Below are 57,082 nucleotides of genomic sequence, written 5' to 3'. Positions count from 1 at the left end.
GTCGACCCAGTCCCAGGCGAAGCCACCCTGCAACTTGTCGGGATGGGCGTAGATCGTGTCCCAATATTCTTTCAGGTTGCCGCCCGAATTGCCCATCATATGCGCATATTCGCACTGGATCATCGGCTGTTTGAAATTCCAGTTGGCGGCGTAATCGGCCATCCGCACCGCCGGGTCGTACATCGGCGCATAGATGTCGGCGAAATCGTTGGGGCGGTGATCGTGAATGCCACCGAACGTCCCCCAGCCGAGATAGGAGATCAGCCGGCCCGGATCGCGCGCCCGCGCCGCCTCGGCGGCGGCACGGAAATTTGGGCCGATCCCCGCCTCGTTGCCGAGCGACCAGAAGATCACGGACGGGTGGTTCTTGTCGCGCTCGACCATATTGGCGACGCGGCTGACATGCGCGTCCTTCCACGCCGGATCGAAGCCGATCTGATATTTCGACCGCTCGTCGGGAACGCGATTGGCGTAATCCATATAGGCGTGGCTCTCGATATTCGCCTCGTCCATGACGTACAGGCCGTAGCGGTCGGCGAGATCGTAGAGATACGGGTCGTTGGGATAATGCGAGGTGCGGATCGCATTGACGTTGTTCCGCTTCATCAGCTGGATATCGCGCTCCATCGAGGCGCGGCTGACGACGTGGAAGGTCTCGGGATCGTGTTCGTGGCGGTTGACGCCGCGGATCGTGATCGGCTTGCCGTTGACGGTGACCTGCCCGTTGCGGATCGCGACGGTGCGGAAGCCGATCGCGCGGGCGGTCGATTGCAGCACCGTGCCGCGTGCGTCGACCAGTTCCGTGACGAGCATGTAGAGATCGGGCGTTTCGGCGGTCCACGGCTTCACCGCCGGCACGTCGGCGCTCAGCGTCAGCTTGCGCTCCGCGGCGGCGGCCGCGACGGGCTGCGTCCGGGTGAGCACCTGCCGCGCGCCGTCGAGCAGCACCAGCCGCACGCTCGCGGCGCTGCCCGGCGTCACCGCGACGTCGACCGCGAGCCGGCCGTCACGATAGGCCGCGTCGAGCCCGGCATGGACGAAGACGTCGCGCACCCGCACCTTGGGCGCCGCCATCAGATAGACCGAGCGCTCGATCCCCGACACGCGCCAGAAATCCTGATCCTCCAGATAGCTGCCGTCCGACCAGCGGAAGATCTGGATCGCGACGGTGTTCCTGCCCGGCTTGACCCATCTGGTCACGTCAAACTCGCTCGGCAGCTTGCTGTCCTCGGAATAGCCGACCTTCTCGCCGTTGACCCAGACGTAATAGGCCGAGCCTGCCGCGCCGATATGGAGGATGACGTCCTGCCCGCTCCAGTTCGCCGGGACGGTGACGTCGCGGCGATAGGAGCCGACCGGATTGGTGGCATGCGGGATCAGCGGCCGGTTGGCGGGGAAGGGATAAGTGATGTTGTTGTAGCGCGGCTGGTCGAAGCCCTGCGTCTGCCAGTCGGCGGGCACCTTGATCTGCTTCCACGTCGACACGTCATAGTCGGGCCGCTCGAACCCGGCCGGCAGCCGGTCGGCATCGGGGGAGAAAGCGAAGCTCCAGGTGCCGTCGAGCGAGACATGGCGCGCGGACGCCGCCTCGTCGCCGGCGAGCGCCTTCGCCCGGCTCTCGAACGGGAAGCCGGTGGCGCTGGCGGGCAGCTTGCCGCGGGCGAACACCGCGGGATTCTCCCAATCGGGGCGGGACGGGTCGACCTGTACCGGCTGCACCTGCGGCGCGCCGTCCTGTGCCAGCGCGGCGCTCGCCACGACACTGCCGATGATTCCCGCCCACAGCCACGCGTGTCGCATGTTTCCGCTCCCTGTATTTGCTTTGTTGTTGTCAGACATATCGGCTTATTCGGGCGGCGCAAGGCCAACGTATACGGTGGCAGGCCGTCCTGCCCGGCGCTTCGGGTGCAGCCGCGTTGACGCACAAAATCACCATCTCTAGTCTGACAAATCATAGACCGGACAAGGACGGCGGCAGCGATGCGCTTGGGAGGAACGATGACGGGATCGGCAGAAGCAGGTACGCCGCAGCATGGCTGCGCATCCATGAGCGTCACCCGCCGCACTTTGCTCGGCGGCGCGAGCGCATTGGTCTTCGCCGGACCGGCGTTCGCTGCGGCGTTGCCCGCCGACAGGGCGACCAGGGTCGAGCCGGTGCCGATGCGCCACGTCCGGCTCAAGCCGTCGCATTTCGCCGACGCCTTCGCCGCCAATCGCCGCTATCTGCTCTCGCTCGATCCAGAGCGGCTGCTGCACAATTTCTACGTGTCGGCGAAGCTGCCCGCGCCCAAGCCGGTCTATGCCGGCTGGGAGGCGCAGGGAATCGCCGGTCATTCGCTCGGTCACTGGCTGTCGGCCTGTGCGCTGGTCGTCGCCAATACCGGCGATCGCGAAGTCGCCGCGACGCTCGACCATGCGCTCGCCGAGATGGCACGCATCCAGGCGGCGCATGGCGACGGCTATTGCGGCGGCACCACGGTGGAGCGCGGCGGCAAGACGATCGACGGCAAGGTCGTGTTCGAGGAGGTGCGCCGCGGCGACATCCGCACCGGCGGCTTTGACCTCAACGGCGGCTGGGTGCCGCTCTACACCTGGCACAAGGTCCATGCCGGGCTGCTCGACGCGCATACGCTCGCCGGCAACCCGCGGGCGCTGCCAATCGCGGTCGCGCTCGCCGGTTATCTGGCCGGCGTGCTCGAACCGCTGAGCGAGGCGCAGATGCAGCAGGTGCTGCGCGCCGAACATGGCGGGCTGAACGAGACCTATGCGGAAACCTATGCGCTGACCGGCGATCCGCGCTGGCTGCGGATGGCGCAGAAAATCCGCCACAAGGCGGTGCTCGACCCGCTCACCGCCGGCCGCGACCAGCTCGCCGGACTCCACGCCAATACGCAGATCCCCAAGCTGATCGGCCTCGCCCGCCTGTACGAGCTGACCGGCGATCCCGCGCATGCCAGCGCCGCGCGCTTCTTCCACGACCGCGTCACCCATCACCACAGCTATGTCATCGGCGGCAATTCGGAGCGCGAGCATTTCGGCCAGCCCGATCAATTGTCGAAGCGGATCACCGAAGCGACGTGCGAGGCGTGCAACAGCTACAATATGCTGAAGCTCACCCGGCACCTCTATGCCTGGGAGCCGAAGGCGCAATGGTTCGACTTTTACGAACGCGTTCAGCTCAACCATATCCTCGCGCACCAGCGGCCCGATACCGGCCAGTTCGTCTATTTCATGCCGCTGTCTGCGGGCGCGCGGCGCAGCTACTCGACCGCGGAGGAGAGCTTCTGGTGCTGCGTCGGCTCGGGGATGGAGAGCCACGCCAAGCACGCGGATTCGATCTACTGGCATGATGCGGGCAAGGCGGGGACGCTCTACGTCAATCTCTACATCCCGAGCAGCCTCGACTGGCAGGGCCTCACGCTCGATCTCGACACGCGCATGCCGACCGAGGGCGAGGCGACGCTGACCGTCCGCCGCGCCGGCCGCGCAGTGCAGCCGATCGCGCTGCGCATCCCCGGCTGGGCGCAAGGTGCGACCGTCGAACTCAACGGCAAGCCGGCGCCGGCGACGATGCGCGACGGCTATGCCGTCATCGACCGGCGCTGGCAGGCGGGCGACCGCATCCGAGTAACGTTGCCGATGCACTTGCAGGCCGAGCCGACGCCGGACGATCCCAATATGATCGCCTTCACCCACGGCCCGCTGGTGCTCGCCGCCGACATGGGCGCCGCGGCGGAGGCGTTCGACGGACTCGGCCCGGCGCTCACCGTCGACGGCCCCGCGACCGCGGCACTGCGCACCGCGGGTGACGCCCACCGCTTCACCGCGCGCTCGGCACTGGGCGAACCGCTTCAGCTCAGCCCCTTCTACGCGCAATATGAGCGACGCACCGCGGTCTATTTCCCGACCTTCACCGCCGCGGCCTGGGCGGCGGCCAAGCCCGATTATCTGCGCGCGCAGCAGGAACGGCAGGCGCTCGCTCGCCGCACCGCCGACGTCGCCTATCTCGGCGAGATGCAGCCCGAACGCGACCACGCCTTCACCGCCAGCAAGCCCGAGACGGTGCAGCTCCACGGCCGGTCCGCACGCAAGCTGCGCGCCGGCGAGACGATCGCGCTGACGCTGCAACGCCGCCCGGGGCCGGCGGTGCTGCGCGTCGTCTATTGGGGCGGCGACGTCGGCAATCGCGAACTGGCGATCAGCGTCGACGGCACGCCGCTCGCCACCGATGCACGCGAGGCGAAGCCGCAGGAGGGCTTCGTCGCGATCGACTATCCGCTGCGCAGCGCCGGCGAACAGGGCAAGGCGGCGGCGAAGGTCGTCTTCACCGGCAAGCGCGGCGAGGTCGACATCTACGAGGTTCGGATGCTGTCGGCACCGACCGCGGCGCCGGGGTCCGTGGCGTGAAGCGGATCGGCGCGCTGCTCGCCGCGCTGCTGCTCGGCACCGCGGCGGCACCGGCGCCGTCGGTGACGCGGCCGGTGACCGTCGTGCTGCGCCCCGCCGTCGACCGACCGGCGACGGTGTTCGAGGGCTGGGGGACCGCGCTCGCCTGGTTCGCCAACGTCACCGGCGGCTGGCCGGAGGCGGAACGGACGCGGCTCGCCGATTTGTTCTATACCGGGCGGGGGCTCGGCTGGACGATCGCGCGCTACAATATCGGCGGCGGCGATGCCGCGGACACCAAGCCCTATCTGCGCACCGGCGCGGCGGTGCCGGGCTTTTGGCGGCTGCCGCCCGGCACGCAGGCGAAGGACTGGCGCGCCGACGATCCGCGGATGTGGGACTGGTCGCAGGACGCCAACCAGCGCTGGTGGCTCGATGCGATCCACGCGCGCGTGCCCGGCGCGATCTTCGAGGCCTTCTCGAATTCGCCGCCGTGGTTCATGACCGTCTCGGGCAAGGTCTCGGGCGCGGAGAAGCGGACCGACGACAATCTGCGCCCCGGTCAGGAAGGCGCCTTCGCCGCCTATCTCGCGCGCAGCGTCGAGGAATTGCAGCGGCGGCATCACATCACCTTCCGCACGCTGTCGCCGGTGAACGAGCCCAACACCGATTATTGGTATGCCGCCAACACGCAGGAGGGCGCGCATTGGAGCCCGGCGCGGCAGGCGGCGATGATCGACGCGAGCGACGTGGCGCTCAAGGCCCGCGGGCTGGCGACCGTCGTGTCGGCGCCGGACGAGACCAACTCCCGGCTGTTCCTCGCCGATGTCAGCGCCTATCCACCGGCGACGCTGGCGCGGGTCGGCCAGCTCAACGTCCACAGCTACGGTACCTTGTACCAGACGGGTGCGCGCGATGCCGCCCGCGCGGCGGGCATCCGGCTGTGGATGAGCGAGAACGATACGCCGCTCGACGGCGATCGGGAGAATTTCGACGGCATGCCCTCGGCGCTCGCCTTCGCCGACCACGTCGTCGCCGATCTCAAGAGGCTCGAGCCGGCGGCCTGGGTATTCTGGCAGGCGGTGGAGAACCTCTCGGGCGGCAACGGCAAGCCGACCTCGAACTGGGGGCTGATCAAGGCCGATCTGGCGGCGCCGGCGGCGGGGCCGCACGCGATCCACGTCACCCGCAAATATTGGGCGATGGCGCAGTTCAGCCGCTATATCCGCCCCGGCTATCGACTGGTGCCGGTCGACGATCTCGACACCGCGGGGGCGTTGTCGCCGGATGGCGCGACGCTGGTGCTGGTCCACGTCAACGGCGGGGTGGCGCCGCGGACGCTGGTGGTGCCACAGGGCTGGCGCGCGCAGGCGGTGCTGACCGATGCAACGCACGATGCGCGCTGCGTCGCGGGGGTGACCGCGCCGGCGCAGTCGGTGGTGACTTTGGTGCTGACGCGCGGGCGGGGGAAGCCAGTGGCGTGTCAAGCCGGGTGATAGTGGTGGCCCGGACGGGTCGCGGTCCCGGCTGACAGGCGCAACGCCCGAAGCTAGACTGCCAAGCGGGCGACCAGCTTGGATGTGACATGACCGCTTTGACCGACGACGCTCCCCGGACACGATGGGCCACCCGGCAGGATATCCCGGCACTCAAGGCGCTCATGGAACGGGCGATCGATGCGCTTCAAACCGGCTTGCTGTCCCCGGAACAGGTCGCAGCCAGTCACGCGATCATGGGATTGGACACGCAGCTGATCGAGGACGGCACCTACCTGATCGCCGAGCGCGACGGGGTCATCATGGGTTGCGGCGGTTGGAGCAAGCGGGCGACTCTCTACGGGGGCGATCATAGCAGCGCATTGCGCGCGCCCGAGCTTCTCGATCCGGCGCAGCATCCCGCAAGGATCAGGGCGATGTACACGGATCCCGATTTCGTCCGGCAGGGTGTAGGCCGATTGATCCTGAAGGGATGCGAGGACGCCGCTGCTTCGCATGGTTTCACCAGCGTCGAATTGATGGCGACGTTGAGCGGAGAGCGCCTCTATGCGGTGAACGGCTATCAGCCGGTGGAAACCGTCGAGGCTGTGGCGAACGGTATAGCGATCCCATTGATCCGGATGCAGAAACCGCTTTGACCGTTCCCGAACCAGCGCGACCCGACTCGCTGGCGCAAAAGAGACGTGCGACCGCAATACGTCAGTCGATCGTCCACTCCCAATAGCCGTCCTTGCCGCTGCCCGTCGTCAGCCGCAGGTAGCGCGTGCGCAGCGCATGCGGCAGCGCGATCGGCGAGCCCGAGCGTGCCGCCGCCGGCACCACCGTCCGCCATGCCCGGCCGTCGTCGGATGCCTCGATCTTGATCGTATAGCTTCGCGTCGCATATTCCGGCCGTAGCCTACTGCCTGTCACCGTGCGTACCGCACCGAGATCCGCCACCAGCGTCGCCGCCTCCTCACCGCCACCTCGCCACAAGGTCGCGTAATTGTCGTCCGCCGCACGCGCCGCGCCATAGGCCCCCTCGCCGCTTCCCGACGCCCGCCAGCGCAACCCTCGCGCCCGCGCCGGGGCGAAGCCCTTGACCGCGCCGCCATGCGTCGGTGCAACCCGCGCCAGCGTGCCGTCGGCGCCGATACGCAGCGGATCGACCGCGATCTGGCGCAACACCTCCTCGCCGCCGCGCGGCCACGGCAAGGCCTGCCGATGATAGAGGATATACGCCTGCCCGCCGCTGCGGAATATCGCGTGATGGCCGGGGCTGATGATGTCGCGGCTGGCATCGGTGCTCAGGATCGGGCTGTCGGCGGCCTCCCTGAACGGGCCGAACGGCGTGTCGCCGATCGCATAGCGGACCTTGTACGTGTCCTTGGTCGTGTTGCCGTCGCTATAGGTCAGCGCATAGCGTTTCCCCGCTTTCACCATGAACGGCCCCTCGAAATAGTTCGCGGGGGTGACGTCGCGCGGAACGCCGTCGAACGTCACCATGTCGGGCTTCAGTTTGACGACGAAGCAATGGCCGTTGGTCCAGTTGAGCCCCGACCCCCAATAGAGATAGGCCTGCCCGTCGCTATCGATGAACGCCTCGGCGTCGATCATATGATAGGCGGGCGCGAAGTCGCGCGCGACCAGCGGCCTGCCGCCATTGGCGTCGGCCCATGGTCCTGCCGGCGAAGCCGCGCTGCCGACCCAGATCTCGCTGCCGACCGAGACGTACATATACCAGCGGCCGTTCGCCGCTTTGACCACCGACGGCGCCCAGACCTTGGAATCGCCCGAGGTCGGGCTCGTCGCCGCCTGTTTGGTCGGCCAGTTCGGCTGCGAGAAGGTCCAGTCGCGGCCATTGTCCGAGGTCCAGAGCCCGAGCGTATCGCCGCCCCACGGATCGATCGTTGCGAAGACGTACCAGCGCCCGCCGTCGCGGACGATCGACGGATCGGCGAAATAGCCCGGCAGCAGCGGATTGCCCGCACTCGGTGCGTCCCAGCGCGCCGGCGCATCCGCCGCACTGACCAGCAGCGCCGCCGCGGGCAGCAGCGTGCGCGCGAGGGTTCGGATCGTCATCGGGTCAGCCTCCATGGGTGGGGTGCGTCTCGCCATCGAGTTCGCTCGCCTCGCGCACCACCGCGACACTGTCGCCGGTGTCGCGCATCTCGTACAATTTGCCGCGCGCATTGTGGAACGGGCGGTGCAGCACCATCATCAGCCCGCCGTCGAAGCGGCGGAAGATCATGCCGTGGCCGCTGTCGGCGCGGACCAGCGGCGGCAATTGCTCCCACGGGCCGGCAAGTTCGCCGCTGCGCGAGCGCGCGACGCCCTGCACGTAGGAGCCGCGATCATCATAGCTCGACCAGAGCATCAACAGCCGGCCGGTGCGGGTGCGGAACAGCTCCGGCCCGTCGGTGACGTAGATCTTGTCGCCCTCCTTCTGCGGCCGGCCCGAGGCCCAGGGCGCGTCCGAGGCGCGGAACAGCAAGCGGGGCGCGCCCGCCGCCTTGAGCGTCGCATCGAGCGGCAGCGTCTCGATCGTGCCGTCGCGCGCCTGCACCCATTCGTGCGCATAGACCAGCCACGGCTTGCCGGCGCGATCGACATGCAACGTGCCGTCGAGCGTCATCCGCTCTTTCGGGGCGATCGGGTCGCCGTCGCGCAAGAGCGTGAACGGCCCGCCGAGCCGGTCTGCGACCGCCAGCACGGTGCCGCGGCGATGCGTTCCCGGCTTGGCGAGCTTGGCAGTTTCGTTGTGGAAGGTCGTGAACAGATACCAGCGACCGCGCCAGCGATGCACCTCGGGCGCCCAGGCGCCGTCATTGGCCCAGGTGCCGTCCGGCAGTGCGAAGACGACGGTGGGGCGCGTCCAATGCTTCAGGTCGCGGCTGGTATAGGCCATGATGCCGAGCCGTTTGTCGCCGGTCATCTCCGCCTGATTGGTGGTGAACAGCCAATAGGTGCGCGTCGCGACATCGGCGACGATCCACGGATCGTGCAGCGGCATCGCCGGCATCGTCAGCGGTGCGGCGGTCGGCGCCGGCGCGGCGGCGATCGGCAGCGCGAGCATCAGTGCGAAAGCGGCGCGCCACATCATCGATTCTCCTGTACGGTAACCATCAGCGTCTTCCCCTCCGGCGGCAGGATCAGCCCGAACGCGGTCTCGTCGCCGTTGAGCAGGCGCTCGCGCACCCAGCGGCCGCCCTCGAAATGCCCCTCCTCGACCGTGACGAGCTGGATGCCGCCCGCCGCGCCGAGCCTCGGCGCGAACTTGAGGTTGGCACTCGCGCCGGTGAGCAGGAAGCGATCGGGCGCGGCGCGTGCGACGATCACCCGGCCGGACAGGTCCTTGTTGCCCTGCCCGCGCGGCCCGCCATAGCCGTCGCGCACCTCGCCGAAGCGTGCGACGAGATCCACGTCGCCGAAGACGAGCGGCACGTTCGCCATACCGTCTTCCTCGACCGCGACGCGCACCTGCCCCGCATCGCGCAGCGGCAGCAGGAACGGCGCCGCTTCGCGCAGCAGACGATAATCGAGCGCGATCGGCTCCTCCGCCGCCTGCCCGTCCTTCAGGCCGAAGTCCGCGCCGATGCCGAACTTGCCGATGCCGACGGCATGCGGCTGCGCCAGCGTCCAGAAGGCGTGGCGGGCATGCGCCATGCTGCCGCCCGTCTCCGGCACGAACAGCGGATTGCCGGGCACGTCATAGGCGCGCGCGATCTCGGTATAAGGCGCGAGATTGGTGTCGTAATTATCGACGCCGACGACGTCGATCGCGGGCGCCAGCGCGCGCCATTGCGGCAACAGCCACGACACCGCGCCGCCCGAGGGCGAACTGTCCCCCGGCCGCAACAGACCCGGCTGCTCGCGCGGCCAGACGTTGACGTAGAGCGGCAGATCATAGGCGCGCTTCCCCGCCGCCGCGACCGCGCCGATATAGCGCGCGGTGTGATAGGCCATGAATGCCTCGGGCGCGCGCTCGGCGTAATTGGCGGTCCAGTCGCCGGGTTTCGCGCTCGGCATATCGGCGGGCACCGCGGCGCGGAACAGCGCCTCGGCGGCGGGCGCGTGATCGCGAGCGGCGCCGAGCGTCCCCGCCTCATTCTCCACCTGCACCATGACGACGGTCTTCTGCCGTCCGTCGACGGCTTTCAGATGCGCCATCAACGCGGCGAAGGCGCGGGCATCGGCGTCGCGGCTGGCGGCGGCGATCGGCGACAGCACCTCGATCGGCTTGCCCAGCGCGTCGACGACCCGCGGGAAGCGCGCGGTGTCGCGCTTCACCCAGGCGGGCGTGTAGCTCATGTTGGCGTTCTTCCACGTCCCGAACCACAGCAGCACCAGCCGCACCTGCTGCGCGCGTGCCTCGGCGATCAGCCCGTCGACCACCGTCCAGTCGAACCGCCCCTCCTCCGGCTCGACCGATTCCCAGCCGATTGGCGCCATCACCGTATTGGCATGGCTGCGCCGGATCGCGGGCGCGAGGCGGCGCAGTTCGGCGGGGAAGCCGCTGGAATTGTTGAGCTGGATACCGAGCAGCAGGAAGGGTTGCCCATCGACGCGCAGCACCGGCTTGCCCGCGTCGGTGGCGACGAAGCGGCTGTCCTGCGCCGCCAGCGGCGCCGCCACGACGCCGCAGGCGAGCAGCAGCGCGGCAGCGGCACGGCCGATGCCAAGCGCCCCGGCACATCGCGTCACCGACCGTCGCTCCATCGTCCGCTCCTGCCCTATCTTATATGTAGGACATGACTTCCGCTGCGGAGACGGTCAAGATGCAACTTGGATCAAGCGATCCGCATCGCCTGTTCGGTATCGCGCTGCGCCTGTTCGATCAGTGCGGTCGCCGCGGCATGCGCCGCCGCCGGGTCGGCGCGCGCGATCGTCTCGAACAAGGCCTGATGCTGCGGGATCGAATCGATGTAATCGGCGACGATGCGATATTTGAAGAACGTCGTCCAGCGCACCGCCGACGAGATGCTGCTCGACAGGCTGCCGAGCAGCTCGTTGGCGGTCGCCTCGAGCAATACCGCGTGGAATTGCTCGTCCGCCGCCTGCCCCGCGACGCTCTCCAGACCGTGGTGCGTCATCAGTTCGAGCGCATGACCGAGTCGCGACAATTGACGCGCGGTGCGATGCGTCGCGGCGAGGGCGGCGGCGGCCGGTTCGACGATCAGCCGCAGTTCGAACAGGCTTTTGACGAAGCCGACCGGCGGTTCGCCCTCGAACATCCAGCCGAGCATCTCGGTATCGAGCAGGTTCCAGTCGACCCGTTCGCGCACCCGCGTTCCCGTCTTGCGGCGGCTTTCGATCAAGCCCTTGGCGGTCAGCATCCGCAGCGCCTCGCGGATGACATTGCGCGCCACGCCGAACCGGTCGGCAAGATCGAACTCGCCGGGAATCGTCTCGCCCGGCGTATAGTCGCCGGTGACGATCGCGACGCCGAGCGTCCGCGCGATCGTCACGTGCGCTGGCCTGATCCGTTCGCGTTTCGCCAATTTTTTATGAACCTTCCCAAGGGCATGGCGAGGTATCGCCGTCCCATCGATAGGCCGCAACCGATCCACCTGCAAATTTCATTTGTCCGGCATAATCCGGCCCGCTATATGTAGGACATTACACGGCACTGATGTCGGTATGATTGGGGAGAGGGACCATGAAGGGCACGTACGCGCGTTTGTTCGCGGGCGCATCGTTCGTCGCACTGGCCGGCACGGCACAGGCACAGACAGCAATACCGGCGCAGACGCCGCCGACGACGCAAACGGAAACCGGCACCGTCGCGCAGACCAGCGATCAGGCGGCGAGCGATCCGACGGGCGATCAGGACATCATCGTCACCGGCGTGCGCGAAGCGCTGCGCTCCGCCCAGGCGATCAAGCGCAATGCCAACCAGATCGTCGATTCGGTGCAGGCGCAGGACATCGGCAAGCTGCCCGATGCCAATACGACCGAGGCGCTGCAGCGCATCACCGGCGTCCAGATCCAGCGCCGCTACGGCGAAGGCGCGACCGATTTTGATCACCGCACCCAGCCCGCGGTCACGATCCGCGGCCTCACCCAGACGCAGAATTTGCTCGACGGCCGCGCCGTCTTCTCCGCCGCAGGCAGCCGCGCGCTCGACCTCGAAGGCATCCCGCCCGAACTGCTGTCCGGCATCGACGTCTACAAGAACCCGCCCGCCAGCATCGTCGAGGGCGGTGTCGGCGGCACGGTCAACCTGCGCACCCGCAAGCCGTTCGACAGCCCCGGCCAGGTGATCAGCGCCACGATCAAGGGCAATTACTACGATCGCGCCGACAAGTTCGGCGGTTCGGGCTCGGCGCTGTACAGCAACCGTTTCGAGACGCCGCTCGGCGAAATGGGCATCCTGCTCAACGCCGTCTACGGCAAGAGCCAGTATAGCCAGCACGCGATCCTCGTGGGTCAGCAGGCCGCACCCGCTGCCGGCAGCGTCGCCAATCTGCCTGCGAACGGCAAGGTGCCGCTCGGCTTCCAGATCTACGACGACAACGGCAATCGCACCCGTCTCGGTCTCGCCGGCGCCTATCAGTGGCAGGCGGCATCGAACGTGCTGGTCACCGCGCAGGCGCAGTTCACGCGCTATACGTTCGACCGCACGGGCGCCTATTTCTATCCGAGCAACAATTACACCACCGCCAGCCCGGCACCGGGCGCGGCCTTCACCTTCGACAGGAACGGCTATGCCACCAGCGGTGTGCTCGCCAATCAACTGTTCGAAAGCGGTCGGTTCGATCAGGCGCTGCGCTCGCATTCGGGCAATTACACCTTCAACGTTGCATGGGACGTGGCGTCGAACCTGAAAGCATCGTTCGACGCGCAATATCTGAAGTCGGTCTACGACGCCGATCGCAACGGCCTAGTCCTGTCACAATATCAGGTCACCGGCCAGAACGGCACCAACGCGCCGAACCGCCAGCTCGTCAGCTTCGACCTGCGCGGCAGCCGCCCGGTGTGGAACGTCAGCAATCCCGCCGGCTTCACCGACGTGTCGAAATATTCGCCCTCGTACATCGCGGACTCGCTGACCCGCAACGATGCCGACCAGCTCGCCTTGTCCTATGATCTCGAATATGACGTCGAGGGCGGCTTCCTCCAGAAGTTGCGTGGCGGCCTGCGCTACACCGACAGCAGCATCGCATTGCGGGGCACGTGGAACGGCCTGTGCCTCTACGCCAACGCCTCGCTGAACGGCCCCTGCCCGAGCGATGCGAACGGTCGCAACGGCCAGGCGCTGCCGGCCCTGTCTTCCTATCCGGCGCTGTACAAGTTCGGCCCGTCGAACAACTTCTTCGACGGTCGCACCCTGCCGGGCGGCGTGCTCTATGCCAATTTCGCGCCGGGCTCGGATTTGTGGAACAGCCTCGGCTCGACCTATGCGCTGTTCGGCATCCAGCGGAAGACCCGCTTCGACCCGTCCGACATCACGACGCTCAACGAGAAGACGCTCGCCTCCTGGGCGGCGGCGGATTACGAGGCCGAGGTCGGCAGCGTGCGGATCGACGGCAACGTCGGCGTCCGTCTCGTCCGGACCCGGCTGGAATCGACCGGCACGCAATATGTCGACGGCGTCCCCGGTGGGGTGCTGACGACCAGGAAGGAATATGTCTCGGCGCTGCCCAGCTTCAACGTGCGGGCACGCTTCACCGACACCTTCCAGGTCCGCGGCGCCTATTCGAAGGCGATCACCCGGCCGAACTTCGATCAGCTGTCGACCAACCTGTCGCTGAGCGCTGCCAATCAGGTCAGCCAGACGACGGGCCGCCCGAGCGCGAGCCAGGGCAACCCGAACCTCGATCCGACCAAGTCCGACAATTACGACGTTACCGCGGAATGGTATTTCGCTCCGGCGGGATCGCTGACCGGCGGCCTGTTCTACAAGAAGGTCGACAAGTTCATCTTCTCGCAGGCGATCGTCCAGACCTATGGCGGCATCGCCTATGACACCGCGACCTCGGTCAATTCGGGCAGCGGGACGATCAAGGGCTTCGAAGTCTCCTATCAGCAGTTCTTCGACTTCCTGCCGGGGCTGCTCAGTGGCTTCGGTGTCCAGGCGAATTACACCTATGCCGACAGCAGCGCGAGCCGCACGGTCTTCAACCTCGTCACCCAGCAGTCGCGGGTCGAGACGGTGTCGCTCGAGAAGCTGTCCAAGCACAGCTACAATCTCGTCGGTCTGTACGAAAAGGGTCCGGTCACCGCACGCGTCGCGTGGAACTGGCGCGGACGCTACCTCGACACCACGACGGGCAGCGGCGCCAACGGCACCAACCAGTTCCAGGCGCCCTATGCCACGCTCGACGCGTCGATCAGCGTCAATCTGAACAGCCATCTGGCGGTGTCGGTCGATGCGGTGAACCTCAACAACCGGCTGGGCGTGACCTATATCGATACGCCGAGCCAGCCGCTGCAATATACGTTCAACGACCGCCGCTTCGGCCTGTCGCTGCGCGCCACCTACTAAACGGCTTCCCCACTGCCGGCGCCGTCTTCGGATCGCGCCGGCTTTTTTGTGCCTGGCGCACAGGCACAAAAAACCGGCCGCGGCCGGGGGGCCGCGGCCGGTCCGCTCGCCTGTCGTTTAGTTGATCATCGTCCAGCGCTGGTTGCCGCCGCCGTTGCACGGCCAGACGATCAGCTTGGTGCCCGTGTCGGTCGAGGCTTCGTTGACGTCGAGGCAGGAGCCCGAGGCGCGATTGACGATCGTCGTGCCGTTATACGTCCATTGCGACTTGTCGCCGATCGAGCAGGAGGTCTGCACCACCGCTCCGCCGCTGCCGTTGTCGTCCGCCTGGGCAAGACACAGCCCGCTGCGCTGCACGACATATTGCGTGTAATTGCCGATCGGACGGCGCTCGACTAGTTCGTTGCTGGTGTTGGTGCAGGTCCATTGGATCGCCGTGCCGTTATAGTAAGGCGAATCGTTGCTGATGTTGGCGCACTGGCCGCTGTGCGCGACCTGCATCTTGACCAATTGCGTGTTGGGCGAGCCGAGCGCGATCGTGCCCGCCGCCGCGTCGATCGTGATCTGCGATGCGGTGCCGGTGAAATCGAGCGAGGTGTTCGTCGGGAAGGTCAGCGGCAGCCAGACATAGGTCGAATCGTTGACGATCTGGCCGATCGCCGGCCCCCAGCGATCGCCCATGTAGAGATAGGACGTACCGCTCGATCCCTGCACCGGCAGGATATAGGTCGATTGCGAATTGTAGGTGGTGTCGTGACCGAAATAGGTCGGCCCGGTCCACGGCCCGGCGAGACTGGTCGCGGTGAAATAGGCGGCGCGATTGGGGTTCCAGCCGGTGGCGCCCGAGGTGATCAGGAAGTAGACGCCGTTGCGCTTGACCAGCGCGGGCGCTTCGCGGTGATAGCCCTTGATGACGGTGAGCAGCGAATCGACCTTGGTATAGTCCGCGCTCAATTTGTAGACGTTGAGGTCGTAGTTCACGTTCGACGACGAGATCAGATAGCCGGTGCCGTCGCTGTCCTGATACACCGTCATGTCGCGTGAATCATAATCGAGTGGCCGGAAGCTGCCGAGATAGGTGTAATTGCCGTCGACCGTGTCCGACGTCGCCACCGCGACGCGCGCCTCGCCATAGTCCTTGCCATTCTCCCAATGCGCCCACAGCACGTATTTGCGGGTCGCGGCATTGTAGAGGATCTTGGGCCGTTCGATGTTGGCGCCGTTCAGCTCGCTCGCCGACGAGGATTTCAGCACGTCGTTGCGGAATTCCCAGGTCTTGAGATCGGTCGACCGGTACATCGACACCGCGCGGAAGGAATAATCCGGGTTCCGGTTCTCGCCGAGGAAATAATAATAGCTGCCGACCTTGATGACGCCGCCGCCGTGCGCGTCGATCTGCCCGCCCGTCGTGGTGACGAACTGCGAGCCGTTGTTGACGGTCTGCGCGCTCGCCCAGGCGACGCCGGGCAGCGCCAGCGCCACCATCGCGGCGCCCAGCGCCAGAGTTTTCCTGAACATCATTCCTCTCCTCATCAGCCGATCTCCGTCGGCAATTATGTATGACATATGGATGTCATGTTGAGAATAGACGGAGGCACGGACGCTAGCGCTACCATCGCATTTCCGTCGGTTTCGCCAGCTTTACAGCGCCGAACCTTCCTCTATCATGTCGGACAACAGGCAGGACGATCATGCCTGGGGAGAGGATTATGCAGAGGAAAGGCTGGGCTGCCGTGTCCACCGCCGCAGCGCTGGCGCTCGCCGGCGGCTATGCCGTGCATCACCGGCCCCGTCCGCCCGCATCGCCCCCCGCGGCGGTCGCGGTGGTCAGCGCGCCGGTCACCGTCGTCCGCCCCACTGCCACGCCGAGCGCCCCGCCCGCGCCGGTGCGGGAGCGGCCCGAGCGCAAACTGGTCGAGACGCTCGCCACGCACGATCGTCGCGGCGGCGACGTGCGGATGATGGCGGCGGTGATGACGACGCAGCCGCCGCCAGCCGCCGCCGCCGCGCCGGTGGAGGTGGCGATGACCGCCGCAGTCGCGCGCCTGCCGGTCTTCGCCGCCGCCGCGCCCGTCCACGTCAGCTGCGTGCGGACCGCTTGCGAGGTTGCGGGGCCGCTGCCGGCGGGGCAGACGGAGGCGACGATGGTGACCGCCTTTCGCGACAAGCAGTTCGAGCATGACCTGCTCGCCCGCGGCTATACGCCGGGGCCGGTACTCGTCGCCGATGCCGGCGACGGCAGCCGCGGCTTCGTCTTCTATATCAACAACGAGTTCTGACACCGATGTCGACCGCCGCGCCGCACGCCGCCGCCACGCCCTGGTTCGCCGCTCCCGGCGCGATCGAGATCCTGCGCGTCGGCGAGGAGCGGGAGCCGGTGGTGGTGATCGACGGCGCCAGCGGCGACCCGGCGGCGCTGGTCGAGATCGCCGCGCGCGCGCGGTTCACCGACGCGGCGCGCGCGGGCAGCGGTTATCCCGGACTGCTCGGCCCGGCACCGGTCGGCTATCTCGATGCGATGGTGCGCTTCGTGCTGCCGCTGATCGCCGCGCATTTCGGCACCGGCCCGGTCGTGCCGGCACGCGCGCGTGGCAATTTCTCGCTGGTCACCACGCCGGCGGATGCGCTGAGCCCCGACCAGCGCGTCCCGCACGTCGACACCGCCGACCGGCTGCAATTCGCGACCGTGCATTTCCTGTCGCCGGACAATGCCGACGGCACCGGCTTCTTCCGCCATCGCGCCACCGGGTTCGAGACGATCGATGCCGAACGCCTGCCGGCCTATCACGCCGCGCTCGACCGCGAACGCGCCGATCCACCGCCGCCCGGCTATCGGACGGAGTCCGACGCGCGCTTTGAGCGGATCGGGGCGGTCGCGGCACGCTGCGACCGGCTCGTGCTCTATCGCGCGGCACTGCTCCATTCGGGGCTGATCGCGCATCTGCCGGACGCCGCCGCCGACCCGCGACGCGGACGGCTGACCGGCAATCTGTTCCTCCAATGCCGGGCGAGCGCATGAGCGGGCAGGACGGCGCGATCCGCCGCATCGCGATCATCGGCGGCGGCACCGCCGGCTGGATGGCGGCGGCGGCGCTCGCGCGCGTGCTCGGCCCGCCCGGTCCGGCGATCACGCTCGTGGAGTCGGAGGAGATCGGCACCGTCGGTGTCGGCGAGGCGACGATCCCGCCGATCCAGGCGTTCAACGCCTTGCTCGGCATCGACGAGGACGATTTCGTCCGTGCGACCGGCGGCACGTTCAAGCTCGGCATCGAGTTCGTCGACTGGCGCGCGCTCGGCCAGCGCTATTTCCATCCGTTCGGCGTCTACGGCATCGATCTCGGCGCGGTGCCGTTCGAGGCGCTGTGGCGACGGCTGCACGCCGAGGGCGCGGCGGGTCCGCTGTCCGATTATTCGATCTGCGCGGCGGCCGCGGCCGCGGGCAAATTCATGCGGCCGCAGCCCGGCAACACGCCACTGACGCATATCGGCTATGCCTTCCACTTCGATGCCGCGCTATATGCCCGCTTCCTGCGTGGTCGCGCCGAGGCCGCCGGCGTCGTCCGCCGCGAGGGGCGCGTCGTCGACGTCGTGCTGCGCGGTGCGGACGGCTTCATCGAGGCGGTGACGCTCGCCGACGGCGGACGGGTCGAGGCGGACCTGTTCGTCGACTGTTCGGGATTCCGGTCGCTGCTGCTCGGCGACACGCTCGGTGCGGGGTTCGAGGATTGGTCGGCGTGGCTCCCCAACGATCGCGCGGTCGCGGTGCCGAGCGCGGTCACCAGGCCGCCACCGCCCTATACCCGCGCCACCGCCCGCACCGCCGGCTGGCAATGGCGCATCCCGCTGCAGCATCGCGTCGGCAACGGCTATGTCTTCGCCGCCGACCATATCTCGGAAGACGAGGCGACCGCGACCCTGCTCGCCAATCTCGAAGGCGAGGCGCTGGCCGAGCCGCGCACGCTGCGCTTCCGCGCGGGGCGGCGATCGGCGCTCTGGGTGCGCAATTGCGTCGCGCTCGGCCTGTCCGGTGGCTTTCTCGAGCCGCTGGAATCGACCAGCATCCATCTGATCCAGTCGGGCATCGCGCGCCTGCTCGAGATGCTGCCGACGCGCGCGTTCGAGCCTGCCGACATCCGCCGCTACAACCGGCTGATGGCGACCGAGTTCGACAGTATCCGCGACTTCGTCATCCTCCACTTCCACGCCACCGGCCGCCGCGACACCGCTTATTGGCGACGGCTCGCCGAGATGCCGATCCCGGACACGCTGGCGGAGCGGATCGCCATCTATCGCCGCACCGGCCGCGTGTTCCGCGAGACCGACGAATTGTTCACCAAGACGAGCTGGCTGGCGGTGATGGACGGCCAGGGGCTGACCGCATCGGGGTACGATCCGCTCGGCGCCGCCTTGCCGCTCGCCGATGCGCGTGCGGCGCTCGACCGGATCGGCAAGGTCACCGCCGCCGCCGCCGCCCATATGCCGCCGCATCAGGATTTCATTGCGCGGCACTGTCGCGCGCCGCGCTAGTCGCATAGCGCGACGAAGGTCGCGCTAGCCACGGTTGCCGCTTGCACGGGTGAACGATCCCCTCATAAGTAAAAGATGGAACGGGCAAGTGATTGGTCCCGGGGGGAGAGATTCGATGACTCAGCCAACGCGCGCCATGCGCAAGCCAAGCCTTCTGCGCCATCTGCTGGCCGCGGGGACGGCGATCGCATCGCTCGCCGCGCTGCCTGCCGCGGCCGATCCGCTGGCGATCGTCGACCGCAACGGTGGCATCGTCTCGATCGAACCCTATGCCCCCAACATCGTCCGCGTGACGATCGCGCTCGACAAGGCGCTCGCGGTCGCCCCGCCGGGCGAAGGCCCCAACGCCAAGCCCGATGCCGCCGGCTGGAGCCACCGCAGCGATGCGAGCGGCGACGTCTTCGCCTCGCCGGCGCTGACCCTGACCGTCGCCGCGCAACCCTGGCCCAAGGCGCCGACGCAGATGCAGCGCTATTTCGCGCCGTCGCTGCCGCCGGTGGCGATCTCGGTGCGCGGTGCCGACGGCCGTACCCTGCTCGACATGACCGGCTGGGAGATGGCACCGCACACCGTCAACGACGAGAAGACCTTCCGCGTCGGCGCCAGCTTCGCGGTGCAGCCGGGCGAACATTATTACGGCCTCGGCCAGAACCAGGAGGGCGTGCTCGACCTCAAGGGCCGCACGATCGACTGCCGCCACAATTACGATGCACCCGCCGGCGAGAGCGTCTGCGTCCCCTTCATGGTCACCAACAAGGGCTACGGAATCGTCTGGGACAATGCCTCGGCGACGACGGTCTCGCCCGGCTTGCACAACGCCACCCACTGGCAGTCGAACGTCGGCGAGCGCGTGTCCTTCTTCGTCATCACCGGCGACACCACCGACCAGCTTTATGCCGGCTATGCGAAACTGACCGGCGCCACCCCGCTGCCGCCCAAGGCGGCGTTCGGCCTGATCCAGTCCAAGGCGCGCTACGAGACGCAGAAGGAATTGCTCGACGTCGCGCAGGGCTATCGCCAGCGCAACCTGCCGCTCGACGTGATGGTGCTCGACTGGTTCTATTGGTCGCGGATGGGCCAGCTCGACATCGATCGGACCTTCTTCCCCGATCCCAAGGGGATGAACGATACGCTCCACAATTTGGGGATGCATTCGATCATCAGCGTCTGGCCGCGCTTCGAGCGGGAGTCGCGCTATTACGATTTCCTCGGCGCCAAGGGCTGGCTGCTCCACGACAAGGACGGCAGCGTCGTCGACGGCCTGCCGATCCGCGCCGACCGTGCCGGCGCGTTGCTCGATTCGACCAATGCCGACGCGCGGCAATGGTTCTGGACCAAGATCCGCGACAATATCGCCAGCCAGGGCTTCGACTGGTTCTGGCTCGACGAGACCGAGCCCGATCTCGTCCCCGACGGCCACCAATTCTCGATCGGCTCGGGCGACCGCTACCACAATCTCTATCCGCTGGTGCATACCAGCAGCGTCGCGGAAGGCTCGGCGAAGGACCGGCCCGACATGCGCAACCTGATCCTGTCGCGCGCCGCCTATCTCGGCACGCAGCGCAACGGCGCCCTCTTCTGGTCGTCGGACGTGCAATCGACCTGGGAAGCGCTGCGCCGGCAGGTGCCCGCCGGGCTCGGCTTCACCGCCACCGGCATGGCCTATTGGAGCAGCGACACCGGCGGCTGGCAGAACCCCGCCGGCCCCAAGGCCGAACGCGCGCCCTTGCTCGACCCCGCCGGCGCGACCGCGATGCCGCCGAGCTATGCCGATTACCCCGAGCTGTTCACGCGCTGGTTCGCCTATAACAGCTTCACGCCGACGCTGCGCATCCACGGCCAGCGTGCCGGCACCGCGCTATGGGAGTATGGCACCGCCGCCGAGCCGGTGCTCGCCGGCTTCCTGCGGCTGCGCTATGCGCTGATTCCCTATCTCTACGCACTGGGGCATCAGACCGCGCAGACCGGGGCGCCGTTCATGCGCGCGCTGTTCATGGACTTCCCCAACGATCCCGCGGTGGCGACGATCGGCGACCAATATATGTTCGGCCCGGCCTTCCTCGTCGCGCCGGTCACCGATCAGGGCGTGACCAGCCGCAAGGTCTATCTGCCCGCCGGCGCCGACTGGTACGATTACTGGACCGAGCGGCGCTATACCGGCGGCCAGACGATCGACGCGGCGGCACCAATCGACAAGATCCCGCTGTTCGTCCGCGCCGGATCGATCGTGCCGATGGGGGTGCAGGTGCCGAGCACCGCGACCGCGCAGCCGCTGGAGAGCATCCGCGTCTATCCCGGCCGCGACGCGAGCTTCACGCTTTACGACGACGACGGCGTCACCAACGCCAATCGCAAGACCGGCGGCCGGACGGCGACGCTGCGCTGGAGCCAGGCGACGGGCAAGCTCGCCGCGTCGGGCCGCCTGCCGACCGGGCAGGACGCCGCCGGACTGGTCCGCGTCGTGCAGGGCAAATAAGCCGCCACACCTTCTCCGTCGAAAACGGGGAAGGTGTGTCTTTTCAGACACATAATTTCACGAAGCCGACACAATCGCCGACTAGCGCGAAGGTCCGCCGGGGGGCGGTCGCCATCATCGCCGGCAGGTTGCGCCAAGGGAATATCCTGGCGTCCCGCCCGGCGGCGGCTCCCCGTAACCATCAGGGGGACCTTCGTGACCACGCGTTTGCTCAAGACCATGTTGCTGCTCGGTGCCGCCGGCTTCGCCGCGCCCGCGCTCGCCCAGACTGCGACGCCGGCGACCGACGCCGCTGCGACCGATACGACCGCGACGCAGGACGCCAGCGGCGATCTCGGCGACATCGTCGTCACCGCCGAGCGCCGTTCGGAAAACCTGCAGCGCGTGCCGCTGTCGGTCGCCGTCGTCGGCGGCAGCGACCTGCGCACCTTCCAGGCGGGCGGCGAGGACATCCTCTCGCTCTCCGGCCGGGTTCCCGGCCTGTATATCGAGACGACGACGGGGCGCATCTTCCCGCGCTTCTACATCCGCGGCCTCGGCAACATCGATTTCTATCTCGGCGCCAGCCAGCCGGTGTCGATCATCCAGGACGACGTCGTCCTCGAACATGTCGTGCTGAAGTCGAACCCGGTCTACGACGTCAACCAGGTCGAGGTGCTGCGCGGGCCGCAGGGTTCGCTGTTCGGCCGCAACACCACCGCCGGCATCATCAAGTTCGACACGATCCGCCCCAGCCAGACGTGGCAGGGCCGCATGTCCGCGTCGGCGGGCAGTCTCGGCACCTTCACCTATGACGCCGGCGTCGGCGGCCCGATCATCCAGGACAAGGTCGCGGTGCGCCTGTCGGGCCTGATCCAGCATCGCAACGACTGGGTCGACAATCGCTTCGCCGGGGTCAGCGCCGACGGCACCCGCACCCCGCAGAAGGATGCGATGGGCGGTTTCGACGAGCGCGACGTGCGCCTGCAGGTGCTGCTCACCCCGACCGAGGCCTTCTCGGTCAACGTCTCGGGCCACGCCCGCGGCTATCACGGCACCTCGACGATCTTCCACCGCGCCGCGCTCCGCAAGGGCTCGAACTCGGTCTCGGCCGAGCCGCGGAGCAGCATCGCGCTCGACGAGGGCGACAACAACCCGCAGGATTACGACACCTACGGCGGCTCGGTGAACGCGGCCTATGACTTCGGCCCGGTCACGCTGACCTCGATCAGCGCCTATGAAACCACCTCGGGCTACAGCCGCGGCGACACCGACGGCGGCGCGGCGGCGAACTTCCCGGTCAACGGCGTGGCGAACGGCTTCGGCCAGAGCCAGGGCAATATCCGCGCGCTCGGCCAATATACGCAGGAGGTCCGCCTCGCCTCGCAATCCGACCAGCGTTTCACCTGGCAGGTCGGCGGCTTCTACTTCCGCCAGAACGACACGACCGAATTCTACCAGCGCAGCTTTTTCCTGAACACCGCGGCCCGCAACCCGAACAACTGGGTGCGCCTGCGCGACATCAACACCAGCTGGGCGGCGTTCGGTCAGGCGAGCTTCAAGGTGACGCCCGACTTCACGATCACCGCCGGCGGCCGCTATACCGAGGACGTCAAGCGCACGACGCTGGTCAAGCCGGTGCTGAACGCGACCGGCACCGCCAGCCTGTTCCCGGCGACCGCCCCCACCGCGGTGCGGCTCGAAGGCAAGGAGCCGAGCTGGGACGTTTCGGCATTGTACCAGCTCGATCCCCGCAACAGCGTCTATGCCCGCGTCGCGCGCGGCTTCCGCGGCCCGACGATCCAGGGGCGTTCGGCGGTGTTCAACTCGCCCTTCTCGACCGCGAACAGCGAGACGATCACCTCCTATGAGATCGGGTCGAAGGGCGTCTTCCTCGACGGCCGGCTGCGCATCAACTCGTCGCTGTTCACCTATACGGTCAACGACATCCAGCTGAACGGCAATGACGTCAACGGCAACGGCGTGCTCTTCAACGCCGACAAGGCGCGTGCCTATGGCGTCGAGATCGACACGCAGTTCCGCCCGGTGCCGAACCTCACCTTCACGCTCGGCGCGAGCGCGCTGGCGTCGAAGATCCGCGACAAGCGCGTCTATGCGCAGGTCTGCATCCTCAACGGCGTGGTGGTCTGCACCGTGCAGGATCCGACGATCCGCGTGGGCAGCAACGTCTTCGCGCAGATCGACGGCAACCCGCTGCCCAACGCGCCGCGCTGGAACCTCGACGCCACCGCGCGTTACGACCTGCCGCTCGCCAATGACGGCAAGCTGTTCGTCGCGACCGACTGGAACATCCAGGGCTACACCAATTTCGTGCTCTACAAGACGCGCGAATTCTACGCGACGGGCAATTTCGAGGGCGGCCTGAAGATCGGCTACACCACGCCGGACGACAATTACGAAATCGCCGCCTTCGCGCGCAACATCACCAACGAGAAGAACCTGAAGGGCGTGATCGAGAACTACATGGCCGCGGTGTTCAACGAACCGCGGATCATCGGCGTCTCGGTCAGCGGCAAGTTCCGCTAAGCCGATAGCGGCGGCGTCTCACGGCGCCGCCGCCGTTACCGTCAGGTCCATCTCCGCAAGCGGCGTGCCGGTGACCGCGTCGATCACCACCGGCTCGACGACATGGCCGTCCGCCGCGACCAGCCGCACGATCGTTTCATCGCCGAAATGCCGCGCCCCCCACGCACCGAGCGCATGGAGCACCGGCAGATAGTCCCGCCCCATCGCGGTCAGCACATAGTCGTGGCGCGGCGGCCGCTCCGAATAGCGCCGCCGTTCCAGCAGCCCATCCTCGACCAGCGCGGCCAGCCGCCGCGTCAGGATGTTGGGCGCGATCCCCAGCCCCTTCTGCAACGCGTCGAAGCGATGCACGCCGCGCGCCACGTCGCGCAGCACCAGCATGCTCCAGCCATCACCGACGCGGGCGATACCGCGGCCGAGCGGGCAGTCGCTTTTGGATAATCCTTCACAGTCCATTGCAATAAGATAGTCACTCTCTATCTTTTCGCAAGTCACCCGGCGTGGATGCGGGGTGAGGGAGATGCGCGATGACCGATACCCCCCTGCCCACTGCCCTGATCACCGGCGCCTCGGCCGGCATCGGCGCCACCTATGCCGACCGGCTGGCCCGCCGTGGCCACGACCTGATCCTCGTCGCGCGCGACGAAGCCCGGCTGACCGCACTCGCGGATCGCCTTCACGCCGAAACCGGCCGCAGCGTCACGGTGCTGCGTGCCGATCTCACGAACGAGGCGGATGTCGCCCGTGTCGAGGCGCGGCTGGCGGAGGACGCGCGCATCGGCCTGTTCGTCAACAATGCGGGGATGAGCCTGACCGGCAATCTGCTCACCGCCGAACCGGAGGCGATCACGCGGCTGATCGCGCTGAACGTCACCGCCCCCACCCGGCTCGCCGCTGCGGCCGGCCGTGCGTTCGCGGCGCGCGGCGGCGGGGCGATCGTCAACGTCTCGTCGGTGCTGTCGCAGGTCGTCGAGACGTTCGACGGCGCCTATAACGGCACCAAGGCGCATCTGCTCACCGTCAGCCGCTGGCTCAACCGTCAGCTCGGCGATCGCGGCGTCTACGTGCAGGCGGTGCTGCCCGCCGCGACGCGCACCGAGATCTGGGAACGCTCGGGGATCGACATCGACAGTTTCCCGGCGGAGATCGTCATGGAGGTCGGCGATCTCGTCGACGCCGCGCTGGTCGGCTTCGACGCGAGTGAGGAAGTGACGATCCCGCCGCTCGCCGACGAGGGATTGTGGATCGCCGCCGATCGGGCGCGCGCGGCGATGGTGCCGGTGCTCGGCGGCAACCGCCCCGCCGCCCGCTATCGCGCGACCGTCGACGCCTGACGCAAAAGGGGCGCCCGATCGCTCGGACGCCCCCCCTGTGTTCGCGACGATCGCGGCCGGCTTACGCCGCCTGCTTCGACCGGCTCGCGCGCTTGCGCTCGTTCGGATCGAGGTAGCGCTTGCGCAGACGGATCGTCTTCGGCGTCACCTCGACCATCTCGTCGTCGTCGATATAGGCGATCGCCTGCTCCAGCGTCATCTTCTTCGGCGGGGTGAGGCGGATCGCATCGTCCTTGCCGCCGCTCGCGCGGAAGTTGGTCAGCTGCTTCGCCTTCATCGGATTGACCTCGAGGTCGTCCGTCTTGGCGTTCTCGCCGATGATCATGCCTTCATACAGCGCCTCGCCGTGGCCGACGAACAGCACGCCGCGGTCCTCGAGCGGGCCGAGCGCATAGCCCTGCGCCTCGCCGGCGCCGTTGGAGATCAGCACGCCGTTCTTGCGGCCTTCGATCGTGCCCTTGTGCGGGCCGTACTTCTCGAACAGCCGGTTCATGATGCCGGTGCCGCGGGTGTCCGACAGGAACTCGCCGTGATAGCCGATCATGCCGCGCGACGGCGCCGAGAAGGTGATGCGCGTCTTGCCGCCGGTCGACGGACGCATGTCGGTCAGTTCGGCCTTCCGCAGGTTCATCTTCTCGACGACGGTGCCCGAATGCTCCTCGTCGACGTCGATGATGACGGTTTCATACGGCTCGGTCTTCTTGCCGTTCTCGTCCTCGCCGAACAGCACGCGCGGGCGGCTGATGCCGAGCTCGAAGCCCTCGCGGCGCATCGTCTCGATCAGCACGCCGAGCTGGAGCTCGCCGCGGCCGGCGACTTCGAAGCTGTCGCGGTCGGCGGCCTCGGTCACCTTCACGGCGACGTTCGATTCGGCTTCGCGGAACAGACGGTCGCGGATCATGCGGCTGGTCACCTTGGTGCCCTCGCGGCCCGCCATCGGCGAATCGTTCACCGCGAAGCGCATCGACAGCGTCGGCGGATCGATCGGCTGCGCGTGCAGCGGCTCGGTGACGGTGATGTCGGCGATCGTGTTGGCGACGGTCGCGACGGTCAGGCCGGCGAGGCTGATGATGTCGCCCGCCTTGGCTTCGTCGACCGGCACGCGGTCGAGACCGCGGAACGACATGATCTTCGACGCACGGCCGGTCTCGACGATCTTGCCGTCGTTATCGAGCGCGTGGATCGCCTGGTTGGTGCGCACCGTACCCGAATTGATGCGGCCGGTAAGGATGCGGCCGAGGAAATTGTCGCGGTCGAGCAAAGTGACGAGGAAGGTGAACGGCACGTCCTCCACTTCCACCTTCGGCGCGGGCACGTGATTGACGATCGTCTCGAACATCGGGATCAGCGTGCCTTCGCGCGCGTCCATGTCGGTCGAGGCATAGCCGTTGCGGCCCGAGGCGTAGAGCACCGGGAAGTCGAGCTGCTCGTCATTGGCGTCGAGCGACACGAACAGGTCGAACACCTCGTCGAGCACTTCCTGGATGCGCGCGTCGGGGCGGTCGACCTTGTTGACGACGACGATCGGCTTGAGGCCGAGCGCCAGCGCCTTGCCGGTGACGAACTTCGTCTGCGGCATCGCGCCTTCCGACGAATCGACCAGCAGGACGACGCCATCGACCATGCTGAGGATCCGCTCCACCTCGCCGCCGAAATCGGCGTGGCCGGGCGTGTCGACGATGTTGATGCGGATGCTCTCGCCGCCGCCCGGGGGCGCCCAGTCGACCGAGGTCGGCTTGGCGAGAATCGTGATCCCGCGCTCCTTTTCGAGGTCGTTCGAATCCATGGCGCGCTCTTCGACGCGCTGGTTGTCGCGGAAGGTGCCGGACTGGCGGAAGAGCTGATCGACCAGCGTCGTCTTGCCGTGATCGACGTGCGCGATGATCGCCACGTTGCGGAGGCTCATGGGAATTCCTGAATAGATGGAGCTTGGAGTGCGCGCCCCCATAGCCGAAATGTTGCGTCGCGGGAAGGGGAGCCGTTTCCACGCGCCGCGCGGCGCCGGCATTGAAGGCGACGCGTTCGCGTATTACAGCGCCAACACACTTGCCGTCGCGCCCGAACGCGACCATTTTGCGGGCAACGGCTTGGGAGACGAATGGAATGGCGACGAATCTGGACACGCCCGAACGCGACCTGGTGCTGACCCCGCCCGAGCCGGTGCCGACCGTCAGCGCCGAGCGTGCCGCCGGGCTGGTGCCGATCGACGACGCCAAGAAGACGCAGCTCGACGCGCGCGTCGACGCCTTCGTCGCCGATCTGGTCGCCGAGGACGTCAACAGTCCCGAATTCGGCAAGCGCGTCGATGCGATCACCGCGATGGGCGCCAAGGAAATCCGCGAGGCCGCGGGCCAGTCGAACCGCTTCCTCGACCGGCCGATCCGCGCGATGGACAAGGACACCGGCGTCGGCGCCGATCTCGCGCAGCTGCGCCGGGTGATCGAGGACCTCGATCCGGGTCGCAAGGGCGCGCTGTCCGGCCCCAAGAAGATCTTCGGCATCATCCCCTTCGGGTCGAAGATGCGCGACTATTTCGACAGCTACCAATCGTCGCAGACGCATATCAGCTCGATCCTCAAGAACCTCGCCGCCGGCAAGGACGAGCTGTTGATGGACAATGCCGCGATCGATACCGAGCGCGCCAATCTGTGGAGCGCGATGGGGCGGCTCGAACAGATGATCCACCTCAGCAAGGCGATGGACGCGAAGCTCGAGGACAAGGCCAACGAGCTCGACCACACCGATCCCGCCAAGGCCAAGGCGATCCGCGAGACCGCGCTCTTCTACACCCGCCAGCGCACGCAGGATCTGCTCACCCAGATGGCGGTGACGGTGCAGGGCTATCTCGCGCTCGATCTGGTCAAGAAGAACAACGTCGAGCTGGTGAAAGGCGTCGACCGCGCCTCGACCACCACCGTCTCGGCGCTGCGCACCGCGGTCACCGTGGCGCAGGCGCTGACCAACCAGAAACTAGTGCTCGAATCGATCACCCAGCTCAACACGACGACCGCCAACATCATCGATTCGACCGGCAAATTGCTGCGCTCGAACACCGCGGCGATCCACGAACAGGCCGCCGCCTCGACGATCCCGCTGGAGACGCTGCAGCGCGCCTTCCAGAACATCTACGACACGATGGACGCGATCGATTCGTTCAAACTGAAGGCACTCGATTCGATGAAGACCACCGTCACCGCGCTGGGCAGCGAAGTGGAGAAGTCGAAGGGCTATATCGCCCGCGCCGAGGGCGCCAACCAAGCCGCGCTCAAGGGGCCGGGCGCGAGCGATTCCTACCGTCTCGAATCGGTGTGAGCGGATGACCGAGGTCGACCAGCAGATCGAACGCGCCCGCGCCGCGATGGCACGGATCAGCGAGGATTATCGCGGACAGGCGGGCGCGACCTATCGTGCGCACGGCAAGCGGCTCAAGCGCAAGGCGACCAGCGTCGGCACGCGGCTGGCGATCATCTGCGTGGTCGATGCGCTGATCCTCCTTGCCGCCGGCGTCGCGGGCATGTTCATCCCGTTGGGCATCTTCGGCTTTCTGGCGGTCATGCTGCTGATGGCGGCGGTGACGATCGGCATCGCGCTCGCTCCGATCGCCCGCGCGCCGAGCGAGAAGGTGCTGCGCGAGGTCGACATCAAGGCGCTTCCCGCCAAGACCGAACGCTGGCTCGAGGCGCAGCGCCCCGCCCTGCCGGCGCCGGCGCGCGGGCTGATCGACCAGATCGGCGTGCGGCTCGAGACGCTGTCGCCGCAACTCGGCCGGCTCGATGGCCGCGAGGAGGAAGCCTATGAGGTCCGCCGCCTGATCGGCGAGCAGCTCCCCGCCTTCGTCAACGACTACGCGCGCGTTCCCGAACCGCTGCGCCGGGTCGAGCGCAACGGTCGCACGCCGGACGCCGAGCTGGTCGCGGGGCTGCGGCTGATCGAACAGGAGATCGCCGACATGACCGCGCGTCTGGCGCAGTCGGACCTCGACAGCCTGTCGACACGCGGGCGCTTCCTGGAGATCAAATATCGCGACGAGGCCGGCGAACGGTGATGGTGGGCGATGACGGGCTCGAACCGCCGACATTCTCGGTGTAAACGAGACGCTCTACCAACTGAGCTAATCGCCCCATCACGGGTTCGCCTGCCCTGCCAAAGCGCGCGGCGATCCGCAAGGGGGTGCAGTCACCCCGCCGCCTCGATCTTGCGCAGCGCGATCATATAGGCCTGCATCGCCTCGCTGGCGCGCGGCGACAGCGTCATGAAGGCGCGGCGGCGATTGGCGGGATCGGGGTGGCGGATGAACAGCTCCATCTCGGTCATCTTGGCGATCCAGCGCAGCGCGGTCGTCGGCGCGACGCCGGCGGCGATGCACAGGCTCGATACGCTGACCTGCACGCCCTCCAGCTCGGCGGCGAACAGGTCGAGCAGCATGTCCCAGGCCGGGTCCTCGAACAGCGCCTCGCCGCCGAACTGGCCGAAGAACTTGCTGCGCAACTGCCGGCGATGGATGACGCGGCGCACGTCCTGCGGCCGCACGGCGTGGCCGATCGCCGGCTCGCCGTCGAAGCGCGTGCGGCGGTCGCCGAGTTCGGACGCGCCCGTCATCGGCTGATTGTGCACGAAATCGGCGGCGAAGCGCGAGATACGCGCCATGCCGTCGGTCAGCCGCCGCAACCGCTCCTCGTCGCTCTCGCGGCCAGCGTGGAGGAACGGCTCGCGGTCGCTGCGCACCGTGTCGGACAGCCCCTCCTGCAGCGTCGGCGGCATCCGCCGGCACGCCTCGGCCAGCGCCACGACACGCTGCGCCGGGCTGGGGTCGCAGAGCAATTCGATGCGCTCGCCGAGCAGATGCCGCGCGACGAGATCGATCTGCGCCGTGGCGAGCGCGAGCACCGCCCGCCCCTCCTCCGCGGCGAGATGATCGGCGAGGAGCGGGAGGACCGCATCGAGCGTCGCCGCCGCCACGTCGCGTGCCTCGACCGCGAACACCGGCCGGCCGCCGAGCCGCGGCAGCAGTCCTGCGACCTCCGCCCAGCCGATGCGCTGGAGCAGGCGTGCGCCGACGGCGTCGATCGCGGCATGGAACGGCGCAGCCGCGGCGGCATCGGCGATCAGCAGCATGGGGTGGCCGCGATCGCCATAAGGACGCGCCGGGCGTCTCTCCGTTTTGGCGTCAGCCAGCGTTGTGATCCCCATAGACGCAGAATAAGCGGCACCGCGAACGGTTCGCCCGCATTCATCTCCGTTCCGGCATCATCACTGCTGCGGTAAGCATGTTTAGAAGGTTATCACCTCCGAATCGGATGCACCATGATCAGTCGAGCGATTTGACGATCTCTTCGACCATTTTCTTCGCATCGGCGAGGAGCATCATCGTATTGTCCATGTAAAACACATCGTTATCGACACCGGCATAGCCGACGCCGCCCATCGACCGCTTGATGAACAGCACCGTCTTCGCCTTCTCGACGTCGAGGACCGGCATGCCGTAGATCGGCGAGCTCTTGTCGGTCTTGGCGGCGGGATTGGTGACGTCGTTGGCACCGATGACGAAGGCGACGTCGGTCTGCGAAAACTCGGAATTGATGTCTTCGAGCTCGAAGACCTCGTCGTACGGCACGTTGGCTTCGGCGAGCAACACGTTCATATGGCCCGGCATTCTGCCGGCGACGGGATGGATGGCATATTTGACGCGGACGCCGTGCGCCTTCAACTTGTCGGCCATTTCGCGCAGCGCATGCTGTGCCTGCGCCACCGCCATGCCATAACCGGGAACGATGATGACCTGTTCGGCCTGGCTCATCAGGAAGGCGGCGTCCTCGGCGCTGCCGCGCTTCCAGGGACGATCGACCTTGGCACCGTCGCCGCTCCCGCCGCCGCTCTCCGCGCCGAAGCCGCCGGCGATGACCGAGACGAAGCTGCGGTTCATCGCCCGGCACATGATGTAGCTGAGGATCGCGCCGGACGAGCCGACCAGCGCGCCGGTGATGATCATCGCGCTGTTGTGGAGCGTGAAGCCCATCGCCGCCGCCGCCCAGCCCGAGTAGCTGTTGAGCATCGACACCACCACGGGCATGTCCGCCCCGCCGATCGGAATGATCAGCAGAAAGCCGATCGCGAAGCTGAGGATCGTGATCGTCCAGAAGATCCACGGGCTCTGGTCCTGGGTGAAGGCGACGATCAGCAGCAGGATCGCGGCGAGCATTCCGAGGTTGAGGACGTGGCGGCCGGGCAGCAGGATCGGCTTGCCGCCCATGTTGCCGTTGAGCTTGAGGAAGGCGATCACCGAGCCCGAGAAGGTGATCGCGCCGATCGCGACGCCGAGCCCCATCTCGATCCGGCTGACCGGGTGGATCGCCGCGAACGGCTGGCCGAGCATCGGGATCACCATGTCGGCGATGCCGAAGGCAATCGGGTTGAGGAAGGCGGCGGCGGCGACCAGCACCGCGGCGAGCCCGACGAGGCTGTGGAAGGCGGCGACGAGCTGCGGCATCGCGGTCATCGCGATCCGCCGCGCGGTGACGAGGCCGATCGCGGCGCCGATGCCGATCGCAGCGAGCAATTCGCCGATCGTCACCCAATCCAGCACCGGAAAATGAACGGAATCCGCGGTATGTACTTCCGGCACGTGCGTGATCAGCGTCGTCACCACCGCAATCGTCATGCCGATCATGCCGAAGCGGTTGCCGCGCTGGCTCGACGTCGGCGACGACAGGCCGCGCAGCGCGAGGATGAAGCACACCCCCGCGATCAGATAGGCGAGCGCCGCGAACGAACTGCCTGCGGTTGCGTGTTCCATCCTACCCCCGGGTTTTCGAAAGACGACGGCCGTCGGCGCGGTGCATCACGGCTTGGCCGCCGCGGGCCGCTCCTTCTTCTTGTACATCGCCAGCATCCGCTGCGTCACCGCGAAGCCGCCGAAGATATTGATGCTGGCAAGCACGACGCCGAGCAGCCCCAGCCATTTCGACGCGCTGCTCCCCGCCGCCGCGCCGGCGATCAGCGCGCCGACGATGATGACGCTGGAAATGGCGTTGGTCACCGCCATCAGCGGCGTGTGCAGCGCCGGCGTCACCGACCAGACGACGTAATAGCCGACGAAACACGCCATCACGAAGATCGACAGGATCGCTACGAAGTCCATCATCCCACTCCTTCAGGCGGCGATGCGGCGGGGCGATGGCACCGCCCGCCCCATCTCCTCGGCCGCTTCCATCCAGCAGCGTACGGCATCATAGGCGTTGGCCAGCGCTTCTTCCGGCGTATCGCCGTCCGAGCGGCAGCCCGGCAGTTCCGGTACGACCGCGGCGTAACCGCCACCGTCGTCGTCACGGAGAGGCACGATGTCGACTTCGTAATCCTGCGGGTTCATTCAGCCTGCTCCCGAACCGCGTCCACGAACTTCACGAGTTCGCGGATATACACGGGTTTGATCGGACGATGCGCAGGGATGGTGAGGATCTGCGCGACCGATTGATGCTTCACCTTATAGTGTGACCCCTGACGGGGCGGCGTACAAGCGATACCGAAGCCACGACATAATGTTTCGATGTCCGCGATGCGCCAGTCGCGCGGCGCCTCCCGCATCTTTTCGAGGAGCGCCTCCGCCCTCACGTCTAGGCGAGCAACCGCGGGTTGACGATTTGCCCGTCGCGGGTCAGCCGCACCGCGTCGCCGATCTCGGCGTCAAGCACCGGGCGGCCGGCGTCCTTGTCCCAGAAGGTCGACAGGAAATTGTAGAGGTTGCGGCTGAACAATGCCGATGCGTCGGCGGGCAGCCGCGAGGCCATGTTGCGGTGGCCGATGATGCGGACGCCGTGACGTTCGACGATCTCGCCCGCCACCGCGCCCTCGACGTTGCCGCCCTGCTCGACCGCGAGGTCGACGATCACGCTGCCCGGCTTCATCGATGCGACCTGCGCGTCGCTGATCAGCCGCGGTGCGGGGCGGCCGGGGATCAGCGCCGTCGTGATCACGATATCCTGTTTGGCGATATGGCCGGAGACGAGCTCGGCCTGCGCGGCCTTATAGTCCTCGCTCATCTCGCCGGCATAGCCGCCGGTGCCCTCGCCCTCGATACCGGCGACGGCCTCGACGAAGATCGGCTTGGCGCCGAGCGACTGGATCTGTTCGCGCGTCGCGGCGCGCACGTCGGTGGCGGAAACCTGCGCGCCGAGCCGCCGCGCGGTGGCGATCGCCTGCAGGCCGGCGACGCCGACCCCCATCACGAAGGCCTTGGCGGCGCTGACCGTCCCCGCCGCGGTCATCATCATCGGAAAGGCGCGGCCATATTCCGACGCGGCGTCGAGCACCGCCTTGTAGCCGGCGAGGTTGGACTGCGACGACAGGATGTCCATCGACTGCGCGCGGGTGATGCGCGGCATGAATTCCATCGCCAGCGCCTCGTAGCCCGCGGCGGCATAGGCGTCGATCCGCGCGCGTTTGCCGAACGGATTGAGGCCGGCGACGATCCACGCCCCCTGCGCCGCCCCCGCGAGGCCGGTCGGATCGGGGCCCTGCACGCCGAGGATGATGTCGGCATCGGCCAGCGTCGCGGCGCGATCGGCGACGGTGGCTCCGGCCTCCGCATAGGCCCGGTCGGCGTAGCTGGCGGCGATCCCCGCGCCGGCCTCGATCGCGACGGCGGCACCCAGCGCGACGAACTTCCTGGCGGTCTCCGGCGTCGCCGCGACCCGCCGCTCGCCGTCTGCATGTTCCCTGAGGACGGCGATCTTCATGCCATCGGTGCCTATGCGATCGCCCAGATCACCAGCGCGACGATCACCGCGCAGGCGATCGCGCCCCAGAACAGCATCTTCGTGACGCTGATATAGGTCGATTCATGCGCCTTGAGGTCACCATTGCCGGCCATCGTCCAACCCTCGTCTGCTCGTGGCGTCTGCGCCCTTGTGGCGATACCTGCCCGCAAAGCGCCGCGGCCGTCAAGGCGGCCGGCGGCCGGCGGGCTTAAGTCGGCCTTTACCGGTGGCTTGTATCAGGTGCCCCGAACCGGGACAGGAAAATACCATGACGCGCAACGGACAGCGCCTGCTTCTGCTGATCGACGACGAGCCCGCGCAGCGCCGGTTGGTGTCGGCGCTCGCCGCCCGCGCCGGCTGGCGCTCGATCTTCGCCGCCGACGGCGAGATGGCGCTGGCGCAGCTCGGCACGCAGGACGGCATGCAGCTCGATGCGATCCTGCTCGACCATTGGGCGCCCGACGCCGATGCCGCGCCGCTGATCGCCGAATTGCGCGAGCGGCGGCCGGCGCTGCCGATCCTGATGCTCACCGCCAACGGTTCGGTGATGCACGCGGTCGCGGCGATGCGCGCCGGCGCGACCGATTTCCTGGTCAAGCCGCTCGCCCCCGAACGCCTGCTCGCCGCGCTCGAGGCGGCGGTGGCGGGCACCGCCGCCGGGGAGCTGCGTCCGTTGACCGAGAAGATCCCGGCGCTGCTCGCGTTCGACGAGATCGTCGGATCGTCGCCCGATTTCCGCGCCGCGCTGGCGATCGCCGCCAAGGCGGCACGCGCGCGGGTGCCGGTGCTGGTCGAGGGCGAAAGCGGCGTCGGCAAGGAGGTGGTCGCCGATGCGATACATGCCGCCTCGCCGCGCGCGAAGAAACCAATCGTCACCGTCAATTGCGGCGCGATCCCCGCCAATCTCGTCGAATCGGAGCTGTTCGGGCATGAGAAGGGCGCCTTCACCGGCGCATTCGAGCGCAAGATCGGCAAGTTCGTCGACGCCGACGGCGGCACCATCCTGCTCGACGAGATCGGCGAGATGCCGCTGGAGACGCAGGTCAAATTGCTGCGCGTGCTGCAATCGGGCGAGATTCAGCCGATCGGCGCGCGCCATGCCCGCGAGGTCGACGTGCGCGTCATCGCCGCAACCAACAAGAAACTGCTCGAGGAGGTCGAGGCGGGGCGGTTCCGCGAAGACCTCTATTACCGGCTCAACGTCGTCCAGGTGGCGATCCCGCCGCTGCGCGAGCGGCTCGGCGACGTGCCGGCGCTCGCCCGCCATCTGCTCGCGCGGATCGCGCAGCAGCCAGGGTTGCGGCCGCTCGGCATCACCGACGACGCGCTGGCGCTGCTGGTGCAATACGACTGGCCGGGCAACGTCCGCCAGTTGCAAAACGCCTTGTTCCGCGCCGCGGTGCTCTGTGAGGGCGCGGCGCTGACCCGCGCCGACTTCCCGCAGATCGCCGCGCTCGGCGACCGTCGCGTCGGTACGATCGGCTCGGCGAGCGCTTCGGCCGGGGGCATCACGCTATTCCGGCCGGACGGCAATCTGCGCCCGCTCGAGGATATCGAGGCCGACGTGATCCGCCTCGCCATCGGCCATTATCGCGGCCGGATGACCGAGGTCGCCCGCCGCCTCGGCATCGGCCGTTCGACGCTGTATCGCAAGCTCGGCGAACTCGGCATCGACAACGCCGCCTGACTTCCCCCGGCGGCGGCGCGGCGCTAGCATCGGCCGATGCCCTGTCGCCACATCCTCGTCACCGGCGCCGCATCGGGCATCGGCCTCGCCACCGCGCAGCATCTCGCCGCGGCGGGAGCGGAACGGCTGGTGCTGGTCGATGTCGATGCCGCGGCATTGGCGCGGGTCGCTTTGCCGTGTCCGATCAGGGCACTGGCAGGCGACGTCGCCGACGCGCATTTCTGGGACGAAGCCGCCACGGATCTCGCCGGGATCGACGGTGCGGTGGTCAATGCGGGGGTGGCCGGCGCTGGGCCGATCGCCGATCTGTCCTTCGCCGAATGGCGGCGCATCCTCGGCGTCAATCTCGACGGTGCATTCCTGACGCTGCGCGCCGCGATGCGCGCGATGACCGGGGGCGGTGCGATCGTCGCCACCGCATCGGCGGCGGGGATCAAGGCGGAGGCCGGCGTCGCCGCTTATGGCGCATCCAAGGCGGCGCTGATCCATCTCGTCAAGGTCGCCGCCAAGGAGGGCGCTGCGAACCGCATCCGCGTCAACGCGATCGCACCCGCCGGGGTCGAGACGCCGGTATGGGATGCGATCCCGATGTTCGCCGAGCGCGTCGCCGCGGTCGGCCGCGATGGCGCCTTCGCCGAACTCGCCGCGCTGGCGACGCCGCTCGGCCGCTATGCGAAAGCCGAGGAGATCGCCGCGCAGATCGGATTCCTCCTCTCCGACGCAGCGGCGCTGATCACCGGCGCCTGCCTAGTCAGCGACGGCGGCTATACGTTGTGATTACCACAGGACGCCCTTGACCGGCTTGGTCGGTTCGGGGGCGGGATCGCCGATCGACTGGAGCAGGTCGATCTCGATCGTCCGGCACATCGCGGTCAGCGGCACGTCGTGGACGGTATTGGCGAAGGGATCGACCAGATCGTCGCCGATCTGCAGCACCGCGAGGAACATCAGCCCGGCCAGCGTCGAGCCGAGCGGCGTCGCATAGCCCAAGGTCTCGACCAGCCCGATCGGCAGCAGGATGCAGAAGATGTGGGTGAACAGGGTCGGGAAGAAACGATATTGATTGGGCAGCGGCGTGTTCTTGATCCGCTCCATCCCGCCCTGCGCATTGGCGATGTCGACCATCGTCGATTCCATCCGCGTCTGCTGGATGGTGTCGATCCAGCCGCGGCGGCGGGCATCGTCGATGCGGCGGCCGGTGCCGTCGAGCAGGCCGTTGGCGATGTTGCTGCGGGTCAGCGCCGGCTCCGCCTCACCGCGCGACAGGAATTTGAGCACCTGTTCGTCGACCGGCTGGCGGCGCAACTGGCAGCGCAGCGCGTTCACGTAGGCGATCTGGCGGATGACGATCGTGCGGCGCAGATCGTGCGCCTCGTCGACCGGCAGGAAGTTGCGCGCCTCGCGGCTTAGGCTGCGCGAGGCGTTGATCATCGCCCCCCACAGCACGCGGCCTTCCCACCAGCGCTGATAGGCGGAATTGTCGCGGAAGCCGATCAGCAGCGCGAGCACCGTACCGAACAGCGTCAGCGGCAGGGAGGGCGCCTTGAATTCGAGCGCATAGTAACTGACGGTGACGATGACATCCCAGATGAACAGGATCACCAGCGGCTTCCAGACTTCGGCGACGACACGGGTGAAGCGGGGAGTGGTTGCAACGATCATAGCGTGTCCAGATGGGATCGGAACGGTCCGAACGCATCAACAATCGATCTGCTGCAACGCAAAATCACAATTCAGCCACCCACCAGCGCCCGGTCGCGCAGGCCGCGCCAGATCCGCAGCGCCTGGACGGTCGCCGCGACATCGTGGACGCGGAGCAATTGCACCCCCGCCTCCGCGCCCTTCAACGCCAGCGCGAGACTGCCGCCGAGCCGCGCGTCGACCGGAGCTTCGTTGTCGAGCGCGCCGATCATCCGCTTGCGGCTGGCGCCGAGCATGATCGGGCAGCCGAGGCCGTGGAAGATCGCCAGACCGTTGATCAGCGCGAGATTCTCGGCGAGCGTCTTGCCGAAGCCGATGCCGGGATCGACGATGATCCGCGATCGCTCGATTCCCGCCGCGACGACCGCGGCGATGCGCGCGTCGAGCCAGTCGAACACGTCGGTCAGCACGTCGCGATAGCCGGTACGCGCGTGCCCGCCCTCCTTCGGATCGGGCGAGTGCATCAGCACCACCGGGCATCGCACCCGCACCACCACGTCGAGCGCGCGGTCGTCCCACAGCAAGGCGGAGACGTCGTTGACGATATGCGCGCCGGCGGCGAGCGCGGCATCCATGACCGCGGCCTTGCGGGTGTCGATCGATACCGGAGTGCCGCTGCGTGCGAGCCGCTCGACGACGGGCACGACGCGGGCGATCTCGTCGCCCTCCCAGACCTGCGCCGCGCCGGGGCGGGTCGATTCGCCGCCGAGGTCGATCAGCGCCGCGCCGGCGGCGGCCATGTCGACGCCGGCCGCGGCCGCGGCGGCGGGGTCGTCGCTGTGCCGGCCGCCGTCGGAGAAACTGTCCGGCGTGACGTTGAGGATGCCCGCGACGAGTGGTTGGTCTAGCCGCAGCACGCGCTCGCCGAGTTGGAGCGGCGGGCGCGGCGCGGTGATCGCGGCGTGGAGGCGGACGGCGCTCTCGCCGAGGGTGGCGACGTCGGCGATGGGGATGGTGCGGCGGCGGCCTGCTTCGATCACCTCATAAGCGGCGAACCATTGCAGGCCGCCGGCGAGACGCGCGACCACGCCGTCCGGCTGGGTGACGGGGGTGTCGACGAACTGGACGGGGCGAAGGTGGAGACTCATCGCCGGTCCATCCGACGGCGCCGCCGACAAGGCAAGCGCCGCGCATTCCTCCCCGGAACGGGCAAGGCAATCGCATATGGACGCTCGTACGAGCCTGTCGTCTTCCAAGACCACCCCGTCACCCCGGACTTGTTCCGGGGTCCACCCTGCGGCGAGGAGAAAAGCCTAACTCGACACCGTTCTCTCGCGGCCCGGTGGACCCCGGAACAAGTCCGGGGTGACGAAAGTGGTAAGGAAGCCGATCAAAGCCTCATCACCGCAGCCATATGTGATAGCCCTGCCGGAACGGGAGGATTGCCTTACGGCTGCGTCGCCAGCAGATACGTCTGGCGCAACGTGTCGATCGGCTTCAGCTTGCCCTCGCCGTCATGGTGCCAGAAGGTCCAGCCGTTGCACGCCGGCGCGCCTTGCAGCGCCGCGCCCAATTTGTGGATCGATCCCGCCGCGCCGCAATCGGATAACAGGCTGCCGTCGGCGCGCACCGTCACGCGGAAACGGCGCTTCGAATCGGTCAGCACCGCGCCGGGCGTCAGATAGCCGTTCTCGACCAGCACGCCGAACGCGACCTTGGGCTGCTGGCGCGGACTCTGCATCGTCGCCAGCGCCGATTCGTCGAGCGGCAACGCCGCGGCGATCCGCTCCTCGGCCGCGGCGATATAATCGCCCTCGCGCTCGATGCCGATCCAGCGGCGCCCCAGCCGCTTCGCCACCGCGCCGGTGGTGCCGGTGCCGAAGAAGGGATCGACCACCACGTCGCCCGGCTTCGTGCAGGCGAGCAGGATGCGGTACAGCAATGCCTCGGGCTTCTGCGTCGGGTGGACCTTGACGCCGCCCTTCTTCAACCGCTCGCCGCCGCCGCAGATCGGGAATTCCCAGTCCGAGCGCATCTGCAATTCGTCGTTGAGCGTCTTCATCGAGCGATAGTTGAACGTGTATTTGGCGCCCTCGCCCTTCGCCGCCCAGATCAGCGTCTCATGCGCGTTGGTGAAGCGGGTGCCGCGGAAGTTCGGCATCGGATTGGCTTTCCGCCAGACGATGTCGTTGAGGATCCAATAGCCGAGATCCTGCACCGCGGCACCGACGCGGAAGATGTTGTGATAGCTGCCGATCACCCAGATCGTGCCGTCGTCCTTGAGGATACGGTGCGCCTCGGCCAGCCAGGCGCGGGTGAAGGCGTCATAAGCGGCGAAGGTGTCGAACTTGTCCCAATCGTCGGTGACCGCATCGACGTGCGTGCCGTCGGGGCGGAACAGCTCGCCGCCGAGCTGGAGATTGTAGGGCGGGTCGGCGAAGACCATGTCGACCGACTTGTCGGGCAGCGCGCGCATCGCCGCGATGCAATCGCCGCGGATGATGCTGTCCAGCGGCAGGGGCGCGGCCGGGCGCGCCGTCGCCGGCGCCGCTGCGCGCGCCGCGACCCGCGACTGCCTGACCTTCTCGATAACCGCCATTACGTCCCCCTTGCCGCCCTATTCGCGCGAAACAGCGGACTCCCGTCAAGGGATGATTGGTTAACGTCGGGTCCCGCCGTTCGCTCGGAGCGGCGGGCCGCCACGTTCTCGACCCAGATGTTGGGAAGCGCGGCCGCCACCGACCCCAAGTGCTGGGGTCTGTGACTCAAAAGACTCAGCGCGCGCTTTGCTGCAAATTTTTGCCGTCCATGCCCTGCAGGTCGAGCTGGATAGCGGCCGACGCGTCGCCACCCGTGATTCGGGCGTAGGCGGCGGCGACCGGCGCGAAGCTGCGGCGATGCAGCGGCGTCGGTCCATGGTCGCGCAGCGCGGCGAGATGGTGCTTGCAGCCGTAACCCTTGTTCGAATGCCAGTTATATTGCGGGTGGACCGCGGCATGCTCCAGCATGATGCCGTCGCGCATATGCTTGGCGACGATCGAGGCGGCGGCGATCGACACGCTGTGCGCATCGCCCGAGACGATCGCGGTCGCCGGATAGGTCCAGCGCGGCAGGCGGTTGCCGTCGACCAGCACATGGCCGGGATCGCAGCCGAGCCGGGCGACCAATGCATCGACCGCGAGCGTCATCGCCTTCATCGTCGCCCAATAGATGTTGAGCGTGTCGATCTCCGCGGGCTCGACGATGCCGACGCCGTAGACGCCGCGCGTGGTGATGAGGCCATACAACCGCTCGCGCTCGGCGGCGCAAAGCTTCTTCGAATCGTCGATGCCGCGCGGCGTGCCCTTTGCGGGCAGCACCACCGCGGCGGCGACCACCGGCCCGGCGAGCGGCCCGCGTCCCGCCTCGTCCACCCCGGCGACGGGAGGCAGGCAGGTCTTCTCATGCTTCCATCCGGGCATTCAGCCCTCCAGTTCGTCGAAGGGGACGACGCCGAGCGTGTGACCGATCGGGCCATGGCCGCCGCCCAGACCCGGCGCGTTGACGATCGCGATACGGACGAAGCGCACCGCCTGTTCGAACGCCGCCTCGATGCCGAGGCCGCTGGCGAGCCCGGTGGCGAGCGCACTGGCCAGCGTACAGCCGGTGCCGTGCGTATCGACCGTGTCGAAGCGTTTGCCGATCAGGCGGCGAAGCTCGCCCTGCGGCGACAGCAGGCGATCGGTGATCTCGGCCTCCTCGCCGTGCCCGCCCTTGGCGACGACATGGCACCCGTGCGCGAGCACCGCCGCTTCCCCGCCGAGCGCCGCCATCTCCGGAATATTGGGGGTCACCACCGAGGCGACGCCCATCAACCGTTCGAACGCCGCCATGGTGGCGGCATCGGCGAGCACCGACCCGCTGGTCGAGACCATCACGGGATCGAAGACGATCGGCACGTCGAGCTGATCGAGCAGGTCGGCGACCGCATGTGCGGTCTCCGCCGAACCGATCATCCCGATCTTGACCGCGTCGACGCCGATATCCTCGACCACGCTGCGCATCTGCGCGACGACGATGTCGACCGGGATGGCATGGACCGCCTGTACGCCGAGCGTATTCTGCGCGGTGATCGCGGTGATCGCCGTCATCGCATGACCGCCCAGCATCGTGACCGTCTTGATGTCCGCCTGGATCCCGGCGCCGCCACCGGAATCGGATCCGGCGACGATGAGCACGCGCGGGATCACCGCCCGGCCCCGACGGTGCCGGCGCGACGGCATCGCTCGCAGGACATGGCGATGGTCGTGGGGTGGCTGATCGTATGCGCCATGGTGGCCGCCCATGCCACAGGTCGGGGGGTGGAGAATAGAAGAAGGTGGTTCGCGCGGAGGCGCAGAGGCGCGGAGGGTCGGACCCGGTGGGCAGGGCTTTCTCCTTCCCGACCGTTCGTGCTGAGCCTGTCGAAGCACGGTGGGACTCGCACGCGACAGCTCGAGCAGAGAATACGAAAGGCTATCGATTCACGCGAAGACGAAGGCGCGAAGGTGTTTTGTGCGGCTTTGCGACAGCTCTTCCCCCCAGCCGCAGCAGGGCTATCGCATATATGGACGCTCGTGCGAGCCGGTCGTCGTCCAAGCCCACCCCGTCACCCCGGACTTGTTCCGGGGTCCACCCTGCGGCGAGGGGAAGGGCTTGATTCGACACCGTTCTCCCGCGGCCCGGTGGACCCCGGAACGAGTCCGGGGTGACGTAACTAGTAAGGAAACCGATCGAGCCTCATCACCGCAACCATATGCCATAGCCCTGCCCGCCACAGGAACAGCCGCGGCGGTAGCAGGTGACGCTGCCGCGCGCGCACCATCTTCGCGTCTTCGCGTCTTCGCGCGAGAACCCCCGTCTCAGCTCTGGAAGCGCCGCTCCGCGACGGCGGGATGCGCCTTCAGCACCTTGCCGATCCGGGTCGGCCGGTCGAGCAGTTCGCCGCCGCAATCGGGACAGCGTTCGTCGAGTTCATCGGCGCATTCGCTGCAATAGGTGCTTTCCAGCGAGCAGATGAACGCCCCCGGCGCATCCGCCGGCAGGTCGGCGCCGCAGCGCTCGCAATCGGGACGCATCGCCAGCATCAGGCCGCCGCCTGCCGCACCGCGTCGCAGATCCGGTCGACCACGGTTTCGACCTGGCGCGCGTCGTCGCCCTCGGCCATCACGCGGATGACCGGCTCGGTGCCCGACGGGCGGATGACGAGGCGGCCGGTGCCGGCAAGCTCCGCCTCGGCGGCGGCGATCACCGACTGGACCGACGCATCGTCGAGCGGCTTGCCCCCCGCGAAACGGACGTTCTTGAGCAATTGCGGCAGCGGCGCGAACCGGTGGAGCACCTCGCTCGCCGGCGCGCCGGCGCGCTTCAGCTCGGCGAGCACCTGGAGCGCGGCGACGAGGCCGTCGCCGGTGGTGCCGTAATCCGACAGGATAATATGGCCGGACTGTTCGCCGCCGACATTATAGCCCGAGCTGCGCATCTTCTCGAGCACGTAGCGGTCGCCGACCTTGGTGCGGACGAGGCCCAGTCCCTGCGCCTTGAGATGGCGTTCGAGGCCGAGGTTGGACATCACCGTCGCGACCAGCCCGCCGCCCGCCAGCCGCCCGGCGCGCGCCCAGCCCGCGGCGATCGTCGCCATCAGCTGGTCGCCGTCGATCACGCGGCCGGTCTCGTCGACGACGATCAGCCGGTCGGCGTCGCCGTCGAGCGCGATGCCGATGTCGGCGCCCGCCGCGACCACCGTCTCCGACAGCGTCTGCGGCGCGGTCGAGCCGACGCCGTCGTTGATATTGGTGCCGTTCGGCGTGATGCCGATCGAGACCACGTCCGCGCCCAGCTCCCACAGCGCCAGCGGTGCGACCTTGTAGGCGGCGCCGTTGGCGCAATCGATCACGATGCGCAGCCCGTCGAGCCGCAGGTCGCTCGGAAAGGTCGATTTGGCGAAGTGGATATAGCGGCCCTGCGCGTCGTCGATGCGGCGCGCGCGGCCGATCTGCGCCGAGGGCGACAGCGCGACGTCGCCCTCCTTGGCGCTGTCGATCAGTTGCTCGATCGTCTCTTCGGCCTCGTCGGACAATTTGTAGCCGTCGGGGCCGAACAATTTGATGCCGTTGTCGGCGAAGGGATTGTGGCTCGCCGAGATCATCACGCCGATATCGGCGCGCATCGACTGGGTGAGCATCGCCACCGCCGGGGTCGGCAGCGGCCCGACCATGATGACGTCCATGCCGACGCTGGTGAAGCCGGCGACGAGCGCGGATTCGAGCATATAGCCCGACAAGCGCGTGTCCTTGCCGATCAGCACGCGATGCTTGTGATCGCCGCGCTGGAAATAGGTGCCGGCCGCCATGCCGACCTTCATCGCCATGCTGGCGGTCATCGCGCCGGCGTTGGTCGCGCCCCTGATGCCGTCGGTACCGAAATATTTCCTTGCCATTGCGTGCGATCCGTTCCGCTATGCCGCTTGCTCGATCCCCCGATGCGCCAAGGAACCCGATGTCGCAAGCCACCCGTATCCTGCTGGCGCTCGTCGCCGGCATCGCGCTCGGTATCGCCGCGGTGGCGTTCGACAAGGATTGGGCGCTGCGCGTCACCGGCGTCACCCAGCCGATCGGCGAGGCGTGGCTGCACGGCCTGCAGATGGTGATCGTGCCGTTGATCGTCGGGCTGCTGGTGACTGGCATCGCCGCCACCGCCGAGGCGGCCCGGGCGGGGCGGATCGCCGGACGCGCGGTGGTGCTGTTCGTCGTCGTCCTGTGGTGCACGACGCTGATGTCGGCGATGGTGATGCCGGTGCTGCTCGATCTGTGGCCGCTGCCCGAGGCGTGGTCGGTCGCGCTGCGCAGCGCGCTGACCGCGACCGCGCCGCTCGGCAAGGTGCCGACGCTCGCCGATTTCTTCGCCACGATCGTGCCGACCAACGTCGTCGCGGCGGCATCGGGCGACGCCTTCCTGCCGCTAACCGTCTTCACGCTCGCCTTCGCCTTCGCGATCACCCGGTTGGAGGATGCGGCGCGGCAGCGGCTGACCGACCTGTTCCAGGCGATCACCGACGCGATGCTGGTCATCATCGGCTGGGTGTTGAAACTGGCGCCGATCGGCATCTTCGCGCTCGCCTATGGCGTCGGCGCGCGGACCGGCGCGGCGGCGTTCGGCGCGCTGATCCATTATATCGTGATGGTGTCGGCGATCGGACTGATCGTATTGCTCGCTGCCTATCCGGTGGCGCGCTTCGCCGGCGGCGTGCCGCTGCGCCGCTTCGCGCGCGCGGTGGCACCGGCGCAGGCGGTGGCGATCAGTACCCAAAGCTCGCTTGCCTCGCTGCCGGCGATGCTCAAGGGGTCGGCCGAGATCGGCGTGGCGCCGGCGACGGCGGGGATCGTGCTGCCGGTGGCGGTCGCGATCTTCCGCGCGACGAGTCCGGCGATGAACCTCGCGGTGGCGCTGTACGTCGCGCATTGGCTCGGCGTGCCGATCGGGCCGGGGCAGCTCGCCGCGGGGATCGCCACCGCGGCGATCACCACCATGGGATCCGTGTCGCTGCCGGGAACGGTGAGCTTCTTCGCCAGCGTCGCGCCGGTGGCGTTCGCGATGGGGGTGCCGATCGAGGCGCTGGGGCTGCTCGTCGCGGTGGAGACGGTGCCGGACCTGTTCCGCACCGTCGGCAACGTGACGATGGACGTCGCGGTGACCGGGGTGGTGGGGAAGCGCGACTGATCCTCCCCGCTGGCGGTGAGGGGGACCAGCGCAGCTGGTGGAGGGGGGCTTCCACAGGCGGTATGCTGGGCGGAGAGCCCCCTCCACCACCGCTACGCGGCGGTCCCCTCCCCGTGCCGGGCAGGATCAGGGGCGCCGCTCGTCGCGCGTGTTCACGCCGGCTGCGGCAGGTTCGCCGATCGCCGCCTCGCCCGCCAGCGCGTGCGCATCGTCGCCGATCGTGTCGAGATGCATCAGCTTCGTCACGAACGGCGCGAGCACCAGCACGACGACGCCGACACCCATCGAGAACCAGCCGATCCGTCCGTAGACCTCCAGCACCTGCGCCGGACCGGCCCCCTCGCCGCCGGTCGCCTGCGCGATCAGTCCGGCGATGAAATTGCCCGCTGCGGTGGCGAGAAACCAGGTCCCCATCATCAGCCCGGTCATGCTCGCCACCGACAGCCGCGTCATCGACGACAGGCCGATCGGCGAGAAGCACAATTCGCCCATCGAATGCAGCATGTAGAGCAGGATGACGAAGATCGCAGGGGTGAGGCCGCTCGCCGGCGCACCGAGGATCAGCGCGAGGAAGCCCGCGCCGACCAGCACGAGGCCGATGCCGAACTTGAACGGCGCCGAGGGTTCGATGCCGCGCTTGCCCATGGCGGTCCACACCAGCCCGAACAAGGGCGCGAGCGTGATGATGAAGAAGGAATTGACCGACTGGAACCACGACGCCGGCATTTCCCAGCCCAGTACCGTCCGGTCGACCGACTGATCGGTATAGAGGTTGAGCGACGAGCCCGCCTGTTCGAACAGCGCCCAGAACAAAGGCGACAGCGCGACGAGGAACAGCGCGGCGAAGATCCGGTGGCGCTCGACCTTCGGCAAAGCGCGGAATGAGGTGAGCAGGATATAGCCGACGGTGAACACCGATCCGGCGATCAGCACGACGCCGACCGCGCCCTGGTTGCGCACCAGCCACCACGACAAGGCGACCGCGACCAGCGCCCCGGCGTAGATCGCCCATTCGATCGACAGGCCGATCGGGGTGCGGGTCTGCAGCGCGCCCGCGACCGGCGGTTCGCCGACGTCGTACAATTCGCGGCGGAACAGCACGAAGACGATCAGGCCCAGCGCCATGCCGATCCCGGCGGCGCCGAAGCCGTAGGACCAGCCCATCCGCTCGCCGAGATAGCCGACCAGCAGCGGGCCGATGAACGCGCCCGTATTGATCCCCATGTAGAAGATCGAGAAGGCGCCGTCGCGACGGGTGTCGTCGCGCGGATAGAGCTTGCCAACCAGCACCGAGATATTGGCCTTCAGGAAGCCGGTGCCGACGATGATGAAGGCGAGCGCGAGATAGAAGCCGTTGAGCGCACTGCCCTGCATGCCGACCGGCCCCTCGACCGCGGCGATCATCAGATGGCCGACGGTGATGAACACGCCCCCCGCCAGCACCGCCTTGCGCGGCCCGAGATAGCGGTCGGCGATATAGCCGCCGATGATCGGCGTGACGTAGATCAGCGCGGTGTACGCGCCGTAGACCGCGAAGGCGGGCTGTTCGCCGAACAGGAAATGCTTGGTCAAATAGAAGACCAGGATCGCCCGCATGCCGTAATAAGAGAATCGCTCCCACATCTCCGCGAAGAACAGCAGGAACAGCCCGAGCGGGTGTCCGAGGAAGGTGCGCGCGTGGGCCGGTACGCCGCCCCCGCTCGCTGATGCGATGGCCATAAGGTCTGCAAACTCCAACACATTCATGGCGCCGGCCCGACCGGGCGGCGGATCGCGGCAACCTAACGGCTGATCCCCTGCTGTAAACATCGCCGCCACCCGCTATGAGGCGGCATCATGTTCAACGACACCAGCACGCCGCTTTCGCTGCTCGCCACCCGCCGCTCGGGCAAGCCGCGCGACCTCGTCGCCCCCGGCCCCGACGCCGCCCAGCTCGACCAGATGCTCGCCATCGCCGCGCGCACCCCCGATCACGGCAAGCTCGCGCCGTGGCGCTTCGTCGTCATCGACGATCGCGACGCACTGTCGCGGCTGCTCGCCGACGCCTATCGCGCCGAGCGGCCGCAGGCGCCGCGCGGCGACCTCGACGCGCTCGACCAGTTCGCGCGGCAGGCGCCGACCCTGGTCGTGGTGCTGTCGTCGCCGGTGACGGCAAGTCCGATCCCGTTGTGGGAGCAGGAATTGTCCGCCGGCGCGGCAACGATGAACCTGCTCCACGCGGCGCATGCGCTGGGCTTCGCGGCGGGCTGGTTGACGGGATGGCCGACCTTTTCGGACGCGGTGCGCGACGGCCTGGGCGCGACGCCCGAGCGGATCGCCGGTTTCGTCTTCATCGGCACTCCGAGCCGGCCGCTCGACGAACGGCCCCGCCCGGAGCCGGCACGGATCGTCTCGCACTGGCCCAACATGGGATAGTCCGGCCAGGTTGTTATGGACCTTTTCCGCCGTTGGTGTATTAAGTCAGCATGACAGCGTTCAGCAACGAGGACAGCCCGGTCTACATCCGGTTACGCGGCACCATCGCGGCGGGCATCCTGCGCGGTGACTATCGCGCCGGCGACCAGCTTCCCTCGGTACGCGCCTTCGCCGCCGAACATGGCGCCAATCCGCTGACCGTCGCCAAGGCCTATCAGAGCTTCCAGGACGACGGCTACGTCGAGGTCCGCCGCGGCGTCGGCATGTTCGTGCTGCCGGGTGCCTCGGAGAAATTGCGCGCGGCGGAGCGCGCGGCGTTCGTCGAGACACAATGGCCGCGGATCCGGGGTTATATCGACCTGCTCGGACTGGACGCCGCCGACCTGCTGGAGCGCGAGCAAGCATAAAAAGCGTGTTCGCGCCGACAGTTTGCGCCGCAGGCTGACGCGATATTCCGAGCTGCGTGGTGATATACCGTACGCGCGGCTGGCAAGCCACCTCCGCGTCTTCGCGTCTTCGCGCGAATCCACTCTTCTTCAGAACAGCCCCAAACTCTCAACTTCTTCGGTGGTCAGGTCGATGCCGAACATCAGCGACATGCGCATGCGATAGACGCGCGGGTCGGTGATCTCCGCGACGCTGCTGTTGTCGCCGGCGCGGCGGTGGTAGCGGCGGTCGGTGAGGCCGGCGAGGCCGTGCGGCAGGACGATGCTGGCGATGGTAAGCTGGGTGAAGCGGCTCTGCGGCGCGGTCGACGCCCAATGGTTGGACAGAGCGAGGTCGGCGTCGAACACCGCGGTCTCGTGGAAACTATATTGCGGCTGCCAGCCCTCGCCGGTGCCACGGCCATCGGTCGAGCCGGGATCGCCGCGGCGGCTGAGCATCCAGCCGTGCTCGGCATGGCGGTCGAGACGGAACCAGGCGCCGTCGGGCGCCTCCGCTTCCCAGCCGTCGGCGAGCGCCATCACCGGCGCATAGCTGCCGCCGAAGCCGGCGTCGGCGATCCACGCGCGCCCGTCGATCGTCACCAGACTGAGCGTATGGGTGAGCGGCGGCGCGTCGGTGACGCCGAGCCAGACGCGCGCGAGCAGCGGCCGGACGGCGAAGCCCAGCGCGATCAGCGCGTCCATGAACAGGCGGTTCTGCTCGAAACAATAGCCGCCGCGCTTGGCCGTCACGAGCTTGGCGAAGACCGCATCGCCGTCGATCGCGATACCGCGGCCGAGGCGGACGTCGAGATTCTCAAACGGGATCGACAGGCGATGTTCGCGCTGGAGCCGGCCGAGCCCCTCGGCGTCGGGCGTGACACGGGCGGGCAGACCGATGCGGGCGAGATAGGCGTCGAGGTCGAACATGATGGGTCCTTGGAAGCAATCCTGATCCTCCCCGGCACGGGAAGGTGGCGCCGCGCAGCGGCGACGGAGGGGGGCTTCCTCATGGTATAGCGTCCGGGGAAGCCCCCCCTCCACCACCCGGCTGCGCCGGGCGGTTCCCCTCCCCGTGCCGGGGAGGATTTTTCAGGCAGCGAACGCCTCGGCCGGCACGGCGTAGAGCACCTCGGCGCTCGCCGTCGCCGCGGCCTTCAGGCCGTGGGCCTCGGGGACGATCTGGTCGAGATAGAAGCGCACCGCGGCACGCTTCACGATCGCGAACTCCTCGTCGCCCGTCGCATGGCGACCTTCGCGTTCCATCAGCCAGCCGCAGACCGCGACCGAGGTCATCGTCAGGAACGGATAGCTGGCGGCGAGCTTGTCGTCGGCATCCGCAGTGGCGAGGCGGCGGGCGATCGCGTCGACCGCGTCGATCAGCGCGACCAGTTCGGGATGCTCGGCCTCGGCGCGCATGTCGCGGACGAGCGCGGCGAAGGCGCCGCCATTGTCGAGTGCCAGTTTGCGGCCGACGAGATCGGCGGCTTGGATGCCGTTGGTGCCCTCGTAGATCGGCGTGATCCGGGCATCGCGGAAATATTGCGCGGCGCCGGTCTCCTCGACATAGCCCATGCCGCCGTGGACCTGAATGCCGAGCGAAGCCACCTCGTTGCCGATATCGGTGCCGTGCGCCTTGGCGAGCGGCGTCACGACCTCGAGCCGGTTCTTCGCCGCACCGTCGCCGAGCCCGGCGCGATCGACCTGCCCCGCGGCATAATAGACGAGCGCGCGCGCCGCCTGCGTCTGCGCCTTCATCCGCAACAGCATGCGGCGGACGTCGGGATGGTCGACGATCCGCACCGCCTCCTTGTTCGGCGAACCCGCGCGCGCCGACTGGACGCGTTCGAGCGCATAGCCGACCGCCTTCTGCGTCGCACCCTCGGCGATCTGCACGCCCTGCAGGCCGACGTTGAGCCGCGCGTTGTTCATCATCGTGAACATCGCGCGCATCCCGGCATGTTCGGCGCCGATCAGCTCGCCGACGCAATCGTCATGATCGCCGAAGCTCAGCACGCAGGTCGGCGAGGCGTGCAGCCCCATCTTGTGCTCGATCGAGACGACGCGGACGTCGTTGAAGTCGCCCGGCGTGCCGTCGTCGTTCAACCGGAACTTCGGCACGAGGAACAGGCTGATGCCGCGCGTGCCGGCGGGCGCATCGGGAGTGCGGGCGAGGACGAGGTGGACGATATTGTCCGCCATGTCGTGGTCGCCGAACGAAATGTAGATCTTGGTGCCCTTGATCGACCATTTGCCGTCGCCGAGCGGTTTCGCCGTGGCGCGGAGCGCGCCGACGTCGCTGCCCGCCTGTGGCTCGGTGAGGTTCATCGTGCCGGTCCAGTCGCCGGTGGCGAGGTGGGGCAGATACAGCGCCTGTTGCTCGGGGCTGCCGTGGTGGATCAGCGCCTCGATCGCGCCGACGGTCAGCGTCGGGCAGAGCGCGAAGCCCATATTGGCCGAGCCGAGCGTGTCGAGCACCGCGGTCTGGATCGCGAAGGGCAGGCCCTGGCCGCCGAAATCCTCGGGCACGCCGATCGTGCCCCAGCCACCCTCGACATACTCCTTATATGCCTTGATGAAACTCGCCGGCATGTGGACGCCGTCGGGCGACCATTTCGCGCCGACCGTGTCGCCCTCGCGATTGAGCGGCGCCCATTCGCCGCTCGCAAACTGACCGACGCCTTCGAGCACCGCGTCGACCACGTCCGGGCTGGCGGCGGCGAAACGCTCGGTCGCGGCGAGTTCGCCGATGCGGACGACATGCTCGAGTACGAAACGCTGGTCGGCCACGGCTGCGGTAAAGGACATCATTCTCTCCTGGGATTGCGCACGATATAGGCCGGACGGATGGCCGATCCAAACCCGCGCATCTTACCCTACGGCATGGCTGCGCTCGCCGAGGCCGCCGCGCGAATCACCCGCGGCGAATGCGTCGCGGTGCCGACCGAGACGGTCTATGGCCTCGCCGCCGATGCCGGCAACGCCGATGCGGTCGCGGGCATCTATGCCGCCAAGGGGCGGCCGAGCTTCAATCCGCTGATCGTCCATGTTGCCGATCTCGCCGCCGCCGAACGGCTTGCGATGTTCGATGACGATGCGCGAATGCTGGCGACGTTGTTCTGGCCGGGGCCGCTGACGCTGGTGCTGCCGCTGCGCGACGGCGCGCCGATCGCGTCGCTGGTCACCGCCGGCCTGACGACGGTGGCGATCCGGGTGCCGCGGCATCGCGCGATGCAGGGGCTGATCGCCGCGGCGGGCCGACCGCTCGCCGCGCCGTCCGCCAATGCGAGCAACGGCATCAGTCCGACGCGTGCGAGCCATGTCGCGGCCAGTCTGGGTACGCGGGTGCCGCTGATCCTCGACGACGGCGCGACCGAGGCGGGGCTCGAATCGACGATTATCGCCGGTCGGACGGTCCTACGGCCGGGGCCGATCACCGCCGCCGACCTGCCGTTCGCGACGACCCCCTATATAAAGGAGTCTGCGATCACCGCGCCGGGGCAGCTCGCGACCCATTATGCACCGCGCAAACCGCTGCGGCTGGATGCGGCGGCGGCGCAGCCGGGCGAGTGGCTGATCGGGTTCGGCGCGATAGCGGGGGACGACACGCTGTCGGCGTCCGGCGACCTGCGCGAAGCGGCGGCGCGGCTCTTCGACGCGCTGCATCGCGCCGATGCCAGCGATCGCACCGGCATCGCCGTGGCACCGGTGCCGCTGGACGGGCTGGGCGAGGCGATCAACGATCGGCTGGGCCGCGCGGCGCACCGGTAGGAAGACGGATAGAGGGGCCCAACACGGCCGAAAACCCCGGTGGCGGACCACCGGGGTTCTGGCTTCGCTCGTCCTTGGGGGGCGAGCTTGGTCGGCGCTGATGCCCTTGGGGGGCGGCGCCAGCGCCGGTAAGCGGCTTACTGGAGCAGCTTCAGCACGCCCTGCTGGCTCTGGTTGGCCTGCGAGAGCATCGCGGTCGACGCCTGGCTGAGGATCTGCGCCTTGGCGAGGGCGGTCGTTTCGGCCGAGAAGTCGGCGTCCTCGATCTGGCTCTTCGCCGACGTCAGGTTGGTGACGTTGGTGGTCAGGTTGTTGACCACCGAGGTCAGACGGCTCTGGCCGGCACCGATCGAGGCGCGGGTCGTGTTGACCGACTTCTGCACGGCGTCGATCGTGTCGATCGCGGTCTTGGCGCCCGCCGCCGAGCTGATGTCGATACCGCCGGTGTTGTCGCCGGTGGTCGCCGGGGTGTAATATTTGTCGCCGGCGGCGAGCGTCTTCGACGTGCCGATGTCGGTCGAGGTCAGCGCGGTGGCGCCGCCACCCGTCTTGCCGCCGTAAGCGACGTCTTCCGCGGTGATGACGCGGCTGGTGCCGACCAGCGGACCGGCGGCGACGGTCGCCAGACCGGCAGCGACCGTGGCACCCGCCACACCGCTTACCGACGCCATGTCGAGCTTGCTGATCTTCAGGTCGACCTGATCGGTCGAGCCCGCACCGGCCTGGATCGTCACGGTCTTGTCGTTCGCCGAGTCGAACAGGCTGACGCCGTTGAACTTCGTGCCGGCGATGTTGGTCAGCTGCTTCTGCAGTTCGGCGACTTCGGTCTTCATGTTCGAGCGGTCGTCGGCCTGATAGGTGCCCGACGCCGACTGGACGGCCAGTTCGCGCATCCGCTGCAGGATGTTGGTGACTTCGCCGAGCGCGCCGTCGGCGGTCTGCGCCAGGGCAATGCCGTCGTTCGAGTTGCGGATCGCCTGGTTCATGCCGCGAACCTGCGCACCCATCGAGGTCGAGATGGCGAGGCCGGCGGCGTCGTCCTTGGCCGAGTTGATCCGCTTGCCGGTCGACAGGCGCTCCATGGCGCTCGACAGCTGGGCATTGGCGGTGGTGTTGGCGTTCGCGGAACGCATCGACGCGATGTTGGTACCGATGACGGTCATGAGATGTCTCCAAAAGCTGCGGCGCTCCCCGCCGCCCCCAGAGCGGAGGGCCGAGCCGCCAAATGAGAGAACGGCCAGTCCCGACGGGGATTTAGCGGAAAAATTCGGCCGCCGCGATTTTGCTCGGCCCTCGCATGCGTACACGCGCGCGTAGACGCGCGAGCGGCACGCGCGCGTCGCGCCCGGAAAAATTTTGCCGGTCAGGAACAAATTTTAATCCGGCATTTACTCTGGAACCCGCATTGGAGAGCTCGTCCTTGGGGGATAGCAATGCGTTCGATTTTCTCTTCCGCTGCGGTGTTGCAGCGTCACTATCCGCTCGTCTCCAGCCTGCGTGCGCAGGGCTTCGGTCTCGGCTCGTACGAGACCGGGCAGCCCGGTGCGGCGGATCTGTTCCTGATCGCCGAGGGCGAGGCGCCGCCGGCGCCGGCACGCTCGGTCATCATCGGCAGCGAAGGCCGCCACGTGCTGCCGTCGCGCAACGGCAATCCGGCACGCATCGCCTTCGGGCCGGCGGATGCCGCGGTCGGCAACGGCTTCGCCCGCGCGCTCGTCGCCGGTGCCGAGATGCCGACCGCCGCCGATCCCGAAAGCCTCGCGCTGCTGGCGCTCGCCGAGCGCGTCGCGCAGGCGGACATCACCGTGCTGATCAACGGCCCGACCGGCACCGGCAAGGAAGTGCTCGCCCGCGCGATCCACAACCAGTCGCCGCGCCGCAACGGCCCGTTCATCGCGATCAATTGCGCCGCGCTGCCCGAGACGATGCTGGAGGCGCTGCTGTTCGGTCACCAGAAGGGCGCGTTCACCGGCGCCTCGTCGGGCGGCGAAGGCTTCTTCCGCGCCGCCGACGGTGGCACCATCCTGCTCGACGAGATCGCCGAGATGCCGCTGCAACTGCAGGCCAAGCTGCTGCGCGTGCTGCAGGAGCGCGAGGTGGTGCCGATCGGCGCCTCGGTGCCGCAGGCGATCGACGTGCGCGTCATCGCCTGCGCCAACCGCGACCTGCAGGGCGAAGTCGCCGCCGGTCGCTTCCGCGCCGATCTCTATTACCGCCTGTCGGTCTTCCCGCTGTCGACCAAGCCGCTCGCCGAGCGCCCGCAGGACATTCCGGCGCTCGCCGCGACGATGATCCTGCGCCATGCCGGCACCCGCGCGGTCGTGCCGTGGCCGACCGCCGAGGCGGTCGAGACGCTGGTCGCCCACGACTGGCCGGGCAACGTCCGCGAACTGGAGAACGTGATCCAGCGCGCGCTGCTGTTCGCCGGCGGCGACACGATCGACGCCAGCCACATCGTGTTCGACCGTCCGGTCAGCTTCACCTTCCACCGCGAACCCGCCCCGGTCACGCAGCTGTTCCCGCAGGCGCCCGCCGCCGCGCCGGCAGCAGCGGCCGCGAGCGAGCCCGCCACCTTGGGCAACGTCGTGCAGATGAGCGAATTCCAGGCGATCCGCGAGACGCTGGCGGCGTGCGGCGGCAGCCGGATCGAGACCGCGCGCCGGCTCGGCATCTCCGAACGCACGCTGCGCTATCGCCTCGCCAAGGCACGCGAACAGGGTAACGACCTGGCCCGTCCGCTCAGCATGGCGGCGTCGGCATGAGCGGCGTGGCCGGAGTGGGCGGCGCGATGAGCGTCGACCGCGTGATGCAGCTGCGCGCGCAAATCCTCGAACGCAACCAGGCGCTGAGCCGCGCCAGCGCGACCGACGGCGCCGCCCCCGCGGGTGCGACGAAGCCGACCAGCTTCGCCGACACGCTGCAGGACGCGCTGAAGGACGTCAACGCCGGCCAGAACAAGGCCTCGGCGCTGTCCGAAAGCTACGAACGCGGTGAGACGGTCGACATCGCCAAGGTCATGCTGGCCCGCCAGCAGGCCTCGGTCGGATTCGAGGCGACGCTGCAAGTCCGCAACAAATTGCTGTCCGCTTACAAGGACATCATGAGCATGCCGGTGTAATCGATGAGCACTGCCCTCGCCCCCGCCTCGCCCTCGGCGCTGCCCGAGAAGTTCGCCAACCCGCTCTTGCAGATCAAGGGCGTGCTCGCCCAACCCGCGGTGCGGCGCAGCCTGCCGATGGCGATGCTCGTCGCGCTGATCGGCGCCGCCGCGCTCGCCTGGATGACCTTCGCGACGCCGACGCAGAAGACGCTGTTCACCGGCCTGACCGACGCCGACAAGCAAGCGGTGACCAGCGCGCTGACGCAGGCCAATATCACCAGCAAGATCGACGAAGGCACCGGCGCGCTGACGGTCAACGAGGACCAGTTCAGCAAGGCGCGGATGCTGCTCGCCGGCCAGGGCCTGCCCAAGCAGGCGCCGGGCGGGTACGCGATCCTCGACCAATTGCCGATGGGCGTCAGCCGCGCGGTCGAAGGCGAACGGCTGCGCCAGGCGCGCGAGACCGAACTCGCCCGTTCGATCGAGGATATCGACGCGGTCGCCGAGGCGCGCGTCCATCTCGCGATGCCCGAAGCGTCGGTGTTCGTGCGCGACAATGCCGCGCCATCGGCGTCGGTCGTGGTCAAATTGCAGGGCGGCCGTGCGCTCAGCCAGGCGCAGGTCCAGTCGATCGTCAACCTCGTCGCCTCGTCGGTGCCGGGAATGAAGCCCGAGAGCGTCACGATCGTCGACCAGATGGGCGCCTTGCTGTCCAAGCCCGGCGCCGGCGGCGTCGACGGCGACAATGACGCGCGGCTGGAGATGCAGCGCAAGACCGAGGACAAGGTGCGTCAGCAGCTCGTCCAGTTGCTCACCCCGCTGGTCGGCGCGGGCAATTTCACCGCCGAGGTGCAGGCCGACATCAACCTCGACCAGACGCAGGCGACCCGCGAGACCTACGACAAGGCCGGCACGCTGCGCGCCGAGACGGGCAATTGGGTCGGCAATCAGGCGAACGGTCCGGCGACGCCCGGCGGCATCCCCGGTGCGCTGTCCAACACGCCGCCACCCGCCAGCCAGTTGCAGACGCCGCAGCCCGCCAATGGTGCGAGCGGTGCACCCGCCGCGGCGCCGACACCGGTCGCCGGTGGCCCCGCCCCCAATCCCAACAAGCAGAGCGACAGCTTCCAGCGCGCCTACGACCTCGGCAAGGAAGTGTCGGTGACGCGTCAGGCCCCCGGTTCGGTCAAGCGGCTGTCGGTCGCGGTGCTGCTGCGCGATCCCGACAAGACGCGGCGCACCGCGATGGAGATCGGCCAGATCACCGATCTGGTGAAGAGCGCGGTCGGCTTCGACCAGGCACGCCAGGACCAGGTGACGGTGATCAGCCGCAAGTTCGCCGAAACCTCTGCCGATGCCGATGGCCCGGCCTGGTACGACAATGCCTGGCTGCCGGTGCTCGCCCGCAACGGTACCGCGATCCTGATCGCGCTGCTCGTCCTGCTGCTCGGCGTGCGTCCGCTCGCCAAGGGGCTGATGAAGAAGCGCGAGGATGCCACGCCGGCGCTCGCCGGTCCGGGCGCCACGCCGGTCGGCGGCGAGACCGACGGCATCACCGTGCACGAGGCGGTCAGCCTCGACCGGCTCGAGGCGTCGCAGACGGTCGACGACCGGATCGGCGCAGTCCGCGGCTTCACTCGCGACAATCCGGCGCGTGCCGCGCTGGCGATCCGCGACATGATCAAGGCCGACGCCAAGTGAGCACCGTTGCCCCTGCCCGCACCTATACCGGCGTCGAACGCGCCGCGGTGCTGATGATGCTGGTCGGCGAGGACGAGGCCGCGGCCATCCTCCAAAAGCTCGATCCCGAGGAGGTGCGCCAGCTCGGCTCGGCGATGTTCGCGGTCGCCGACGTTTCCGAACAGGAGATGGAGGACGTGCTCGACGATTTCGTCGGCAAGGCGCGCGAGCGCACCGGCGTCACCTTCGAACCGCGCCCGCGGATCGAGGCGGTGATGAACCGTGCGCTCGGCGCCGAAAAGGCGGAGAGCGTCCTCGCCCGCATCACCCCGCCCGAGGCGGCGTGCGAACTCGAATTGCTCGACTGGCTCGACGCCAGCGAGATCGCGCAGATGATCGAGAAGGAGCATCCGCAGATCGCCGCGGTGATGATCGCCAACCTCGATCCCGCGGTCGGTGGCCAGGTGCTCGAACTGCTGCCCGACGCGGTGCAGCCCGATATCCTCCACCGTATCGCACGGCTGGGACCGATCAACGCCGATGCGATCGACACGCTGAAGACGGTGCTCGCCAACCGGCGCGGCGGCAGCGGCGGCGGCGGCTCGGCGAGCGGCCTGTCGCTGGGCGGCACGCGCGAGGCGGCGAAGATCCTGCAGGGCGC

General features: G+C 68.1%; 48 protein-coding genes and 1 tRNA gene (2 of these 49 cut by a window edge). 22 read left to right on the top strand and 27 right to left on the bottom strand.

Annotated elements, in window-relative coordinates:
* Positions 1-1,800, bottom strand: partial view of a glycoside hydrolase family 2 TIM barrel-domain containing protein gene (locus AC07U4_RS10840; RefSeq protein ID WP_495195407.1) — the 5' portion only. 1,428 nt of this gene lie to the left of the window's left edge; 1,800 of the gene's 3,228 nt are visible here — the first part of the coding sequence; the start codon lies at positions 1,798-1,800; the stop codon falls past the left edge of the window.
* Positions 1,801-2,046: 246 nt separating this feature from the next.
* Here AC07U4_RS10840 and AC07U4_RS10835 point away from each other — a divergent pair, with 246 nt between their 5' ends.
* The 3 genes from AC07U4_RS10835 to AC07U4_RS10825 all read left to right on the top strand — a co-directional run bounded on the left by AC07U4_RS10835 (position 2,047) and on the right by AC07U4_RS10825 (position 6,520).
* Complete coding sequence (locus tag AC07U4_RS10835) at positions 2,047-4,407, top strand: beta-L-arabinofuranosidase domain-containing protein (RefSeq protein ID WP_495195406.1); 2,361 nt, start codon at positions 2,047-2,049, stop codon at positions 4,405-4,407.
* Positions 4,404-5,882: a glycoside hydrolase family 30 protein gene (locus AC07U4_RS10830; protein ID WP_495195405.1), complete on the top strand. Its 1,479-nt coding sequence runs from the start codon at positions 4,404-4,406 to the stop codon at positions 5,880-5,882. Before AC07U4_RS10835 ends, AC07U4_RS10830 begins: the two co-directional genes overlap by 4 nt.
* A gap of 89 nt (positions 5,883-5,971) precedes the next feature.
* Positions 5,972-6,520 (top strand): GNAT family N-acetyltransferase, encoded by a 549-nt coding sequence (locus AC07U4_RS10825; protein ID WP_038663897.1) that lies wholly within the window; start codon positions 5,972-5,974, stop codon positions 6,518-6,520.
* A gap of 61 nt (positions 6,521-6,581) precedes the next feature.
* Here AC07U4_RS10825 and AC07U4_RS10820 read toward each other — a convergent pair whose 3' ends face one another.
* From AC07U4_RS10820 to AC07U4_RS10805, 4 genes are all read right to left on the bottom strand, one after another.
* Positions 6,582-7,943, bottom strand: coding sequence for a family 43 glycosylhydrolase (locus AC07U4_RS10820; RefSeq protein WP_495195404.1), 1,362 nt, complete (start codon positions 7,941-7,943; stop codon positions 6,582-6,584).
* Positions 7,944-7,947: 4 nt separating this feature from the next.
* On the bottom strand, positions 7,948-8,964 hold the full coding sequence (locus tag AC07U4_RS10815; protein ID WP_495195403.1) for a glycoside hydrolase family 43 protein: 1,017 nt from the start codon (positions 8,962-8,964) through the stop codon (positions 7,948-7,950).
* A complete protein-coding gene (locus tag AC07U4_RS10810) occupies positions 8,961-10,580 on the bottom strand; it encodes a DUF5597 domain-containing protein (protein WP_495195402.1) in 1,620 nt (539 codons plus the stop codon). Before AC07U4_RS10810 ends, AC07U4_RS10815 begins: the two co-directional genes overlap by 4 nt.
* A gap of 71 nt (positions 10,581-10,651) precedes the next feature.
* Positions 10,652-11,329, bottom strand: coding sequence for a FadR/GntR family transcriptional regulator (locus AC07U4_RS10805; RefSeq protein ID WP_495195401.1), 678 nt, complete (start codon positions 11,327-11,329; stop codon positions 10,652-10,654).
* A 191-nt stretch (positions 11,330-11,520) separates the two neighbouring features.
* Here AC07U4_RS10805 and AC07U4_RS10800 point away from each other — a divergent pair, with 191 nt between their 5' ends.
* Complete coding sequence (locus AC07U4_RS10800) at positions 11,521-14,349, top strand: TonB-dependent receptor (protein WP_495195400.1); 2,829 nt, start codon at positions 11,521-11,523, stop codon at positions 14,347-14,349.
* Positions 14,350-14,466: 117 nt separating this feature from the next.
* On the opposite strand, the gene AC07U4_RS10795 is transcribed toward AC07U4_RS10800, so the two are convergent.
* Entirely contained in the window at positions 14,467-15,867 is a 1,401-nt protein-coding gene (locus tag AC07U4_RS10795) for a family 43 glycosylhydrolase (RefSeq protein ID WP_495189852.1), read from the bottom strand.
* Positions 15,868-16,082: 215 nt separating this feature from the next.
* Here AC07U4_RS10795 and AC07U4_RS10790 point away from each other — a divergent pair, with 215 nt between their 5' ends.
* From AC07U4_RS10790 to AC07U4_RS10770, 5 genes are all read left to right on the top strand, one after another.
* Positions 16,083-16,628 (top strand): hypothetical protein, encoded by a 546-nt coding sequence (locus AC07U4_RS10790; RefSeq protein WP_495195399.1) that lies wholly within the window; start codon positions 16,083-16,085, stop codon positions 16,626-16,628.
* A 5-nt stretch (positions 16,629-16,633) separates the two neighbouring features.
* The gene (locus tag AC07U4_RS10785; protein ID WP_495195398.1) at positions 16,634-17,368 is read left to right on the top strand and encodes a DUF6445 family protein; all 735 of its coding nucleotides are present in this window, start codon (positions 16,634-16,636) and stop codon (positions 17,366-17,368) included.
* Positions 17,365-18,876 carry a tryptophan halogenase family protein gene (locus AC07U4_RS10780; protein ID WP_495195397.1) on the top strand — a complete coding sequence of 504 codons (1,512 nt, stop codon included), beginning with the start codon at positions 17,365-17,367 and terminating at the stop codon, positions 18,874-18,876. Before AC07U4_RS10785 ends, AC07U4_RS10780 begins: the two co-directional genes overlap by 4 nt.
* Positions 18,877-19,012: 136 nt before the next feature.
* Positions 19,013-21,352, top strand: a complete 2,340-nt coding sequence (locus AC07U4_RS10775) for a glycoside hydrolase family 31 protein (RefSeq protein ID WP_495195859.1) — start codon at positions 19,013-19,015, stop codon at positions 21,350-21,352.
* Positions 21,353-21,571: 219 nt separating this feature from the next.
* A complete protein-coding gene (locus AC07U4_RS10770) occupies positions 21,572-23,878 on the top strand; it encodes a TonB-dependent receptor (protein WP_495195858.1) in 2,307 nt (768 codons plus the stop codon).
* An 18-nt stretch (positions 23,879-23,896) separates the two neighbouring features.
* Here AC07U4_RS10770 and AC07U4_RS10765 read toward each other — a convergent pair whose 3' ends face one another.
* Positions 23,897-24,334, bottom strand: coding sequence for a winged helix-turn-helix transcriptional regulator (locus tag AC07U4_RS10765; RefSeq protein WP_137898257.1), 438 nt, complete (start codon positions 24,332-24,334; stop codon positions 23,897-23,899).
* A 71-nt stretch (positions 24,335-24,405) separates the two neighbouring features.
* Here AC07U4_RS10765 and AC07U4_RS10760 point away from each other — a divergent pair, with 71 nt between their 5' ends.
* Entirely contained in the window at positions 24,406-25,212 is an 807-nt protein-coding gene (locus AC07U4_RS10760) for an SDR family NAD(P)-dependent oxidoreductase (protein ID WP_495195396.1), read from the top strand.
* Positions 25,213-25,273: 61 nt separating this feature from the next.
* Here the strand turns inward: AC07U4_RS10760 and typA are convergent, their stop codons facing one another.
* Complete coding sequence (gene typA, locus AC07U4_RS10755) at positions 25,274-27,118, bottom strand: translational GTPase TypA (RefSeq protein WP_495195395.1); 1,845 nt, start codon at positions 27,116-27,118, stop codon at positions 25,274-25,276.
* 197 nt (positions 27,119-27,315) lie between these two features.
* Here typA and AC07U4_RS10750 point away from each other — a divergent pair, with 197 nt between their 5' ends.
* Positions 27,316-28,524: a toxic anion resistance protein gene (locus tag AC07U4_RS10750; RefSeq protein ID WP_495179460.1), complete on the top strand. Its 1,209-nt coding sequence runs from the start codon at positions 27,316-27,318 to the stop codon at positions 28,522-28,524.
* Positions 28,525-28,528: 4 nt separating this feature from the next.
* Entirely contained in the window at positions 28,529-29,257 is a 729-nt protein-coding gene (locus AC07U4_RS10745) for a hypothetical protein (protein ID WP_495179461.1), read from the top strand.
* On the opposite strand, the gene AC07U4_RS10740 is transcribed toward AC07U4_RS10745, so the two are convergent.
* From AC07U4_RS10740 to AC07U4_RS10705, 8 genes are all read right to left on the bottom strand, one after another.
* Positions 29,258-29,333, bottom strand: a tRNA-Val gene (locus tag AC07U4_RS10740).
* A gap of 55 nt (positions 29,334-29,388) precedes the next feature.
* Positions 29,389-30,327 (bottom strand): MarR family winged helix-turn-helix transcriptional regulator, encoded by a 939-nt coding sequence (locus AC07U4_RS10735; protein ID WP_495195394.1) that lies wholly within the window; start codon positions 30,325-30,327, stop codon positions 29,389-29,391.
* Between the two features lie 193 nt (positions 30,328-30,520).
* Positions 30,521-32,005: an NAD(P)(+) transhydrogenase (Re/Si-specific) subunit beta gene (locus tag AC07U4_RS10730; RefSeq protein ID WP_495195393.1), complete on the bottom strand. Its 1,485-nt coding sequence runs from the start codon at positions 32,003-32,005 to the stop codon at positions 30,521-30,523.
* Positions 32,006-32,050: 45 nt separating this feature from the next.
* Positions 32,051-32,350 (bottom strand): NAD(P) transhydrogenase subunit alpha part 2, encoded by a 300-nt coding sequence (locus tag AC07U4_RS10725; RefSeq protein WP_038667399.1) that lies wholly within the window; start codon positions 32,348-32,350, stop codon positions 32,051-32,053.
* 12 nt (positions 32,351-32,362) lie between these two features.
* The gene (locus AC07U4_RS10720; protein ID WP_038663933.1) at positions 32,363-32,578 is read right to left on the bottom strand and encodes a type II toxin-antitoxin system HicB family antitoxin; all 216 of its coding nucleotides are present in this window, start codon (positions 32,576-32,578) and stop codon (positions 32,363-32,365) included.
* Positions 32,575-32,793, bottom strand: coding sequence for a type II toxin-antitoxin system HicA family toxin (locus tag AC07U4_RS10715; protein WP_495189851.1), 219 nt, complete (start codon positions 32,791-32,793; stop codon positions 32,575-32,577). Before AC07U4_RS10715 ends, AC07U4_RS10720 begins: the two co-directional genes overlap by 4 nt.
* Before the next feature lie 29 nt (positions 32,794-32,822).
* Positions 32,823-33,944 (bottom strand): NAD(P) transhydrogenase subunit alpha, encoded by a 1,122-nt coding sequence (locus AC07U4_RS10710; RefSeq protein WP_495195392.1) that lies wholly within the window; start codon positions 33,942-33,944, stop codon positions 32,823-32,825.
* 11 nt (positions 33,945-33,955) lie between these two features.
* On the bottom strand, positions 33,956-34,078 hold the full coding sequence (locus AC07U4_RS10705; RefSeq protein ID WP_038663938.1) for an aa3-type cytochrome c oxidase subunit IV: 123 nt from the start codon (positions 34,076-34,078) through the stop codon (positions 33,956-33,958).
* A 155-nt stretch (positions 34,079-34,233) separates the two neighbouring features.
* On the opposite strand from AC07U4_RS10705, the gene AC07U4_RS10700 reads away from it, so the two are divergent.
* Positions 34,234-35,652 carry a sigma-54-dependent transcriptional regulator gene (locus AC07U4_RS10700; protein WP_038663941.1) on the top strand — a complete coding sequence of 473 codons (1,419 nt, stop codon included), beginning with the start codon at positions 34,234-34,236 and terminating at the stop codon, positions 35,650-35,652.
* 36 nt (positions 35,653-35,688) lie between these two features.
* Positions 35,689-36,429 carry an SDR family NAD(P)-dependent oxidoreductase gene (locus AC07U4_RS10695; RefSeq protein WP_495195391.1) on the top strand — a complete coding sequence of 247 codons (741 nt, stop codon included), beginning with the start codon at positions 35,689-35,691 and terminating at the stop codon, positions 36,427-36,429.
* Here AC07U4_RS10695 and AC07U4_RS10690 read toward each other — a convergent pair whose 3' ends face one another.
* The 7 genes from AC07U4_RS10690 to glmM form a co-directional block, all read right to left on the bottom strand.
* Positions 36,430-37,314 carry a bestrophin family protein gene (locus AC07U4_RS10690; RefSeq protein ID WP_038663948.1) on the bottom strand — a complete coding sequence of 295 codons (885 nt, stop codon included), beginning with the start codon at positions 37,312-37,314 and terminating at the stop codon, positions 36,430-36,432.
* 71 nt (positions 37,315-37,385) lie between these two features.
* Complete coding sequence (gene folP / locus AC07U4_RS10685; protein WP_495195390.1) at positions 37,386-38,441, bottom strand: dihydropteroate synthase; 1,056 nt, start codon at positions 38,439-38,441, stop codon at positions 37,386-37,388.
* Between the two features lie 299 nt (positions 38,442-38,740).
* Positions 38,741-39,892: a site-specific DNA-methyltransferase gene (locus AC07U4_RS10680; RefSeq protein WP_038663953.1), complete on the bottom strand. Its 1,152-nt coding sequence runs from the start codon at positions 39,890-39,892 to the stop codon at positions 38,741-38,743.
* Between the two features lie 175 nt (positions 39,893-40,067).
* Positions 40,068-40,754, bottom strand: a complete 687-nt coding sequence (gene rnhB / locus AC07U4_RS10675; RefSeq protein ID WP_495195389.1) for a ribonuclease HII — start codon at positions 40,752-40,754, stop codon at positions 40,068-40,070.
* Entirely contained in the window at positions 40,755-41,555 is an 801-nt protein-coding gene (gene thiD / locus AC07U4_RS10670) for a bifunctional hydroxymethylpyrimidine kinase/phosphomethylpyrimidine kinase (protein WP_171009427.1), read from the bottom strand.
* A 618-nt stretch (positions 41,556-42,173) separates the two neighbouring features.
* Positions 42,174-42,398, bottom strand: a complete 225-nt coding sequence (locus tag AC07U4_RS10665) for a DUF1272 domain-containing protein (protein WP_495179469.1) — start codon at positions 42,396-42,398, stop codon at positions 42,174-42,176.
* On the bottom strand, positions 42,398-43,750 hold the full coding sequence (gene glmM / locus AC07U4_RS10660) for a phosphoglucosamine mutase (protein ID WP_038663962.1): 1,353 nt from the start codon (positions 43,748-43,750) through the stop codon (positions 42,398-42,400). Before glmM ends, AC07U4_RS10665 begins: the two co-directional genes overlap by 1 nt.
* A gap of 59 nt (positions 43,751-43,809) precedes the next feature.
* Here glmM and AC07U4_RS10655 point away from each other — a divergent pair, with 59 nt between their 5' ends.
* Positions 43,810-45,030: a dicarboxylate/amino acid:cation symporter gene (locus tag AC07U4_RS10655; RefSeq protein WP_038663964.1), complete on the top strand. Its 1,221-nt coding sequence runs from the start codon at positions 43,810-43,812 to the stop codon at positions 45,028-45,030.
* Positions 45,031-45,156: 126 nt separating this feature from the next.
* Here AC07U4_RS10655 and AC07U4_RS10650 read toward each other — a convergent pair whose 3' ends face one another.
* Complete coding sequence (locus AC07U4_RS10650) at positions 45,157-46,749, bottom strand: peptide MFS transporter (protein WP_495195388.1); 1,593 nt, start codon at positions 46,747-46,749, stop codon at positions 45,157-45,159.
* Positions 46,750-46,866: 117 nt separating this feature from the next.
* Here AC07U4_RS10650 and AC07U4_RS10645 point away from each other — a divergent pair, with 117 nt between their 5' ends.
* Together AC07U4_RS10645 and AC07U4_RS10640 are read left to right on the top strand one after the other, a co-directional pair.
* A complete protein-coding gene (locus AC07U4_RS10645) occupies positions 46,867-47,445 on the top strand; it encodes a nitroreductase family protein (RefSeq protein WP_495195387.1) in 579 nt (192 codons plus the stop codon).
* 50 nt (positions 47,446-47,495) lie between these two features.
* Positions 47,496-47,852, top strand: coding sequence for a GntR family transcriptional regulator (locus tag AC07U4_RS10640; protein ID WP_038663973.1), 357 nt, complete (start codon positions 47,496-47,498; stop codon positions 47,850-47,852).
* Positions 47,853-47,981: 129 nt separating this feature from the next.
* Here AC07U4_RS10640 and AC07U4_RS10635 read toward each other — a convergent pair whose 3' ends face one another.
* Both AC07U4_RS10635 and AC07U4_RS10630 read right to left on the bottom strand, forming a co-directional pair.
* The gene (locus tag AC07U4_RS10635; RefSeq protein ID WP_495195386.1) at positions 47,982-48,800 is read right to left on the bottom strand and encodes an arylamine N-acetyltransferase family protein; all 819 of its coding nucleotides are present in this window, start codon (positions 48,798-48,800) and stop codon (positions 47,982-47,984) included.
* 162 nt (positions 48,801-48,962) lie between these two features.
* Entirely contained in the window at positions 48,963-50,681 is a 1,719-nt protein-coding gene (locus AC07U4_RS10630; protein WP_495195385.1) for an acyl-CoA dehydrogenase family protein, read from the bottom strand.
* Between the two features lie 36 nt (positions 50,682-50,717).
* Between AC07U4_RS10630 and AC07U4_RS10625 the strand changes: the two genes are divergently transcribed.
* Entirely contained in the window at positions 50,718-51,641 is a 924-nt protein-coding gene (locus tag AC07U4_RS10625) for an L-threonylcarbamoyladenylate synthase (protein WP_495195384.1), read from the top strand.
* Between the two features lie 137 nt (positions 51,642-51,778).
* Here AC07U4_RS10625 and AC07U4_RS10620 read toward each other — a convergent pair whose 3' ends face one another.
* Entirely contained in the window at positions 51,779-52,804 is a 1,026-nt protein-coding gene (locus tag AC07U4_RS10620) for a flagellin N-terminal helical domain-containing protein (RefSeq protein WP_038663983.1), read from the bottom strand.
* Between the two features lie 270 nt (positions 52,805-53,074).
* Here AC07U4_RS10620 and AC07U4_RS10615 point away from each other — a divergent pair, with 270 nt between their 5' ends.
* The 4 genes in view from AC07U4_RS10615 to fliG are tightly spaced (at most 3 nt apart) and all read left to right on the top strand, a layout consistent with a single transcriptional unit that may run on beyond the window.
* Positions 53,075-54,403 carry a sigma-54 interaction domain-containing protein gene (locus AC07U4_RS10615; RefSeq protein ID WP_495179477.1) on the top strand — a complete coding sequence of 443 codons (1,329 nt, stop codon included), beginning with the start codon at positions 53,075-53,077 and terminating at the stop codon, positions 54,401-54,403.
* The gene (gene fliE / locus AC07U4_RS10610; protein ID WP_038663991.1) at positions 54,400-54,759 is read left to right on the top strand and encodes a flagellar hook-basal body complex protein FliE; all 360 of its coding nucleotides are present in this window, start codon (positions 54,400-54,402) and stop codon (positions 54,757-54,759) included. Before AC07U4_RS10615 ends, fliE begins: the two co-directional genes overlap by 4 nt.
* A gap of 3 nt (positions 54,760-54,762) precedes the next feature.
* Positions 54,763-56,442: a flagellar basal-body MS-ring/collar protein FliF gene (fliF, locus tag AC07U4_RS10605; RefSeq protein ID WP_137899279.1), complete on the top strand. Its 1,680-nt coding sequence runs from the start codon at positions 54,763-54,765 to the stop codon at positions 56,440-56,442.
* Positions 56,439-57,082, top strand: partial view of a flagellar motor switch protein FliG gene (fliG, locus tag AC07U4_RS10600; RefSeq protein ID WP_283214460.1) — the 5' portion only. The gene runs 379 nt beyond the window's last position; the window shows 644 of its 1,023 coding nt (coding positions 1-644); it begins with the start codon at positions 56,439-56,441; its stop codon lies off the right edge, out of view. Before fliF ends, fliG begins: the two co-directional genes overlap by 4 nt.

Source organism: Sphingomonas sp. GW821-FHT02B09, from assembly GCF_059421875.1.
This window is presented reverse-complemented; position numbering and strand designations above follow the sequence as displayed.

Excerpts from the sequence above, each read along its gene's own strand:
- AC07U4_RS10835 (WP_495195406.1), top strand. The coding sequence starts at position 2,047 with ATGAGCGTCACCCGCCGCACTTTGCTCGGCGGCGCGAGCGCATTGGTC.
- AC07U4_RS10825 (WP_038663897.1), top strand. The coding sequence starts at position 5,972 with ATGACCGCTTTGACCGACGACGCTCCCCGGACACGATGGGCCACCCGG.
- AC07U4_RS10820 (WP_495195404.1), bottom strand. The coding sequence starts at position 7,943 with ATGACGATCCGAACCCTCGCGCGCACGCTGCTGCCCGCGGCGGCGCTG.
- AC07U4_RS10815 (WP_495195403.1), bottom strand. The coding sequence starts at position 8,964 with ATGATGTGGCGCGCCGCTTTCGCACTGATGCTCGCGCTGCCGATCGCC.
- AC07U4_RS10810 (WP_495195402.1), bottom strand. The coding sequence starts at position 10,580 with ATGGAGCGACGGTCGGTGACGCGATGTGCCGGGGCGCTTGGCATCGGC.
- AC07U4_RS10800 (WP_495195400.1), top strand. The coding sequence starts at position 11,521 with ATGAAGGGCACGTACGCGCGTTTGTTCGCGGGCGCATCGTTCGTCGCA.
- AC07U4_RS10795 (WP_495189852.1), bottom strand. The coding sequence starts at position 15,867 with ATGTTCAGGAAAACTCTGGCGCTGGGCGCCGCGATGGTGGCGCTGGCG.
- AC07U4_RS10785 (WP_495195398.1), top strand. The coding sequence starts at position 16,634 with ATGTCGACCGCCGCGCCGCACGCCGCCGCCACGCCCTGGTTCGCCGCT.
- AC07U4_RS10780 (WP_495195397.1), top strand. The coding sequence starts at position 17,365 with ATGAGCGGGCAGGACGGCGCGATCCGCCGCATCGCGATCATCGGCGGC.
- AC07U4_RS10775 (WP_495195859.1), top strand. The coding sequence starts at position 19,013 with ATGCGCAAGCCAAGCCTTCTGCGCCATCTGCTGGCCGCGGGGACGGCG.
- AC07U4_RS10770 (WP_495195858.1), top strand. The coding sequence starts at position 21,572 with ATGTTGCTGCTCGGTGCCGCCGGCTTCGCCGCGCCCGCGCTCGCCCAG.
- AC07U4_RS10765 (WP_137898257.1), bottom strand. The coding sequence starts at position 24,334 with ATGGACTGTGAAGGATTATCCAAAAGCGACTGCCCGCTCGGCCGCGGT.
- AC07U4_RS10760 (WP_495195396.1), top strand. The coding sequence starts at position 24,406 with ATGACCGATACCCCCCTGCCCACTGCCCTGATCACCGGCGCCTCGGCC.
- typA (WP_495195395.1), bottom strand. The coding sequence starts at position 27,118 with ATGAGCCTCCGCAACGTGGCGATCATCGCGCACGTCGATCACGGCAAG.
- AC07U4_RS10750 (WP_495179460.1), top strand. The coding sequence starts at position 27,316 with ATGGCGACGAATCTGGACACGCCCGAACGCGACCTGGTGCTGACCCCG.
- AC07U4_RS10745 (WP_495179461.1), top strand. The coding sequence starts at position 28,529 with ATGACCGAGGTCGACCAGCAGATCGAACGCGCCCGCGCCGCGATGGCA.
- AC07U4_RS10735 (WP_495195394.1), bottom strand. The coding sequence starts at position 30,327 with ATGCTGCTGATCGCCGATGCCGCCGCGGCTGCGCCGTTCCATGCCGCG.
- AC07U4_RS10730 (WP_495195393.1), bottom strand. The coding sequence starts at position 32,005 with ATGGAACACGCAACCGCAGGCAGTTCGTTCGCGGCGCTCGCCTATCTG.
- AC07U4_RS10725 (WP_038667399.1), bottom strand. The coding sequence starts at position 32,350 with ATGGACTTCGTAGCGATCCTGTCGATCTTCGTGATGGCGTGTTTCGTC.
- AC07U4_RS10720 (WP_038663933.1), bottom strand. The coding sequence starts at position 32,578 with ATGAACCCGCAGGATTACGAAGTCGACATCGTGCCTCTCCGTGACGAC.
- AC07U4_RS10715 (WP_495189851.1), bottom strand. The coding sequence starts at position 32,793 with ATGCGGGAGGCGCCGCGCGACTGGCGCATCGCGGACATCGAAACATTA.
- AC07U4_RS10710 (WP_495195392.1), bottom strand. The coding sequence starts at position 33,944 with ATGAAGATCGCCGTCCTCAGGGAACATGCAGACGGCGAGCGGCGGGTC.
- AC07U4_RS10705 (WP_038663938.1), bottom strand. The coding sequence starts at position 34,078 with ATGGCCGGCAATGGTGACCTCAAGGCGCATGAATCGACCTATATCAGC.
- AC07U4_RS10700 (WP_038663941.1), top strand. The coding sequence starts at position 34,234 with ATGACGCGCAACGGACAGCGCCTGCTTCTGCTGATCGACGACGAGCCC.
- AC07U4_RS10695 (WP_495195391.1), top strand. The coding sequence starts at position 35,689 with ATGCCCTGTCGCCACATCCTCGTCACCGGCGCCGCATCGGGCATCGGC.
- AC07U4_RS10690 (WP_038663948.1), bottom strand. The coding sequence starts at position 37,314 with ATGATCGTTGCAACCACTCCCCGCTTCACCCGTGTCGTCGCCGAAGTC.
- folP (WP_495195390.1), bottom strand. The coding sequence starts at position 38,441 with ATGAGTCTCCACCTTCGCCCCGTCCAGTTCGTCGACACCCCCGTCACC.
- AC07U4_RS10680 (WP_038663953.1), bottom strand. The coding sequence starts at position 39,892 with ATGGCGGTTATCGAGAAGGTCAGGCAGTCGCGGGTCGCGGCGCGCGCA.
- rnhB (WP_495195389.1), bottom strand. The coding sequence starts at position 40,754 with ATGCCCGGATGGAAGCATGAGAAGACCTGCCTGCCTCCCGTCGCCGGG.
- thiD (WP_171009427.1), bottom strand. The coding sequence starts at position 41,555 with ATGCCGTCGCGCCGGCACCGTCGGGGCCGGGCGGTGATCCCGCGCGTG.
- AC07U4_RS10665 (WP_495179469.1), bottom strand. The coding sequence starts at position 42,398 with ATGCTGGCGATGCGTCCCGATTGCGAGCGCTGCGGCGCCGACCTGCCG.
- glmM (WP_038663962.1), bottom strand. The coding sequence starts at position 43,750 with ATGGCAAGGAAATATTTCGGTACCGACGGCATCAGGGGCGCGACCAAC.
- AC07U4_RS10655 (WP_038663964.1), top strand. The coding sequence starts at position 43,810 with ATGTCGCAAGCCACCCGTATCCTGCTGGCGCTCGTCGCCGGCATCGCG.
- AC07U4_RS10650 (WP_495195388.1), bottom strand. The coding sequence starts at position 46,749 with ATGGCCATCGCATCAGCGAGCGGGGGCGGCGTACCGGCCCACGCGCGC.
- AC07U4_RS10645 (WP_495195387.1), top strand. The coding sequence starts at position 46,867 with ATGTTCAACGACACCAGCACGCCGCTTTCGCTGCTCGCCACCCGCCGC.
- AC07U4_RS10640 (WP_038663973.1), top strand. The coding sequence starts at position 47,496 with ATGACAGCGTTCAGCAACGAGGACAGCCCGGTCTACATCCGGTTACGC.
- AC07U4_RS10635 (WP_495195386.1), bottom strand. The coding sequence starts at position 48,800 with ATGTTCGACCTCGACGCCTATCTCGCCCGCATCGGTCTGCCCGCCCGT.
- AC07U4_RS10630 (WP_495195385.1), bottom strand. The coding sequence starts at position 50,681 with ATGATGTCCTTTACCGCAGCCGTGGCCGACCAGCGTTTCGTACTCGAG.
- AC07U4_RS10625 (WP_495195384.1), top strand. The coding sequence starts at position 50,718 with ATGGCCGATCCAAACCCGCGCATCTTACCCTACGGCATGGCTGCGCTC.
- AC07U4_RS10620 (WP_038663983.1), bottom strand. The coding sequence starts at position 52,804 with ATGACCGTCATCGGTACCAACATCGCGTCGATGCGTTCCGCGAACGCC.
- AC07U4_RS10615 (WP_495179477.1), top strand. The coding sequence starts at position 53,075 with ATGCGTTCGATTTTCTCTTCCGCTGCGGTGTTGCAGCGTCACTATCCG.
- fliE (WP_038663991.1), top strand. The coding sequence starts at position 54,400 with ATGAGCGGCGTGGCCGGAGTGGGCGGCGCGATGAGCGTCGACCGCGTG.
- fliF (WP_137899279.1), top strand. The coding sequence starts at position 54,763 with ATGAGCACTGCCCTCGCCCCCGCCTCGCCCTCGGCGCTGCCCGAGAAG.